The 57,671-nt window shown below is 32.6% G+C and carries 43 protein-coding genes and 2 rRNA genes (1 of these 45 running past the window's edge); 43 read left to right on the forward strand and 2 right to left on the reverse strand.

Annotation, left to right across the window (positions count from 1 at the left end; translation table 11 throughout):
• From CLORY_RS12465 to CLORY_RS12605, 29 genes are all read left to right on the forward strand, one after another.
• A 23S ribosomal RNA gene (locus tag CLORY_RS12465) occupies positions 1 to 84 on the forward strand; the annotation flags it as partial.
• A 223-nt stretch (positions 85 to 307) separates the two neighbouring features.
• A 5S ribosomal RNA gene (rrf, locus tag CLORY_RS12470) occupies positions 308 to 424 on the forward strand.
• A 432-nt stretch (positions 425 to 856) separates the two neighbouring features.
• Positions 857 to 1,969, forward strand: coding sequence for a metallophosphoesterase (locus CLORY_RS12475; protein WP_079424910.1), 1,113 nt, complete (start codon positions 857 to 859; stop codon positions 1,967 to 1,969).
• Positions 1,970 to 2,042: 73 nt separating this feature from the next.
• Positions 2,043 to 2,789, forward strand: a complete 747-nt coding sequence (locus tag CLORY_RS12480; protein ID WP_079424913.1) for an AAA family ATPase — start codon at positions 2,043 to 2,045, stop codon at positions 2,787 to 2,789.
• 259 nt (positions 2,790 to 3,048) lie between these two features.
• Positions 3,049 to 3,768 (forward strand): nuclease-related domain-containing protein, encoded by a 720-nt coding sequence (locus tag CLORY_RS12485; protein WP_079424915.1) that lies wholly within the window; start codon positions 3,049 to 3,051, stop codon positions 3,766 to 3,768.
• A 168-nt stretch (positions 3,769 to 3,936) separates the two neighbouring features.
• Positions 3,937 to 5,061, forward strand: coding sequence for a GGDEF domain-containing protein (locus tag CLORY_RS12490; RefSeq protein WP_079424918.1), 1,125 nt, complete (start codon positions 3,937 to 3,939; stop codon positions 5,059 to 5,061).
• Positions 5,062 to 5,557: 496 nt separating this feature from the next.
• Entirely contained in the window at positions 5,558 to 6,268 is a 711-nt protein-coding gene (locus CLORY_RS12495) for a LytR/AlgR family response regulator transcription factor (protein ID WP_079424919.1), read from the forward strand.
• A 79-nt stretch (positions 6,269 to 6,347) separates the two neighbouring features.
• A complete protein-coding gene (locus tag CLORY_RS12500) occupies positions 6,348 to 7,655 on the forward strand; it encodes a sensor histidine kinase (RefSeq protein WP_079424922.1) in 1,308 nt (435 codons plus the stop codon).
• Between the two features lie 160 nt (positions 7,656 to 7,815).
• Positions 7,816 to 8,211: a DUF3887 domain-containing protein gene (locus CLORY_RS12505; protein ID WP_169911616.1), complete on the forward strand. Its 396-nt coding sequence runs from the start codon at positions 7,816 to 7,818 to the stop codon at positions 8,209 to 8,211.
• Positions 8,212 to 8,245: 34 nt separating this feature from the next.
• The gene (locus CLORY_RS12510) at positions 8,246 to 8,728 is read left to right on the forward strand and encodes a DUF1648 domain-containing protein (RefSeq protein WP_079424926.1); all 483 of its coding nucleotides are present in this window, start codon (positions 8,246 to 8,248) and stop codon (positions 8,726 to 8,728) included.
• A gap of 284 nt (positions 8,729 to 9,012) precedes the next feature.
• Positions 9,013 to 9,969, forward strand: coding sequence for an ABC transporter permease (locus tag CLORY_RS12515; RefSeq protein WP_079424928.1), 957 nt, complete (start codon positions 9,013 to 9,015; stop codon positions 9,967 to 9,969).
• A gap of 1 nt (position 9,970) precedes the next feature.
• The gene (locus CLORY_RS12520; protein ID WP_207652208.1) at positions 9,971 to 11,128 is read left to right on the forward strand and encodes a heparinase II/III domain-containing protein; all 1,158 of its coding nucleotides are present in this window, start codon (positions 9,971 to 9,973) and stop codon (positions 11,126 to 11,128) included.
• A gap of 72 nt (positions 11,129 to 11,200) precedes the next feature.
• A complete protein-coding gene (locus tag CLORY_RS12525; RefSeq protein ID WP_207652209.1) occupies positions 11,201 to 11,851 on the forward strand; it encodes an SGNH/GDSL hydrolase family protein in 651 nt (216 codons plus the stop codon).
• A gap of 298 nt (positions 11,852 to 12,149) precedes the next feature.
• Positions 12,150 to 14,954 (forward strand): glycoside hydrolase family 2 TIM barrel-domain containing protein, encoded by a 2,805-nt coding sequence (locus CLORY_RS12530; protein ID WP_079424934.1) that lies wholly within the window; start codon positions 12,150 to 12,152, stop codon positions 14,952 to 14,954.
• A gap of 112 nt (positions 14,955 to 15,066) precedes the next feature.
• The gene (locus CLORY_RS12535; protein WP_079424936.1) at positions 15,067 to 18,015 is read left to right on the forward strand and encodes an insulinase family protein; all 2,949 of its coding nucleotides are present in this window, start codon (positions 15,067 to 15,069) and stop codon (positions 18,013 to 18,015) included.
• A gap of 557 nt (positions 18,016 to 18,572) precedes the next feature.
• Positions 18,573 to 21,512 (forward strand): insulinase family protein, encoded by a 2,940-nt coding sequence (locus CLORY_RS12540; RefSeq protein ID WP_169911617.1) that lies wholly within the window; start codon positions 18,573 to 18,575, stop codon positions 21,510 to 21,512.
• A gap of 154 nt (positions 21,513 to 21,666) precedes the next feature.
• Entirely contained in the window at positions 21,667 to 22,581 is a 915-nt protein-coding gene (locus tag CLORY_RS12545; RefSeq protein WP_079424940.1) for a DUF4351 domain-containing protein, read from the forward strand.
• A gap of 278 nt (positions 22,582 to 22,859) precedes the next feature.
• Positions 22,860 to 24,350 carry a TIGR02677 family protein gene (locus CLORY_RS12550; protein WP_242954408.1) on the forward strand — a complete coding sequence of 497 codons (1,491 nt, stop codon included), beginning with the start codon at positions 22,860 to 22,862 and terminating at the stop codon, positions 24,348 to 24,350.
• Positions 24,347 to 25,501, forward strand: coding sequence for a TIGR02678 family protein (locus CLORY_RS12555; protein WP_079424942.1), 1,155 nt, complete (start codon positions 24,347 to 24,349; stop codon positions 25,499 to 25,501). The genes CLORY_RS12550 and CLORY_RS12555 overlap by 4 nt, the downstream gene beginning before the upstream one ends.
• A gap of 1 nt (position 25,502) precedes the next feature.
• Entirely contained in the window at positions 25,503 to 29,591 is a 4,089-nt protein-coding gene (locus tag CLORY_RS12560; RefSeq protein ID WP_079424944.1) for a TIGR02680 family protein, read from the forward strand.
• Positions 29,592 to 29,595: 4 nt separating this feature from the next.
• A complete protein-coding gene (locus CLORY_RS12565; RefSeq protein WP_169911618.1) occupies positions 29,596 to 30,894 on the forward strand; it encodes a TIGR02679 domain-containing protein in 1,299 nt (432 codons plus the stop codon).
• Positions 30,895 to 30,940: 46 nt separating this feature from the next.
• Positions 30,941 to 32,035, forward strand: a complete 1,095-nt coding sequence (locus CLORY_RS12570) for an iron-containing alcohol dehydrogenase family protein (protein ID WP_079424949.1) — start codon at positions 30,941 to 30,943, stop codon at positions 32,033 to 32,035.
• Between the two features lie 30 nt (positions 32,036 to 32,065).
• The gene (locus CLORY_RS12575) at positions 32,066 to 32,827 is read left to right on the forward strand and encodes a YhfC family intramembrane metalloprotease (RefSeq protein ID WP_079424951.1); all 762 of its coding nucleotides are present in this window, start codon (positions 32,066 to 32,068) and stop codon (positions 32,825 to 32,827) included.
• A 262-nt stretch (positions 32,828 to 33,089) separates the two neighbouring features.
• The gene (locus CLORY_RS12580; protein WP_079424953.1) at positions 33,090 to 34,079 is read left to right on the forward strand and encodes a LacI family DNA-binding transcriptional regulator; all 990 of its coding nucleotides are present in this window, start codon (positions 33,090 to 33,092) and stop codon (positions 34,077 to 34,079) included.
• A 182-nt stretch (positions 34,080 to 34,261) separates the two neighbouring features.
• On the forward strand, positions 34,262 to 36,724 hold the full coding sequence (locus CLORY_RS12585; RefSeq protein WP_079424955.1) for a helix-turn-helix transcriptional regulator: 2,463 nt from the start codon (positions 34,262 to 34,264) through the stop codon (positions 36,722 to 36,724).
• Between the two features lie 474 nt (positions 36,725 to 37,198).
• Positions 37,199 to 39,295, forward strand: a complete 2,097-nt coding sequence (locus CLORY_RS12590; RefSeq protein ID WP_169911619.1) for a bifunctional diguanylate cyclase/phosphodiesterase — start codon at positions 37,199 to 37,201, stop codon at positions 39,293 to 39,295.
• 106 nt (positions 39,296 to 39,401) lie between these two features.
• Complete coding sequence (locus CLORY_RS12595) at positions 39,402 to 40,478, forward strand: SIS domain-containing protein (protein WP_079424959.1); 1,077 nt, start codon at positions 39,402 to 39,404, stop codon at positions 40,476 to 40,478.
• Between the two features lie 198 nt (positions 40,479 to 40,676).
• Positions 40,677 to 41,084 carry a YjdF family protein gene (locus tag CLORY_RS12600; RefSeq protein WP_079424961.1) on the forward strand — a complete coding sequence of 136 codons (408 nt, stop codon included), beginning with the start codon at positions 40,677 to 40,679 and terminating at the stop codon, positions 41,082 to 41,084.
• A gap of 64 nt (positions 41,085 to 41,148) precedes the next feature.
• Positions 41,149 to 42,156 (forward strand): LacI family DNA-binding transcriptional regulator, encoded by a 1,008-nt coding sequence (locus tag CLORY_RS12605; RefSeq protein WP_079424963.1) that lies wholly within the window; start codon positions 41,149 to 41,151, stop codon positions 42,154 to 42,156.
• A 699-nt stretch (positions 42,157 to 42,855) separates the two neighbouring features.
• Here CLORY_RS12605 and glgP read toward each other — a convergent pair.
• Together glgP and CLORY_RS12615 are read right to left on the reverse strand one after the other, a co-directional pair.
• Positions 42,856 to 44,508 (reverse strand): alpha-glucan family phosphorylase, encoded by a 1,653-nt coding sequence (glgP, locus tag CLORY_RS12610; RefSeq protein ID WP_079424965.1) that lies wholly within the window; start codon positions 44,506 to 44,508, stop codon positions 42,856 to 42,858.
• Positions 44,509 to 45,171: 663 nt separating this feature from the next.
• The gene (locus CLORY_RS12615) at positions 45,172 to 45,417 is read right to left on the reverse strand and encodes an AbrB/MazE/SpoVT family DNA-binding domain-containing protein (RefSeq protein ID WP_079424967.1); all 246 of its coding nucleotides are present in this window, start codon (positions 45,415 to 45,417) and stop codon (positions 45,172 to 45,174) included.
• Between the two features lie 197 nt (positions 45,418 to 45,614).
• Here CLORY_RS12615 and CLORY_RS12620 point away from each other — a divergent pair, with 197 nt between their 5' ends.
• From CLORY_RS12620 to CLORY_RS12685, 14 genes are all read left to right on the forward strand, one after another.
• Positions 45,615 to 46,580: a YbgA family protein gene (locus CLORY_RS12620; protein WP_079424969.1), complete on the forward strand. Its 966-nt coding sequence runs from the start codon at positions 45,615 to 45,617 to the stop codon at positions 46,578 to 46,580.
• A gap of 285 nt (positions 46,581 to 46,865) precedes the next feature.
• A complete protein-coding gene (locus CLORY_RS12625; RefSeq protein ID WP_139376030.1) occupies positions 46,866 to 47,486 on the forward strand; it encodes a DUF1361 domain-containing protein in 621 nt (206 codons plus the stop codon).
• Positions 47,487 to 47,605: 119 nt separating this feature from the next.
• Complete coding sequence (locus CLORY_RS12630) at positions 47,606 to 48,487, forward strand: hydrogenase small subunit (protein WP_079424973.1); 882 nt, start codon at positions 47,606 to 47,608, stop codon at positions 48,485 to 48,487.
• A 10-nt stretch (positions 48,488 to 48,497) separates the two neighbouring features.
• A complete protein-coding gene (locus CLORY_RS12635) occupies positions 48,498 to 49,913 on the forward strand; it encodes a nickel-dependent hydrogenase large subunit (protein ID WP_079424975.1) in 1,416 nt (471 codons plus the stop codon).
• Positions 49,910 to 50,374: a hydrogenase maturation protease gene (locus CLORY_RS12640; RefSeq protein ID WP_079424977.1), complete on the forward strand. Its 465-nt coding sequence runs from the start codon at positions 49,910 to 49,912 to the stop codon at positions 50,372 to 50,374. The genes CLORY_RS12635 and CLORY_RS12640 overlap by 4 nt, the downstream gene beginning before the upstream one ends.
• The gene (locus CLORY_RS12645) at positions 50,375 to 50,797 is read left to right on the forward strand and encodes a cytochrome b5 domain-containing protein (RefSeq protein WP_139376031.1); all 423 of its coding nucleotides are present in this window, start codon (positions 50,375 to 50,377) and stop codon (positions 50,795 to 50,797) included.
• A gap of 68 nt (positions 50,798 to 50,865) precedes the next feature.
• Positions 50,866 to 51,123, forward strand: a complete 258-nt coding sequence (locus CLORY_RS12650; protein ID WP_079424979.1) for a hypothetical protein — start codon at positions 50,866 to 50,868, stop codon at positions 51,121 to 51,123.
• Entirely contained in the window at positions 51,107 to 53,431 is a 2,325-nt protein-coding gene (gene hypF, locus CLORY_RS12655) for a carbamoyltransferase HypF (RefSeq protein ID WP_423236521.1), read from the forward strand. Before CLORY_RS12650 ends, hypF begins: the two co-directional genes overlap by 17 nt.
• Entirely contained in the window at positions 53,403 to 53,639 is a 237-nt protein-coding gene (locus CLORY_RS12660; protein ID WP_079424981.1) for a HypC/HybG/HupF family hydrogenase formation chaperone, read from the forward strand. The genes hypF and CLORY_RS12660 overlap by 29 nt, the downstream gene beginning before the upstream one ends.
• A complete protein-coding gene (gene hypD, locus CLORY_RS12665; RefSeq protein WP_079424983.1) occupies positions 53,629 to 54,705 on the forward strand; it encodes a hydrogenase formation protein HypD in 1,077 nt (358 codons plus the stop codon). Before CLORY_RS12660 ends, hypD begins: the two co-directional genes overlap by 11 nt.
• Complete coding sequence (gene hypE, locus CLORY_RS12670) at positions 54,698 to 55,699, forward strand: hydrogenase expression/formation protein HypE (RefSeq protein ID WP_079424985.1); 1,002 nt, start codon at positions 54,698 to 54,700, stop codon at positions 55,697 to 55,699. The genes hypD and hypE overlap by 8 nt, the downstream gene beginning before the upstream one ends.
• A gap of 405 nt (positions 55,700 to 56,104) precedes the next feature.
• Complete coding sequence (gene crcB / locus CLORY_RS12675; RefSeq protein ID WP_079424987.1) at positions 56,105 to 56,539, forward strand: fluoride efflux transporter CrcB; 435 nt, start codon at positions 56,105 to 56,107, stop codon at positions 56,537 to 56,539.
• Positions 56,540 to 56,608: 69 nt separating this feature from the next.
• Positions 56,609 to 56,962 carry a fluoride efflux transporter CrcB gene (gene crcB, locus CLORY_RS12680; RefSeq protein ID WP_079424989.1) on the forward strand — a complete coding sequence of 118 codons (354 nt, stop codon included), beginning with the start codon at positions 56,609 to 56,611 and terminating at the stop codon, positions 56,960 to 56,962.
• A gap of 48 nt (positions 56,963 to 57,010) precedes the next feature.
• Positions 57,011 to 57,671 carry the 5' portion of an exodeoxyribonuclease III gene (locus tag CLORY_RS12685; RefSeq protein WP_079424991.1) on the forward strand. The gene runs 95 nt beyond the window's last position, so the window shows 661 of its 756 coding nt (coding positions 1-661); its start codon is at positions 57,011 to 57,013; its stop codon lies beyond the right edge, outside the window.

Here is a 57,671-nt window from a genome sequence, read left to right on the forward strand (position 1 = left end):
AAGAACATCAGGTAGATAGGTTAGAGGTGTAAGTGCAGTAATGTATTAAGCTGACTAATACTAATAGGTCGAGGGCTTGACCAATAAAATTCTTATGTGCAATTTTGAGAGAATGAAAAGTTCTCAACATGGATGGTTAACCGAGGTCATATAAACGGCTAATGAAGGTTAAGCACTCTATGGAGTTTTGTTAGAACCGAGCAGAACAAGGAAACGACAGAGCGAGGAGCGGAGTTGGCAGGTACGCCAATGAGCACCACAGCGACGGAGTTGACGCAGTAATGCGAAGGTTATCACAAAACGACTATCTGGTAATGATGGAGTAGATGTTACACCCGTTCCCATACCGAACACGAAGGTTAAGCTCTACATCGCCCATGGTACTTTGGGGGAAGCCCCACGGAAGAGTAGGACGTTGCCAGGTCAGAAACGCTAAGTATAAAGCTTAGCGTTTTTTATTTTTTTGACGTACAGCTTCCTCAGTACAACTGGGCAGATAAAGAGATATCCTCCTGCCGTCGGATGATCTGCCCGCCGAAGGTTATCAACCTTCGGCCTTCATGGGAAGCCCCACGGGAGAGTAGGACGTTGCCAGGTTAAAACACTAAGTATATAGCTTAGTGTTTTTTTATTTTTTGTACGTTTAGCTAAGAATGACTGACAGTAGATACTAAAATTTGACAATGGAACGTATGTTTGCTATAGTGGAGTATAGGATTTCTGCTTAAACTGTTAGCTCATACAAGCACTATAATCCCCAGAAATCGAGATTTTTGTACATGTATAAGTTAAGATTTTGCAGTGTTCCTCTATAGAAGCTATTGTTGGAAGAATAATTTATGTTAGGAGTACTAAGATGCAAACTATAGTTAAAAGAATAGTTATACCACATAACAAACGAATAATTGTAATAAGTGATATTCATGGCCATTATTATCATTTAAAAAACTTGCTAGCAAAAATAAATTTTACAGAGGATGATATTCTATTTATTTTAGGAGACATAATTGAAAAAGGTCCATTGAGTCTAAAGACTCTTCATTATGTCATGTACCTATGTGATAATTATATTGTTTATCCTCTTATAGGTAATGTAGATGCAGCAAGGCTTTTATTGATTGATAATAACAGCACAGAAGATTGTAATGAGCTTTTTGTTTACATGAAATCTATGAAGAAGAAATGGGGAAGTTGTTTATTTGAAGAAATGTGCAGTGAATTAGAAATTGGAGTTAATAAACCAGAAGATATAGATAATGCAAAAAAACAGATGAAAATCAAATTTCGAAATGAGTTTGATTTTCTGTACAATCTTCCAACAATTATAGAAACGCAGAACTATATTTTTGTTCATGGTGGCATACCATCAAGTGATATTAATTCATTTATAAGCACTGACCCATTTCAATATTTAAAAATTGACGCTTTTATGGAAAGAAATATTCAGTTTAATAAATATGTGGTTGTAGGACATTGGCCTGTATCTTTGTATAACGATAGAATCGCATGTTCAAATCCAATTATAGATAAAAAGCGAAAAATTATAAGTATTGATGGTGGTTGCGGTCTTAAACGGGATGGTCAGCTAAATGCACTGGTTATTTCAGCCGCAGATTCTGAAAATATAACTTATCAGTATTATGATGATTTTCCAGTCGCTATAGCACAATCATCGCAAGAAGAATCAGTAGATTCAATTAGCATTCGTTATACGGACAATGAAATTAGAATGCTTGAAGAGGGTGATGAATTTTCTTTAGTTGAGCACAAATCATCAGGTTACTGTCTTTGGATGCATAATGATTATATTTACAGTTTTGATGAAAATACACGATGCGATGATTACACAGATTATAGAATATCCGTAAATATTGGTGATAAGTTATCAATAGTAAGAAAAACATCAAGAGGGTATTTAGTAAAAAAGAATGGAGTTACAGGTTGGTATAGCGGAATGATTTCACAATGATGACAACCTTAAAGTGATTGTTATAGATGATTTTAGGTGGAATGCTGAAAAGTATATAAGGGGTGAGAAATTTATGGGATTATTGGATAACAAGCAGTATTTGCGAAGTATGGAGCTTAAGAGAAGCAGCATAGAATCATTTGATGAATATCCATTCTGTCTGCCGGCAATAAAAAATTTAACAAGTTTGAAGTTTAATTCAAAGGTTACTTTTATAGTAGGAGAAAATGGTGCAGGTAAGTCTACAATTCTTGAAGCTATAGCAGTGGCGTATGGATTTAATGCGGAGGGTGGTACGAAGAATTTTAGTTTTGCAACTAGCAATACACATTCGCAGTTACATAACTATATTAAACTTATTAAAGGCATTACAGCACCCAAGGACGGTTTTTTTCTAAGAGCTGAAAGCTTTTATAATGTAGCAACTAATATTGACGATATGGAGAAAGAATGCCCAGGTTTATTATGTTCTTATGGTGGAAATTCTCTTCATAAGCAATCTCATGGTGAATCGTTCTTTTCATTGTTTATGAACAGGTTTGGAGGAAATGGGTTGTACATATTAGACGAGCCCGAAGCCGCACTATCACCGTCTAGACAGATGGCTATGATTTCAAGGATGCATCAATTGATAGAAAAAGGGTCACAATTTATAATTTCAACACACTCGCCTATTATAATGGCTTATCCTAAAGCTACAATTTATCAGATAAAAGACGGTATAACTGAGGTTGATTATGAAGAGACAGACAATTATCAGATAACGAAAAGTTTTATGAATAATAGAGATAAAATGCTTAAGATTCTCATGGAAGAGTAGAGGCAGTAAAACTTGGAGAACATAAAAAAGTGTATTATATAAAGATTAACTTTGTGCCAGCACAAAAAAGCAGTCATAACGGCTGCTTTTTGTGTTATAATTTTTAGAAAGCAAGTTCAAGTTTAAATATAAAATTTAAAGGATATGTAGGGTTTCTAACTCAACTATTAATTTATACATGCAACATAATCTCCAGAAACCGAGATTTTGGTACATGTATAAATTAAGTTTCGATACAGAAACCCTATAGGTATAAGTTATGGCTAAAACAGTAAAAAAAATAAATCATCTGAAAATTGATTACATTAAATATAAAATTGCAGGTGTAATTTCTTTTACAATAACATTTGCAGCACTTGTAAGCTTTATTATTTTTCCTCCGTTGGTGTCGCTACTAGCTCTTGTCACTTCAGCTATATTGGGCAATGTCTTTCTAAAAAAATCACACATATTAAAAATCGGCTGGAAGGGTGAAGAAAAATCGTTAAAAGTATATTCAAAGCTGTCTGATAGTTATATTGTTATGTCCGATGTCTATGTAACTGTGGACGGAGAAACCAGCCAAATAGATCATATAATCATAGGTGATAATGGAGTATTTGTGGTTGAAACTAAGAATATTAACGGTATTATCGAAGGAAATGAAAATAGTAATAAAATAATTCAATATAAAATTGGAAGAGGAGGCGGAAGCTACACTAAAGAACATTATAATCCTGTGAAACAGGTATCAACTCATGTATATAGGGTGTCCAAACTTTTTAAGCAGCATAGGATTAATACTTGGGTTCAAGGAATTGTTTATTTTGTAAATGATGAAGCTGAAGTGAAGCTCCATTCTAATGCAATTCCTGTTTTTTCAGCATCAAAGGGTGGAAAGCAAGAAATATTAACTTACATAACTAAGTACAAGAATAGGACAGGTACCTTAAGCATCATTGAAAAAGAAAAGATTCAAAAGTGTTTACTTAAACGGTAGTGAAGAATAGTATTAAGTAAATGATTTTATATAACATTGGAATCTGTATCTTATAAATTTAATCATGAAATTAAAAAAAATACCATTATGTTACAATCTTATTGAAATATATGTATAGGTGTAGTAGAATATGGAATGGGGTAATGGACTTTGAATCTAGGTGAATAAATGGGAAAAATTGAATGTATTGAGATTGATGTTTTTGCACTGGTTATTTTGTTTGTCATATTTGTAAATACTTATAATAGGCCAGGAAGGCATTTGTTTGAACAAAAGTTGTTTTCGATATTATTATATTCAAACTTTGGAGTGTTATGTTCTGATGCAATACTTTGGGGATTAAATGGTATGCCTAATGAAAATATTAGGATATTAGCAGGAATATTGACGGTAATATATTATATATTTAATATTTTACCGTGCATTGTATGGAGTATATATGCTCATTATCAGGTATATAGGGATGAAAAAGCTTCATTGGTATTGTTGATGCTGATATCTCCACCTGCTGTTTTTGGAACATTAATTTGTGCAGCAAGTTATTTTAATGGTTTGGTATTTTATTTTGATAGTGATAATAGGTATTTTAGAGGAAATTTATATCCAGTTATAGCTTTTATATGTTTATCTTATTTGCTATTTTCTTTGGTACTTATTTCAGTCAAGCGTAAATCTTTAGAGAAAAATTATTTTACTGCAATGATTATTTTTATTGTGCCTCCATTTATTGGCGGAGTGATCCAGTATTTATTCTACGGAATTTCACTTGTTTGGATATGCACCACTGTATCTATACTTATAATATTTATTAATATACAAAACAATCAGCTTTATACGGATCATTTAACTGGTTTGTATAATAGAAGGCAGTTAGATTATTATTTCCACAGCATAAAGAGAAGAAAAAAAAGAAAAAAGCTATTAGCTGGAATAATGATAGACTTAGATTGTTTTAAACAGATTAATGATAAATGGGGACATGGTACTGGTGATGCAGCTTTAGTTGATGTAGGTGAGATTTTAAATAAGAGCTTTGGAAAAAGTGATTTGGTTTGCAGGTTTGGCGGAGATGAATTTATAGCTATTATGGAGATAAACCAAGAGTCAGAATTGCTGGCAGCAATAAAAAGGATACGGATTAATACTGCCGAAATTAAGAATAAGAGGCATAGCTCTTATAATATCAGTCTAAGTATAGGATATGATATCTACGATTGGGATTCTGAAATATCTATTGATGATTTTATAGAACACATAGATTCTCTTATGTACGAAGATAAAAGAAACGCTTAATAAGAGTAAAGAGAAAAGTGAAAGATAAAATTTCGTTAAACAAAATTTTTAGAAATTAATTCATTGAAATTCTGCACAGCATAATTTTCTTCTTAGAAGGTTATGTTTTTTGATAATTCTAGATGATTCTTAACTCTATGGAAATATATTGTATATGTTGTTAAAAGGATATAACTATATAATATACGAAGTAATATGAAGATAGCTCTTAAGAAAACACTAATAAACAAATAAACAAGGAAAATAATTTGAAATAAGTAATAAAGAAAATAATACTTTGTAAATGCATAGAGTCAGCATAGGGGAGAAAGTGGTTGTAGGAGGCATTTTTCAGTCGACGGAAATCACTTCCTCCCCTTTTTTTGTCTTTCATTACCTGTTTTCTGTATCTTATACAAACCGTATTGTATTTAAAATTCCAAAATTATATAATTACATTACCCTATAAATATATTTAATTCTATATAGATAACAGATTAATTAGTGAGGTTGTACTATGATAAATATTGCAATATGTGATGATGATAAGAAAATTGTAGATGAGATAAAAGAATGTATTCATGAATATGAACCCAAAAACCATGACATATGTACTTATTCCTGTGGAGAACATCTTTTGCTAGATAAGAAGAAATTTCATTTGATTTTTTTAGATATAGATATGGGAGAATTAGATGGGATTGAGACTGCGAAAAGGATACGGAAATATGATAAGGATGTAAAGATAGTATATGTTACAAATTTTACAGAATATATAAATAGGGCCTTTGAGGTTCACGCCTTTGGATATTTAAACAAACCAATAAAAAAAGAACAGATATATAAGCAGCTTAATGAAGCAGAAGCTTACTCGAAGGAAAACGAGTTGAATAAGCTTATAGAATTTATAACTACCGAAGGAATTGTAAGGCTATACCCTGAAGATATATACTATTTTGAATATATAGATAGAAAAGTAAAAATAAAGACGCTTAATAGGTCTTATATTATAAAACAAAAAATAACTTCGATTGCTGCAAATATGATGGAATATGGTTTCCTGATGCCTCATAAGAGTTTTACAGTCAATCTTTTTCATGTTAAGGCCATTAAGGGTTATAATATTTTTATGATGGATGGAAGCGTTGTTCCTCTTTCACAGAAGAAATCTGCGGAATTCAGAGAAAAATTTAATATATATTTAGAAAATCATATTTTTAGTATGTGAGGTAGGAGTATAGCGTGAAGATACACCATTTTTCATCATTATTTGTGTCGCCTGAGTTCGAGGTGAAGTGGGGGGTATTATGATAAATGATGCTTTTAGAATCTTTGAACAGATAGTAATAATTCTTATCGGCTTTTTTTCTACTTATATAATATTCTATTTTATGAGTAGGTTTGAGAGAACATTATATAGAAGAAAATATGTATATGTTATAGCCTATTTAATATATACTGGAGCACTATTTGTAGCTCAAATTTTTGGGGGATTTACATTAAATATAATAGTAACGATATTCGGTACGATACTTGTTGGACATTTTCTATATAATAATAAAAAAATATATATCTTTTATTACAGCCTTTATATTGTTGCGATTCTCTGCTTTAATATTGCAGCACTGCCAATGCTTGAAGCGATATATAGATTGGTTAATGTTGATTTTTATAACGTTGTAACACTAAATATAGCTTCGTCAGTTGTTGTTCAATTTATAAATCTAAGTGCTACAAAATTATTCATAATTTTCTATGGCAGAAAAAACATACAAAAGATTAGCAGGTTTCAATATTTCAATTTTCTTGTTCTGCCATTGTTCAGTATATTTTATGTTATTACGTTATTGATGTATATGCAGATATATATTTCAATTGAAGATTTGATATTACTTACAGTGAACATTGCATCAATAATAGTCTTGAATGTATTTATTACTAATGTATTTGAATCGGTATCAAGAAATAATGAGCTTAAAAGTGAACTATTATTATATGAACAACAGACTAAAATGCAATATGATTACTATAATAGTTTGGAAAAAAAGTATAAGAACTCAAGAAAGCTAATTCATGATGTTAAGAATCATTTACAGACTATAGAAGAGTTATATCGACAGCAAGACAGTGAAAAAGCAAAACAGTATGCAAAAGATATGGACAAGATGTTTGATAAATTTGCCCAAAGGTCATATACAAGTAATAAGGTACTTAATATCATCTTGAATGATAAGATACAGAAGGCTGAGGAACTGCATATATTTTTCGATTGCAAAATAGGAAATGCTGATATGAATTTTATAAAGGATATAGACCTGACGTCTATATTCGCTAATCTTATCGATAATGCTATAGAGGGGGCAAGAAAGGCAAATAAACAAAAATATGTATTATTAAAGATGGATAAGTTTAACGGATCTTTTGTGATAAATATTGAGAATTCCATCGATAAGACTCCTGCTACAATAGGTCATAAATTCCAATCAAGCAAGAAAAATCATGAGGCTATAGGAATTGGTAATGTTAAAAGGACATTGGAGAAGTATGAGGGAGATGTGAGAATTCATTTTTCGGATAAAGTGTTTAAGGTTAACATTGTTATTCCAGAGGCTTAGCGTGAGCAAACTGCTCAACTCGCTAATTGTGTTACTATAGCTAAAGGCGAAGATGGGATAAATGGTGATGAGCTATACTTAAATTTCCTTTATTGATGCCATATCTGATTACTTATTTTCCTGCAAATTAATAAAAAACATGAAAAGGATGTTGCTTAATATGAGAAAGTTTTCCAATATACTATTAATGATTTTATCCATAGTGTTATTAGTGAGCTGTGGTGCTTCAAAGCTTAGCAAGAATTATAGTGAGAAGAAACTTAAAGCTGGAACTGAGACAGTAGCGAAAAATCTAGATGAGCATAAATATCAAGCTATAGTTGATAGTTTTACACCAAAATTAAGAAAAAAACTTGCTGCGGATCAATTAAAGCAGGCTTGGGAAGGACTAGGCGATGTAGGAAAATATAATTCTATATCAAAGCTGTTTTTTCAAGAGCAGAAAAAAGATCAGTATGTTACTGTCGTAGCAATAGCCAAATATGAAAAGAAAAATATACAATTAACAGTTTCTTTTAATAAGGATATGGAGCTCGTTGGGTTATATATGAAATAGACTGAGCAAAGTTATTAATTTAGGGGGAGTTATAATGGATAAAAAAGTACCTTTTACGAAAATGCAAAAGATTATTGAAGTTCTAATAGCAGCTGTTTTCCTAGGAATTGTAATATTTTTAATAGTTAGGTGGTCTAATATTCCTATAAGGATTGCATCACATTTTGGTTTGACAGGCAAACCTAATATCTGGAGCAATAAAATTTCGCTAATTTTTCTGCCTATAGTTTATTTATTTATCTACATCCTATTGACTGCTGTCTCATTTTTCCCTAGTGTATGGAATCTTCCTGTTAAGTTAACAGAGGAAAACTGTGAGATTATCTATATAGAAACAAGGAATATGATCTGCTTTATAAAACTTATTATACTTATAGCTTTTTCATGGATTACGATTTCGTCGGCTCTGCAAAGACCTTTGGGTGTACTTTTTATGCCGGCTTTTCTAATTGTAATGTTTGGAGGAATCACTTTAACTATAGTAAGGATAATGCAAAAATCAAAAGTTAAAAAGTAATAAAATTTTATCTCTGCATGCTGCAGAGATTTTTTTAATTTCACATTCAACCCTTAGATTATTTATACACTCTATGGCGGTTCTGCCAACTATCCTTTTAAATAATTTGCAAAATGATAACAGCGACGGGTCTTAAGCCTATAATCAAGTTCAGTTTGAGAAATTATCTTATTTATATAATAAACGTATACATCCTAGTAAAATTACCCTTATTATTAGAAAACTACCATATTCTTTTTATAGCCAAGCTGATAAGATAAGAACATAGTAGAAAGGATGGTCATATGGAAAACACAGTAGTAACACAGCAAGTAAAAAAGAAGAAAACACGGCATTTTGAAGATTTTAGAAAGCATAAAACGTACTACTTTATGTTGATTCCCATGGTGGTATATTTTATATTATTTTGTTATTTGCCTATGCCTGGACTATACTTTGCATTTGTAGATTTTGACTATATAAAATTGCTTAGAAGTCCTTTTGTAGGATTCAGAAATTTTCATTTCCTTTTTCAAGGCGGAATGGATTCGGTTATATGGAAACTGACAAAAAATACCATACTATATAATTTAGCATTTATTGGCTTGGGAAACTTGTGCCAGATATCTGTAGCCGTAATTTTGAAAGAGATAAAGAGAAAGTATTTTGTCAAAGTGACTCAGACAATGATGCTGATGCCATTTTTCGTATCAATGGTTATAGTTGGTGTTATAGTTTATAACGTGTTTAATTACAAGTATGGAATAGTCAATAACCTCCTTACAACTGTAGGACTTCCTAAATATGATTTTTACCAAAATCCTGGAGCTTGGCCCATTATCATTGTACTGATAAACATCTGGAAAGGTCTTGGATATGGAACTATTATTTATATGGCGGCTATATTGGGAATTGATGAAAGTATTTATGAGGCTGCTTATATAGACGGAGCTTCCAATTGGAAGAGAATTTGGCATATTACATTACCATTATTAAAGCCTACAGCAATCATGTTAGTACTTTTGGCACTTGGAGGAATACTGAAAGGACAGTTTGATTTGTTTTATCAAATCATAGGGAATAATGGAATGCTTTTAAATGCTACAGATATTATTGATACTTATGTATATCGTTCACTGGCAGTAGATTTTAATATGGGGCGTGGTAGTGCGGCTGGCTTATATCAATCACTTTTTGGATTTATTTTGATACTTTCAGTAAACAAGATAGTTAACAAATCTTTCAAGAATGTTCGGCTATAGTTTGAATCTACAGACGCCAGCATATGAGTATTTCAATGGTAACATTGGGACTCCTCCATTTGGTGACCATGCGTTAAGCGGCGGCAGTGAATTCGGCATATATGGCATTTATCTCGAAGACATAGAAAAGTTAGATAAGGTTCTAGCAGACAGGATGTATCATACCTGGAGTGCTGCAGGTAAGCCTTTTAAAAAGTTTTGGGGAGAAAGCATTGCTCTAGAAAACATAATGGGTAAAGGAGATTCCTATAAGCCATCTTCTGAATTACATTTAACTTCCTGCAAGAATTTTGTAAATGCGGGAATATATATTTTCAGAAAAAATTTCGGAAAGAAGGATCAGAGTTATTTTGCCATAATGTCAAGTCCAAAGTTTATCGGCCATGGGCATCTTGATCAGGGTTCCTTCATTATATATAAGAATTCTATTCCTATAGTAATGGATTCAGGAATAGAAGGATATTTTGATAACAGTACAAGCTGGCATATAAGTTCCTATGCTCATGCCTGCATGCAGTTTTCAACGAAGAGAAAAAATATAGAAAAGAGCAGGAATTCTGCTGTGAATCTATCTGCAGGTACTTATAGTCTGGAGCGAGGCTGGGTAGATGTACCAAGACAAAGCAAGGTATTATCTTGTGAAATTGGAGGCTGGATAGAAAGCATAGAGATAGAAATTCTAAATTCTGAAGGTACCGGGATTCATACTCGTAAGGTATATTATATAAAAGAATTTGATATATATGTAATTCAAGATATCGTAAAGGATTTTGAAGGTAATATATTGTTTAACTTACCTGTGGCCGCCAAGTATTCAGCAATAGAAGATAATCAAGTTTATTCTAAGGGAGCTTACGAAGTTGATCTTCAGATAGTATTTTTGAGCAGCGTAAAAGATATCAAATTAGATAAGGGGCGTTCTACGCTTTTCTTTCCTGGTGAAAGCAAAAATATGAGTATGATGGATTATATAAGAGCAACTGCAGATGCTAAGGACGGTTTTTTAGCAGTCATCTATCCTAAAGAAAATAATCAGAAAAAGCTTCAGATAATTAAGAAGGATGCTAAAAATATGGTTATTTTTGTTGAAAATAAAAGTATTAAATTAAGCTTGAAGGACAATGAGATAGATATTTCTTTGATAAATGAGATTAGATGATATATTATATGTTAGTAGAATATAATAAGTGAAAAACTTATTAGATATAGCTAGGAAAGGATGAAGAGAAAATTGGGTAAGATAATATTATTCCAAGGGGATTCAATTACAGATGGTAATCGTTATAAAAAGAAAGAGGAGTTGTGGGATTTAAATCATCATATGGGGCATGGATATGCTTACATGGTTAATGGGAAACTTGGAACTATATATACTGATAAAGATTTGACCTTTGTAAATCGAGGAATTTCGGGCAATAGAATAGTTGATGTGTTTGCAAGGCTGGAAGAAGATATTATTAATATAAAGCCAGACATTATAAGCTTTTTAGTTGGCGTAAACGATGTTTATGCAGAGATTGACAGCCAAAGTGGGACAAAGCCTAAAATGTTTGAGGCTGTATATTGTCTTATGCTGGATGCAATAAAAGAGAGGCTTCCGCAGAGTGAATTGGTTATCTGTGAGCCTTTTATATTGCCGGTAGGAAATGTAGAAAAGGAAAGAGAAGCTTGGGAAGCTGTTATGTCACCTTTACAAGCAATCGCTAAAAGAGTGGCTGAAGATTATAACGCAATTTTTATTCCTCTGCAGGGGATTTTTAATGATTTGTGTAAACTAAGAGAACCTTCATATTGGAGTTGGGACGGGGTGCATCCAACAGTTTGCGGTCATCAGATCATAGCAGATGAATGGATTAAAGCAACGAAAAGGTTGTTTGAATAATATAGAGCAGCACAGTTTATAAATATATTGCGAACTAAATGCTCAGATTTAAATTCTTAGAAATTCTGCACAGCAGAATTTCTTCCTTCACTTTTCTCTCTACTCTTTACTCTTTTCTCTTACCTATTTAAAGCATACACTAACTACTTAATATTATCTTTATTTAATTCACTTTCTTGGTTCGTCTTTTATTTATATTAATATATTCATATCCATCGTAATATAGTCATATTGACATTAACATACAATACAAATAGAATTTTGCTTGTATAATGATATTAAGAGGTGACTAATTAATATGTATAAAAGTATAGATTTAAGCGGGAGTTGGGATTTTCAATTAGATGAAGAGAAAGCCGGATTGAAACTTCCTTTTAGCGATACGATGACATTACCAGGAACCACTTCCTATTATAAAAAAGGTAAAAAAAACAAAAATGCAGAAATAGGCTGCTTAACTGATGAATATAAGTTTGAAGGTTATGCTTGGTTCTCGAAAAAAATAGAAGTTTCAGCAGAGTTTACTGGAAAGAATTGTTTCTTATATCTTGAAAGAACTCGTGTTACTACAGTTTGGATAGATGATGAGAGGGTTGGAACAGAAAGCAGTTTATGTACACCGCATATATATAATGTTACAAAATACATATCAGCTGGAGAACATACTATTAAGATACTGGTTGACAACACAGATTATCCTACCAAGGGAGGTCATTTAACTTCACCTGATACTCAGACGAACTGGAATGGTATTACGGGCAGAATAGAGCTGCAGTTTTTTAACAGAGCCCATTTAAAAGATGTTCAATTGTATCCTGATGTTAAGAATAAATCAGCTGTTGTGAAAGCTAATGTGGTTGGCGCTAATGGAGGAAGCTTTGTAATATCCATGGAAAGCTTTAATAGTGCAGAGTCTTATATAGAGAAGGAACAGAAATTTGATTTCAGTGGAAATGAGATTAGTATCACCTATAAGCTTTCAGATAAGGCTTTACTTTGGAGTGAATACAATCCTAACTTATATAATGTAAAATTGGAACTTGTAATAGATGGTGAAGTGGCAGACACTTATAAAACTATATTTGGACTTCGAGAGTTTAAGGCAGAAGGTGATAAATTTACTATAAACGGAGAGAAGACCTTCTTAAGAGGTAAACATGATGGCCTTATTTTTCCACTTACAGGTTTTGCACCTACTACCGTGGAGGAATGGCTGAAGGTTTTAAAAATTTCAAAATCCTATGGAATAAATCATTATAGATTTCATACCTGCTGCCCTCCAGAGGCTGCTTTTGAAGCTGCAGATCTTTTAGGAATATATATGGAGCCGGAGCTTCCATTTTGGGGAACAGTAACTGCAAGAACCGATGAAAATCATAATGAGAAAGAGCAGAGTTTTTTAGTTGAAGAAGGCTTCAGAATTCTTAAAAGCTTTGGCAATCATCCTTCTTTCGTAATGATGTCCATGGGAAATGAACTTTGGGGAAGCAGAGAAAGAATTAATGAAATTCTAGGTGGTTACAGGAAGTTTGATAACAGACATCTATATACAGAAGGATCTAATAATTTTCAGTTTAGTCCTGTAATTTTAGAAAATGAGGATTTCTTCTGCGGAGTAAGATTTGCTAAGAATCGTCTTATAAGAGGATCTTATGCTATGTGCGATGCTCCGTTAGGTCATGTTCAAGTTGGAGAGCCTAATACTTTGAGAGACTATGATGAACATATACATCCTGCAGAAATAAATTCAGATGGAAAAGCTTCTTCTAACTCAGAGAACACTATTGAAATTCAATATGGAACAACCGTTAAAAAAGTTAGTGCAGGAGAATATGACGAAAATATAATACCTAAGGTGCCAGTAGTATCTCATGAAATTGGACAGTATGCAACATTCCCAAATTTCAACGAGATAAAAAAATACACAGGTTCTATAAAAGCTAAAAACTTTGAGATTTTTAAAGAAAGACTAGAAAAAAAGGGACTTGGAGACCTGGCAGAAAAGTATTTCAATTGTTCAGGAAAGCTTGCTATGGCATGTTATAAAGAGGAACTTGAAGCTGCCTTCCGTTCAAGAAAGATGGCTGGTTTTCAGATTCTTGATCTTCAAGACTTTGCTGGTCAAGGTACAGCTTTAGTTGGTGTATTAGATGCATTCATGGACTCCAAAGGACTTATATCCGACAAAGAGTGGAAAACCTTCTGCTCAGCTGCTGTACTTATGGCGAGATTTGAAAAATATAATTATGCAGCTGGAGAAAATTTTAAAGCCCATGTGGAATTAAGCTATTATAAAAATGTACCATTGAAGAATTTGAACGTTTTGTGGAAATTAAAGGACGAGGAGCAAACCTACAAAGAAGGAAAGCTTACTGTTTCAGAGCTTGAAAATAGTAATTATATCGATATTGGTGATATAGAAATAGCAATGCCTAATGTAGCTTCAATGAAGAAACTTAAGCTGCAACTTGAAGTTGATGGAACAGATATTGAAAAATATTATGATTTATGGATTTATCCTAAGAATATATCTGTAGATAAAACAGGTATTAATATATTTAATGAACTTTCAAAAGAGGCTGAGACACTTTTGAAAAATGGAGAAAATGTAGTATTACTTCCTACGCTTGAGAATTTAAAGAACTCAATAGAAGGATTCTATTGCACAGATTTCTGGTGCTATCCTATGTTCAGGTCTATTTCTGAAAGCATGAACAAAGAAGTACCTGTAGGAACTATGGGACTTTTAATAGACAATAATCATCCTATTTTTAAAGACTTCTACAGTGAAGAATACTCTACATACCAGTGGTGGAACATAGTTACTAACTCTCGTTCAGTAATAATGGATGATACTGCAAAAGAATTTAGACCTATTGTCCAGACTATAGATAATTTTGAAAGAAACCATAAGCTTGGACTTATGTTTGAATGTAAGGTTAATAAAGGTAAAGTTTTTGTGTGCAGCTGTGATTTTGATAAAATAATTGACAAACCTGAAGGAAAACAGCTTTTATACAGCATTCTTAAATATGTAAGGTCTGGAGAATTTAATCCGAATATAGAATTAGATGCGGATGCATTAAAGAACCTGCTTAAATAGTCATTACAAATGTCAAGTGCCTGGCACTTGACATTTCATTTATAGAACTTATTAATAATGGTTACAATATAACTGTTATTAATAAGTTTTTTTAATGTAAGGAGCGTTCCTGATGAAAAGCCTAAAGAAGTATATATTTTTAGTATTTGCATTTATTTTTATGTTTCAAAATGTTAATTTAGTGCCAGTTTCAGTTCAAGCGAAACCATTAAGTTTTAGCAATGTAGAATACGGATTTAAGCTGCTTAAGAAAACCTATGTGAAAAGCATAGATACTACAGTTATGCAGTATGTCCATCTTAAGAGCGGTGCAAAGCTTGTGTATCTTAAAAATAACGATCCCAACAAGACATTTTCTATAAGCTTTCGTACATTACCCTGTGATAATACTGGGATAAATCATATAATTGAACATTGTGTTTTAGATGGTTCTAGAAAGTATCCAGTAAATAACGCTTTAATAAACATGTCAAATCAATCTTTATGTTCAAATGCAAATGGTTCAACTGATTTAGATAATACATCTTATTATGTTCAAACAGCAAATGATGCAGATTATATGAATTTTATGGATGTAATACTGGATGGGGTTTTTTATCCAAGTTTTCTCGCTAATCGTAACATATTTTTTCAAGAAGGAGGACACTATGAGCTGAATTCAGATAAGTCCAAGGCTGTTTACAGCGGAGTAGTGTATGGTGAGGTTGGAGGTATTCAGCCTGAAGATATATTATTGTATAAATCAATAAGATCAGTGCTTCCCCAAACTGTATATAAGTGGGATCAAGGAGGAAGACAGCAGGATATACCTAATTTAAGTTATGAAAAGGCGGTTAAAACTTATAGAAAGTTTTATAAACCTTCCAATAGCTATATTTATTTGTATGGTGATTTAAATATTGATAAAGTACTTAAATACATAGATACTAGTTATCTATGTAAATTTCATAAGGATAGAACTCAAATCAAAATACCTATACAGAAACCCTTTAAAGAGCCAGTAGATAAGACTTATTATTATAACAGTAGCTGTCACGCTGATAAGAAAGATGCTTATTTTTCACAAAATTTTGTTATTAGCAGAGCAACAGACGCTGAAGCAATGAACAGCTTTGAGGTTATTATAAACTTACTTATGCCATTATTTAATAATGCATTTGAACAGAAAGGATTAACTGTTGGAGATTATGGATTGCTTTCAACCTTTAATCAACCGCTTTTTTATATTACCAGCGGCCCTACTAATGCAAATAAAAGGCCAGATTTCAAAACTGCGATAGAGGATACCTTAGCAGCTGCAGTTAATAATGGGATTGATAGAGAAGATATAAAGCATCTTATACAAAATTATGAAACTTACAAAAATGTAGAGCGGTTACAGGTGCAAAATGGCAGTGAGATGATGCGCATAAATGTTATTAGAGCATGGATGCATGATGGAGATCCTGCAATGTACCTAGATGCAGACAAATATATTAAGGTTTTAAAGAGAGAATTAAAGGAGAGATATCTTGAGAAGCTTATTAAAAAATACTTAATAGACAATAATAATAGGTCATTTGTGACTTTAAAAGCTAAATCAGCGAGTAAATTTGATGATAAAGGTACTATAAAAGTAAAAAAATTACCTAAAAGCCAACTTAATAGAATCATTCAGCATGAAAAGAATTTAAAAAAATGGCAGCAGGAAGCAGGTTGTGAAAAAGCTCTTTCAAAGCTTCCAGTGTTAAATGTATCTGATATCAGGGTTCAATTACCTAAAATAAAAACCAGTGTTACTAATGGTGTGAAAATTTTATATACACCAGTTGATACAAGTGATGCGTGTTATTATAATGTATATTTTGACAGTTCATTCGTGGAGCAGGATAAGATACCTTATATAAATCTTATGTGCGATATTCTAAATGATAACAGTAACACAATATATGATAAATATAACTCTGCGGATGGCAGCGACGATTCTACATATGGGAAAATACAATTTACTGCTGGTGCTTATGGAAAATTTAACTCAGTTTCAGAATATTCACCGAAAGTAACTGCTTTTATACCGGCTCATAAAAACAATATAGCTAGATCTTTGGAATTATTAAAGGAAATAATTACTAAGCCTAATTTTGAAGAAAAGAATAAGATTAAGGATTTTATGAAAGCTGCGGAGCTGACTGCTAAGATTTATACACCTTATTATAGATTTTTAGCCTATCTTTCTCCAAAAGATAGTTATATAGATTGTTTAGCTGGATACGAAAATTATAAATTTCTAAAAGCTCGTAATGATAAATTTGATACTAATTGGAATGAAATTCAAAAGAATTTAGAGAAGGTATATGATGATGTATTCCGTAAAGATAATTTGATAATAGGTTTTGTAGGCACTGAAGATGAGTTTGAGAATTTCAACAAAAGTATTCAAAATTTTTTAAAAGGAATCAAATCAATAGATCATGTCCCTGTAAGGTATTCCTTTGATGATAACTTAAAGAATGAGGCATTTACTCTGAACAGCAACATTATAAATGATATGATCAAGGGATATAATTACAGAAAACTTGGTTATCAATATAATGGAAGCTTTCAGGTATTAAATGCTATTACTGATAGGTATATGACCAATGAAGTACGTACGCGAGGCGGTTACGGAGGAAATACATATATAAATCAGGATGGTAATGTGTACTTTATGACTAATAGAATGTTAGATATTCAGAAATCTGTAAAGATATTTGATAGTGTTTCATCTTATGTTAAAAAGTTTAATGCAGATAGTAATGAGATGATGAAATATAAGATAGGGGCGATTAAGAATCTTCAAATACCTGATTCTCAAGTTGGTACCGCTATTAGATATCAAGATCAAGCAGTTAGAGGAAAAACCCGAAGAGATTATGAAAAAGAGCTTAAAGATATCTTAAACACTAGTTCGGAAGATATAAATAGAATGTCTAGGATGGTTGATAAGGTTATTAATCAAAACGTATTTTTAGTAGCAGGAGATAAGAAAAAAATTGATAAGGAAAAAATTATGTTTCAAAAGATTATTGACGCATTGGAATAAAAAATATTAGGAAGTGATGGCCAGAGGCATTTTTGAGCTGACGAAAATCACTTTCTATTCTTTTTATGAAAATTTTTTAAAATGTGTGTAATGAAATTGCAAGTCTGGAGTATTAACAAGTGAAGTGCTTATTCATATATTGCGAACCAAGAAAGTGAATTAAATGAAGATAATATTAAGTAGTTAGTGTATGCCTTAAATAGATAAGAGATAAGAGAAAAGAGTAGAGAGAAAAGTGAAGGAAGAAATTCTGCTGCGCAGAATTTCTGAGAATTTAAATCTGATTATCCGCGACAACTTTTTAAAAACTAAGACTATACCTAGTATTACAAAAGGATTATCAAAATAATTAGGATTATCTATACAATCAAAATTCAGCATAGCTGAATTTTAACCTTCACTTTTCTCTTGTCTCTTTACTCTTAACTCTCATACCTATTTAATGCACTTTCTCTTAACTATTCCGTCCTGTGCATTTAGTTCGTCTTATATTTAAATAAAACACAATTTCTTATGTAATGAAAATTACAATTACACATTTAAAGGGGGAAGAACAAATGAAATTAATAAAAAGAAAAGGAGTTTTTGTATTAGCGGCAGCTTTAGCATTACAGTGTGTAAGCCTGGTTCCGCTTAAAGTTAATGCTTCAAACAGCAGAAACATGAAGTACGGGTTCAAGTTAATTAAGAAAACGTATGTAAGCAGTATAAATACGACAGTTATGCAATATGAGCATATTAAGAGTGGTGCAAAGCTCGTATATTTGAAAAACAGTGATCCTAATATGACATTTTCTATAGGTTTTAGAACTCTGCCTTCAGATAATACGGGTGTTAATCATATTATTGAACACAGCATTTTGGATGGTTCAAAAAAGTATCATGTAAATAATGCGTTCATGAACATGCAGAAGCAATCGCTCTCTTCAATGGCAAATGCTTCCACCGCAAGCGATCATACCACTTATTATATTGAAACTTCTAATGAAACGGATTATATGAATAATATGGATATTATATTAGATGGAGTTTTTCATCCTGATTTTCTTCATAATAAAAATATTTTCCTTCAGGAGGGAGGAAGATATAAGTTAAATGCAGATAAGACTAAGGCAAATTATACAGGAGTTGTATATGATGAGATTGGTGAGGACAACCCTTTAGATACGTTAACAGATAAATGTTTTGAATCTTTACTGCCAGATACACCATATAAATTTGTGTCAGGCGGAACACATGAAGATATACCCAATGTTACATATAAAGAGGTAGTAAGTAACTATGAAAAATATTATAAACCTTCCAATAGCTATATATACCTTTATGGTAAACTCAATATAAACAAGATGCTTAAATATATTAATAACAATTATTTAAGCAAATTTAAGAAAGATAAAACTAATATCAAAATACCTAGTCAGAAACCATTTAAAAAACCTGTAAATAAGACCTATTATTATAACTTAGATAAAGAAGAGGCTGATAAAAACAGCACCTATTTATCGGAAAATTTTGAAATAGGGAAAATTACAGATACTAAAATAACAAATTCTTTTGATATAATGGGACCTATTATTACCAAGGTAGTTAGTAAAGCGTTAGCGCATAAGGGAATAACTTTGGACGAGGATTGTTCTGGAATGTATGATATCAGTAAACAAACTTTTTTTAGCTTTCAATCTGGTGAAACTAATGAAAATAAGAAGCAATTATTTAAGCAGGTAATAACTGATGCTTTAAAAAGTATTGTAAAAAAAGGGATAAATAAGAATGAGATTAAAACTTGGATACGGGACTATAAAACCTCATATAGCAATAGTGAATTAGATGTTAACAACGGAATTAATACATGCATGTTTGAAGTATTTCAGTCCTGGTTGCACGATGGAGATCCTGCAATGTATCTGGATCAAAATGAAACTATTAATGTTTTAAAGAGGGAACTTAAAGAAAGATATTTTGAAGGTTTAATTAAGAAGTATCTGATAAATAATAAATGGAGTTCAGTTGTTACATTAAAGGGGAAAGTTGGAGAAAAGGATAAAGGTACAGTCGATGCATCAACGCTTTCAAAAAAACAATTTAATCAGCTTGAGCAAAATGAAGAAAACTTGGAAAAATGGCAGGTAAAGGCAAACTCTGAGAAAGCTCTTTCGACATTACCAGTATTGAAGACTTCGGAGTTAAAATTAAAGATTCCTAAAATAGATACAAGCAATATAGCTGGAACGAAAGTTATGTTTACACCTGTAGATACAGGTAAATCTGATTACAGCTATTTCTATTTTGATACTTCAATGGTTGATCAGGATAAGATACCTTATATAAATCTTCTATGTAATATTTTAAATGAAGGTGACAGCAAAATATATGATAAATATAATTCAGTAGACGGTAGTAACGATGCTACCTATGGAAATATTGATTTTTTTGCGAATGGTTTTGGAAGGTTTGATTCAGCATCAGAATATTCTCCTAAGATAGAGGCAAGCATAGCTACTTCTGGAAACAATATAGGGAGGTCACTGGAACTGTTAAGAGATATAATAACTAGCTCAAATTTACAAGATAAAGATAAAATAAAGGAATGTATGGAAGGTACCTTACAATCAACTAATGCAACCTATTACAGGTTCAAATCTTATTTTTCACCTCAGGATGCATACGAGGATAATTTGAATGGATATGCTGAATACAATCTTCTTAATAAGCTCTATAATAATTTTGATTCAAATTGGAGCGAAATTCAAAAAAATCTTCAGCAGGTATACAATGAAGTATTCAACAAAAACAATCTTATTACAGGTTTTGTAGGAACTAAGCAAGGCTATGAGGGTTTTAAAAAGAAATTGGCAAACTTTTTAAATAATATGAAAGCACAGAAATATTCATCGGCAAAGTATTCTTTTGACGATTCTGTAAAAAATGAAGCCTTTGTCACTGGCTCAGGCAGTACTGTAAGCGTAAATAAAGGGTACAATTTTAAAAAGCTTGGTTTCAATTATAGCGGAGGCATGCAGGTTTTAAACAGCATAATGGATAAATATCTCAATAATGAAAACCGCAGCAACGGAGCATATGGAGGAAATTCAAATATAGATGCAGATGGAAATATGAGCTTTAGCAGTGCAAGAATATCTGATATTAATATGTCCTTTAAAATATTTGATACGCTGCCTAATTATTTAAAAAACTTTAAGGCAAACAGTGATGAAATGATGAAATATAAAATTGCAGCAATAAAATCAGTTATGTATCCTGATTCTGAAGTTAGAACGGCAAGAAATTATCAGCAAAATTTAGTTATGGGTAAAACAGAAGCTGACTATCAGAAGGAGTGGCATGAAATTTTAAATACAAAGGATTCGGACATAAATAGTATGGCAGATATGGTTCAGGCGGTTATTAATAAAAATGTCTTCTGTGTGCAGGGCAGCAGAAATGAAATAAACAAAAATAAAAGTATATTTGATAGAATAATTGATTTGACGAAATAAACAGCAAATAGAAAACAGCTTATGGGCAAGATTAAAAAAAAATTAAGCCTTGCCATAAGCTGTTTTTCTATAAATTTTAGCACATTGATATGCATATTTAGGAGTTAAAATGTATGTTTTATGATATAATAAAAGTAGGTGGTGACGCTGGAAAATGGCTTATGAAACTAGACCTCAGACATATGATGAAACTATAAGGATATTGCAGAAAAAAGATTATAAAGGTATAGCAGAATTTATTTTACCTGTTGTCAAAGAGGCTGATGAAATTAATCTAGAACATACAAAGTTATCTATACCTGATATGCGAGAAATGGATTTTTTAGCTAGAGTTAATATGGATAAAGAAAGCTTTATTCTTCATATAGAGTTTGAAACAAATTATAAAAGTAACGCTGAAATGATGAAGCGAATGCTTAGATATTATACGTATATAAAATGGCATAATGATTTACCTATCTATCAAGTGCTTGTTGTTTTGAAAAAACCAGAGAGCGTTAGAAATATCGTAGGTACTTTTAAAAGTACAGTTCAGGGATTAGAAGTTATGAATTATAGATATAATGTTGTAAAGGCTTATGATATAGATAAAAACGAAATATTAAAGCAAAAGAATAAAGTTTTATATCCACTTAGAGTATTTATGAAACATGATAGTGAAACAGAAAAGGAGCATATATTAGAATGCTTATCAGTGGTTGAGCAATTGGAAGATACGGATTACTATTTTTTAACAGTTGAATGCCTAAAAAAACTCTATCAAACCAGTGATTATGAAGATTTTGTAAAGGAGGAGATTTATATGTCTTCAGCGCTATATAAAGAGCCTTACGAAAAAGGAAGAGAAGAAGGAAGAGAAGAAGGAAGAGAAGAAGGACTTGAGTTAGGAGAAACAAGAGCACTAGCTAGAACATTAACTAAGCTGCTTGTCAAAAAATTTGGAATTCTTAGTGAGGATTTACGAAAGGGAATTCAAAAATTAGATGCTGCTACTTTGGAAATAATAATTGACGATATTGATGAATTTAGAAATATGGATGATGTAAAAAAGTATATTGCAAATGTGTAAGATTGGATTTTAAGCTGCTGTTCTTATGAAATAGCAGCCTTTTGTTGCATAAGAATACAAAAAGTGGCGAAAATAATCTAATGTTGATTTTACGAGAGTGGTATGGCACAATGTAAAGAGAAAAGTAAGAGTGAAAAGAGAAAAGAGTAGAGAGAAAAGTGAAGGAAGAAATTCTGTTGTTCAGAATTTCTGATTCTCTCAACTATTCCATCTAGAGTATTTAGTTCGTCTTATATTAAAACAAAGTTTATATAAATATGAATAACAGGTGATATCAAGTGGAAATAACCAGTAAGCTTACAAAGCAGATAGATGAGATGCGTTATGTTACAGCAGACAATGCATGGAGATATCGAACTATCTTAAGATATTTTTATTTTCAGTATGAAAAGATGAAGTACTGGATGTACAAAGAAGAAATTTATGATGAATTAAAAAAGCATGAAGAATTTAGTGAATATACCATGGATCAGTGTAAACAGGATTTAGATGTGCTCATTTCTTGGAGAAATCTTTTGGCAATTCAAGACACCGCTAAGGTAGCTACAGTGGAGGAATTCAAAAACAAGCAATTCAGATATCAGCTTTCAGAATATAGTGTTGAGATAGAGCGTTTAACGCTAAAATTAGAAAACTTATTTGTAGAGAGTGCTTCTCTTGAGCCTTCTTTACTTGAAAGGATAAGAGAGGAGCTTAGAAAGGTTGCCGATATGTACGATACTGACGCAAAGGAAGTTGGCAGCTGGTGGAGTTCTTTAAACAATGATTTTAAAAGACTGAATCAGAATTATCAGGATTATATACGTGATTTATACAGTTTAAAAGCAGAAGAGATGATGAAGACCAGAGAATTTCTTGTATTTAAAGATAAGTTTATTGATTATCTTAGGGATTTTATAAAGGGACTCCAATATAATTCAAATGCAATAGAGTATATATTGAGAAATCTTTCCGAAGAAAAGGTTACGACGGTTTTGGAAAAGGCAGTGGAGTATGAACAGTCAATACCTAGAATAGATTTAGAAATTTCAGAGAAGGTTATCAGGGATAATATTTATGGGCGCTGGGAGAACTTAAGTGAATGGTTTTTAGGCAGCGGAAGTGCTGAAAGTGAAGCCTCTAAACTTCTGAATATTACTAATGAAATAATCAGGAAGATAACTAGATTTGCCTCACAGATAGCGGAAAGCAGAAACAGTGCTGCAAACAGAAAGGAAGAGTATAAAAAGCTCTGTGAACTATTTTTAAAATGTGATTCTATTGGTGAAGCTAATAAACTTTCCAGTCTTGCATTTGGCATATTTAATATGAAGCATATTAAAGGTGAGACAATAAGAGAAACTGAAAGCATAAACAGCGGAATCTTTGAGGAAAGTCCTACTGTTAAAAAGATTAAGCCGAGGATAAGGACATACAGAGAAAAAACCAGCAGAAATCCTATAATAAGCAACGAAAAGAGAAAAAGCGAAATGCTAAGCAGGGTTATAAAGCAGAGAGAAGAAGAACGCAAAATTATGGATAGCTATATAGTAGAAGGTATTATAGATTTTTCTAAGCTGCCGGAAATAGATGCAAGTGTAAGGACGACTTTACTTAGATGGCTTACTAAGGGAATGAACTCAGCTGACCATAGAGGAAAGACCGAGGATGGAAGAATCTATAAGATAGAAAGCCCCACAGATAAAAATGATAAATGCTGTCTTAAATGTTCAGATGGTACGTTAGAAATGCCAGCATATATTTTAAGATTTGAGAGAGTGATAGGATGAAAGAACTGGAATACTTATTAGAAAACTACTGGATACCGAAGGAACGTGATAAAGAACTATATTACAGCATTAAGGACAGCATACCTGCCTTTAGAAACTTTCTTTCTGAAAAGCTGGGATATTCAATCATTATCAATCCAGACGTTATAAAATTAGAAAAACTTCCAGGTAAAGCTGAAGAATGGATGGGAATAAGTGAATTCGAGAATATTATGGAGTATGCCTTTCTATGCATTCTTTTAATGTTTCTGGAGGATAAAGGAAAGGATGAACAGTTTGTGCTTTCTCAGGTAACTGAATTTATTCAGGGAAATTATGATGGTGAAGAGAAAGTGGATTGGACACTATATAGACATAGAAGACATTTGATTAAGGTATTGAGATTTGCTGCTGATATAGGTATCATAAGTGTGGATGATGGAGAGGAAAAAGACTTTGTAAGCAGTGCAGAAACAGAAGTTCTATATGAAAGTACAGGTCTTTCCAGATATTTAGTCAGAAATTTTACCACCAGCATATTAAATTATACTTCGTACAGAGAGATTGAAAATGAAGAGTGGGGAGAAGCTGACACCGATAGGGGAATAGTAAGAAGGCATCGAGTGTATAGAAGACTTTTAATGTCTCCTGTGGTATATAACGAAGGCAGTGAGGATGCTGATTACGATTATATAAAAAAGCAGCGAAGCATGATTGCAAATGACTTAGAGGCTTTTCTAGGTTATGATTTACATGTACATAGAAATGGTGCATTGGTAGTTTTAAATGATGATAAATATTTAAAGGACACTTTTCCGTGTGGAAAGGCTATAAGTGATGTGGTATTGCTTTTCAGCTCACTTATTACAGAGTATATTAAGAATAAGGAACTTATTTTAGATGCTTATGACAGTGCCGTAGTTTCAAGAGCTTATTTTGACAATCTTGTGGAAATACTTAAAAGCGAATACAGTTATGGCTGGAGCAAGGAATACAGAGATATGTCTCTCAGTGTACTAGAAGAAGAAATAATTAGCTATATGAAGGGTTTCAATATGCTTGAAATACTAAAGGACGGCAGAGAAATAAAATTTTTCCCACTGGTAGGCAAGGTTATAGGAACGTATCCGCAGGACTTTGCTGAGGCGGCTATTGATAAAGGAGGTGCTTAAGATGGAGAATAATAAATGGATAATGAACAGGGCTGGTCTTGTTAACTTTTGGTATTATGATGAAGAAGAATTCAATTTTGCAGATGGAAAACTGCTGCTAAGAGGTTCAAATGGTTCAGGAAAATCTGTAACAATGCAGAGCTTTATTCCTCTTTTGCTGGATGGTAATAAGAATCCTGAAAGACTCGATCCTTTTGGTTCCAGAGCTAGAAAGATAGAAAATTATCTTTTGGGCGATGAGGACAGCGGAAAGGATGAATCTCTTGGATATTTATATATTGAATTCAAGAAGAAAGAGACGGAAAATTATATAACTATAGGAATGGGTTTTAGAGCTGTAAGGGGAAAATCCATCAAGTCCTGGGGCTTTGCTATAACTGATGGCAGAAGGGTAGGAAAGGATTTCTTTTTATATAAAAACGTTGGTGAAAAACTTCCGCTTACTATGAAGGAACTTGAAAATAGGATTGGCGGCGGTGGCCAGGTTAGAGAAGGCCAGAGAGATTATATGAAACTAGTGAATGATCTGCTATTCGGTTTTGATGATATAGACGAATATGACGAGCTAGTGAAGCTTTTAGTGCAGCTTAGAACTCCAAAGCTATCGAAGGAATTTAAGCCTACAGTTGTTTACGAGATAATGGAAAATTCACTGCAGCCACTTTCTGAGGATGATTTAAGACCTATGTCTGAGGCCATTGAAAATATGGATAACATCAAGAGCAGGCTAGAGCAGTTAAGTGAGAGCAAAAGGGCTGCTGAAAAGATAAGAGGAGCTTTCGATAAATACAATACCTTCATAATAAATAATAAAGCAAGATTGTTTTTAGAAAACAGCGATAAGGTTTTAAGCCTGAAGAAAGAAAAGCAGAGCTGTGAACAGGAGAAGCTGAGAGCAGAGGAAGCCTTTAATGAAGCTGAAGAGCAGCTAAAAAATTTAGATATTAGGCTTAAGACTACAGAAGAAAAAAAGAGAGAACTGGATAAGCATGACAGTGTAAGAATAAGAGAGAATATGGTCTCTTTGGAAGAGGATATAGTTGGCTTTAAGAAGGAAAAGGAAGATAAAAATAATCAACTCAAAAAGAAACGCCAAAGTGAAGTTGATATCGATGACAGCATAAAGCATGCTGAAGATAAAAAAGAAATAGTTATCCATAAGCTTCAGGAAAAAATAGAGGACATGGATGCAGCAGCTGATGATTTTAATTTTGATGAACAGGGTTTTTTAAAGGATGAACTGGCCAAAGATTACACAAAGGAGTACAGTTTTTCTTATGTTAAAGAAACTCTCAATAAATACACTAAGGCTATTGAAGCAGCTTTAAAAACGCTCGAAGAGGAAAGCAGAAAGAATAGGGAATATGATGTTGCTGTTTCGGAACTTGAAAAGAGTAAAATGCAGCGAGAGGAAAAAGAAAGAGTGCTAGAGCAGGCACAGTTATTATTAACAGAAACAAGAAGCGAGTATATAGAAAAGCTGTATGGCTGGAGGAAAGAAAATAAGGAATTGAGGCTTTCTGATGAAGCTATTGTAAAAGCTTCAAGGGAAGTGAACAGCTTCGATCACAGCAAGAGTTTTGAAGAGGTGCTTGTGCATGTAAGAAAAGAGTATAACGATTTTCAGGCAGCGCTGAGCGAAGAGCTGTATGCTGCTAAAGGAGAGAGAGCAGAAGTAATAAAGTCAGCGGAAGAAAAAAGAAAAGAGATAGCTGAGTGGAAAACTAAAAAAGATCCAGAACCAGTAAGAGAGGCTAAAGTCAACATTAATAGAGAAAGATTGTCTAAAGAAAATATTCCATTCCTTCCGTTTTATAAAGCTGTGGATTTTTGTGAGGGAATTTCAGAGGCTGTAAAGGGAAAAATTGAAGAGGCGCTTCTCGATATGGGGCTTTTGGATGCACTTATAATACCTGAAAGCTGTAGAAAGAGAGTTATCGCCTTAGATACGGAGGGTGCTGATAGATATTTATTTCCAGCTCCAAAATTTCTAATGCATGATCTTTCTGAAATATTAAAAGCTGAGTCTATAAAGGAATCCCAAATAACTGCGGAAGATATAGATAATGTTTTAAAGAGCATACTTATTGATGAAAGCAGTGACAGCGTCTATATAAATGAAAAAGGTGATTACAGTATAGGAATACTTAGGGGAAAGGTTACTAAGGATTATGTTCCAAAGTTTATTGGAACAGCTGCAAGGCAGAAATATAGAGAGGAGCAGATAAAAAAACTCTCAGAGGAATTAACTGCTATAGAAGAAAAAATCACAGCATGTGATGGAAAGATAGCAAAAATACAAAGCAGATTGGAAACTTTGAAACAGGAATTTACAAGCATACCTTCCCAAAAGGATATTATGGTTGCTGCTTCAGAAGTTAAAGAAGCACAGTTCAATTATGATATGAGCGGTAATGAGGTTACGAGCAAATCTGAGAAGGAAAGAAAGATATATGAAGAACTTAAAAAGTTAAAGGAGAGAGTACACGAGCTGACGCATAATCTACCCATGAAAGCAGATCTTGAAACCTATGAAGAGGCATTAGAGGCTGCCAGAGAGTACAAGGATTTGCTATATGAACTTGAGAAGCTGCAGCGTGATGCATTTCAAACTGCTGTAAACTTAAGTTCATTGCAGCAGCAAAAGGAGGATATACTAGAAGATATAGATAATCTGCTTTATGATATAAACATCATAGATAGAAAGCTTAGAGAAGCTGAAATAAATTTAGATAATTTAAAAAAGCAGCTATCAATATCAGATTATGAAACCATAAAGCAGGAGATTGACAATTGCATAAAACTGCTTAGGGAGATTCCTGACCTAAAAATTCAAACTGTAAGAAAAAGTGAAAATGAAAAGGCTAAATTAAATAGAAGCTTTGAAAATCTTCAGCGAGCTCAAAGTGAACTTGAGCATTTTGAAAAACTTTCGAATTATTATGGGGATATATTTAGAGAGGAATGTGAACTTGGGTATTCAGTGCAGCTGAAAGAAGAGAAAGATATTCTTAAAGTGGCTAAGAGAGTAATAAGAGAAGCTGATTTACAGGCTAAAAATAGCAAGGATAGAGAAGACTATGTCAACGTTCTATATCAGAGGTTTCAGGAAAATAATCAATATTTGAGAGAAAATAATGTAAGAATCGATAATATCTTTACTACAGGAGAAGACAGCGAAGATATAGATATAAGCAGAGCAGCAATCCACAGAAGAAGGCTTGATATAATAGCAAAGGTGAGAGGAAAAGAAGTTAGCTTCTACAAACTTATGAATTTTATCACAGAAGGTATAGAAGAAGGAGAAAAGCTTCTTAAGGAGAGTGATAGACAGCTATTTGAGGATATTCTTGTGAAAAATATAAGTAAGAAGATAAGAGCAAAGATTTTTCACAGTGAGAAATGGGTTAATAAGATGAATGAGCTTATGGAGGCTATGAATACTTCCAGTGGTCTTTCATTCAGTTTGAAATGGAGCAGCAAGAAGGCTGAGACAGAAGAACAGCTTGATACTAAGGAATTAGTGGAGTTATTGAAGCAGGATGGAAGCCTTATGAAGGAAGAGGACTTAAACAAACTTTCAGAACATTTTCGTTCAAAGATTGCTCAGGCTAGAAGAAGTATGGAGGATAAAGGTCAGAGCCAAACGTTCCACACAATAATGAAGGAGATTCTAGATTACAGGAAGTGGTTTGAGTTTAAGTTGTACTTTATAAAGACAGGGCAAAATAAAAAGGAACTTACTAATAATGCATTTTTTCAATTCTCCGGCGGTGAAAAGGCCATGGCGATGTATGTACCTCTTTTCTCAGCAGTTTTTGCAAGGTATGAAGGTGCCAGAAAAGATTGTCCGAGAATAATATCATTGGATGAAGCCTTTGCTGGTGTAGATGAAAAGAATATTTCAGATATGTTCAGGCTGCTTGGTGAATTGGGCCTTGACTATATAATTAACTCGCAGATATTATGGGGGGATTATTCTACGGTACCTGCCCTTGCAATCTGTGAGCTTATAAGACCTGATAATGCAGATTTTGTCACAGTAATAAGATATAACTGGAATGGAAAGGTTAAAAGCTTGGCGGTGTGAATTTATGGATGATAGATTAACTGAAGAATGTATAAAATATTTTAAAAACACTGCTGGTTTTAAAAGAACACTTGAGGGCATCAGAAAAAAATATAAGTCTTTAGGAAGCTTAGGCGGAACTGTAGTATTAAAAAATCTGAAAGAAGAGGAAAAGGAAGCCCTGACAGGGCTATTTAGAAAAGACTGCAGCGGGAAGGGCATATCTTTCAAAGTAGATAAATTTATTAATGCACTGCAGGAAACCAGATTTGAAGGAGTAGACTTTGAGAGGGTTTTACAAGGGTACTTTGGAGAAAAGCTTATTTCAAAAAAAGAAGAAAAATTTGAGTATGAACAGCAAAAAAATGCGTATTTTAACGAAATAGCTTCAGCTTTTCAACATACAAGAGCTGAAAAGTGGTTTAGATATGTTTTAGAAACAAAGGAAAGTGGTTATAGAATATTAAATCAGAAATATGATGAGGACAAAAGATCACTAAAGGATAATTTATATAAGGTGTGTCGGGCATATAATTACTTATCTTTTGATAAAGGCAAAGTTGTTAGACTGGCACTACTGTCTTCAATGATAACTAAAAATCCTCATAGTTTTGATATAAACACGGATAATGGAATTCTTCTTGTTTATGCTATTTGCTACAGCTTAAAGGAAAGATATCCAGCAAATGCTGAACAGCTAAATGAAGTTTTATACAGAGCAGGCATAATAAGAGACGAGGTTTCTAATTTCACACTGTGCAGCGGTCTTCTTGCGTACAGCGGTGGTGTTGAACATCCTGGCTGGAGAGGCTTCTATGATAGGGGGGAACCTCTTCAGGTATCAATTTGGAATTTAAGCAGCCTAGATCAAATAATAAGTCCCTTACGGAGAGTATATGTATTTGAGAATCCAACGGTTTTTAGTGAAGTGTTGTATAATTTTAAAGAAGATAAGATACCAATAATGTGTACATTTGGAAATTTTAAACTAGCTTCACTTATAGTACTTGACAAGCTTGTAGAATCAGGTTCGACTATATATTATTCCGGAGATTTTGATCCTGAGGGAATTATAATGGCAGATAAGATAAAGCAGAGATATGGAGGAAAAGCTGTATTGTGGAGGTACGGAGTAAAAGAGTATAATAAAATTATATCATCAGTGAGTTTAGCTGATTCTAGGCTCAAAAAACTTGATAATGTGAAAAGCTGTGAGCTTGAAAACATAGTTAATCTATTGAAGACTAAAAAGAAGGCAGCTTATCAGGAGCTGCTGGTTAACGAATATGTTAAAGATATAAATGATTTTATTAGAAAACAATAAAGTGAGCTCATGGTACAAATATTAGCAAAAGAAAGGTAGTGCTTTTATGAAATTTAATTATTATATGCCAGTACATATGCATTTTGAACAGGATGCTGTAAAAAAATATAAGGAAGAACTATTAAAAATCGGAACAAAAGCTTTGATAGTTACTGGGAAACATTCATCTAAAAAAAATGGCTCCCTAGATGATGTTATACAAGTTTTGAATGATGTTAAGATTGAGTATACAATTTTTGATAAAGTTGAGGAAAATCCATCTCTAGAGACAATTGAAAAAGCTGCAGCAATTGGACTTCAGAATAAAGTAGATTTTGTAATAGGTATAGGCGGAGGTTCTCCCATGGATGCTTCCAAGGCTATAGCTATATTTATTAAGAACCCTAATATTAATAAAGATAATGTGTTCTCTTCTGGAAAACTTACACACATTCCTGTAGTAGCAGTAGCTACAACTTCTGGTACAGGCTCTGAAGTGACACCTTACAGTATTGTTACAGTAAATGCACAAAAAACTAAAAAGAATCTTGGCCAGAAGGTATATCCAGAGATAGCTTTTCTGGATAGTAAATATACTTATGATTTGCCATACAATATAACAGTAAGTACTGCAGTAGATGCTTTTACTCATTTGGTTGAAGGATATTTAAATTCTAACAGTACAGTTATGACGGACATTTACGGTGAAAAAGGCTTTGAGCTTTTTGCTGAATGCTTTGATAATCTTATAAAAAAAGATTTAAATAAGGAATTTAGGGATAAAGTTATGTTTGCATCAGCTTTGGGGGGAATACAAATCTCACAAAATGGTACTTCCCTGCCTCATGGCATGGGCTATCCTTTAACTTATTTTAAAGGGCTTCCTCATGGCTTTGCAAATGGGGTACTTACAGTGGAATACTTAAAAACATTTAAAAACACAGAAAAGCTTAATAGGATGCTTTCTATTTTAAAATTGAAGGACTTAAGTGAATTAAAACAGATATTTGATAAACTGTTTACTGTGCATATAGATGTAACAGAAGAAGAGATAGTTGAATATTCTAAGGCTATTTTTTCAAATAAAGGAAAGCTTAAAAATCATCCTGAACAGCTTGAATATCAGGAAATAGAAAACATATATAGAAATAGTTTTAAATAATAAATTACATATACTTAAGGAGGAGTTTATATGATAAGCACAGCATCTATCGTAAATATGACGATATCAGGTATAATAATCATAGCTGTTATTACCGGTATAATTGTTTATCTGAATAAAAAAGAGGCTATAGATAAAAAACCAATTATATTTGGATTTATATGTTTTATATTATTTTCACAGATGCTTGAAAGATCTATAAATACTGTAGTAATTTCAGCAAATGTAATAAAAAATCAAGCTTTACTTCTTGTGTATGCTGTGCTTATGGCTGGCATCTTTGAAGAGGTAGGAAGGTTTGTTATCTACAAAAAATTCCTGACAAAATACAGACAATGGAAGGATGCTGTAGCTTTTGGAGTAGGCCATGGAGGTACAGAAGCTGTACTTATTGGTGTATTATCAGTAATAAACTATATTAATATATCTTTAATGATTAATTCTGGTGAATTTAATAAGCTGATAGGCAAAAGTATACCTGCAGATACAGCCAGTCAGATAAAGACGATGCTTATGGCACCATCTAGTACTTTCCTGGCAATAGGATTTGAAAGAGTATGTACATTAGCTATTCAGATAGCACTTTCTATACTAGTACTTTACTGTATTAATAATAAAAAAATACAGTATCTTTTTCTAGCTATATTTCTTCATGCACTCATTGATGTACCTGCAATGCTTTATCAGCTGAAAGTTATCACTAATTTATGGCTGGTAGAGATTATATTACTAATTCTTGCTGTAATAGCTTTTTTGTTCATAAAAAAATCAAAAAAATTATTTACTCCTTAGTAACAAAATATAAGAATTATACAAAGATTAAGAGTCAGGACATAGGAAATGTTGCGGCCGAAGAAGGCATAGAGTGAGTTTAGCAATTGTTATCGAATTTTATGTGAATTTCTATTAATATTTGGGCAGTGTTTGAAGCGTTAATCGAGTTTATCTCAATTAGGAATTTGCATAGAATTTGTGTTACAGGTGCTTAATGAACGTATCAGTCTTCGTAGTGCTGCAACATTTCTCTTTTTACTTTTTAGGAGGGTGTGTAACTATGGCTAATATAAAGGATGTTGCAAGGTATTGTGGCGTTTCAGCTATGACCGTATCGCGTGCACTTAATAATAGTAACGAGATATCTGAGGTTACGAGAAAGAGGATACTTGAAGCTTGTGAGGAGCTGGGATATAGGCGAAATTCTGCTGCAAAGAGTCTTATTACAAAGAAGACTAATATGATTGGACTTATTATTCCGGATATAACAAATCAGTATTATGCAGGAATTAGTAAGGGTGTAAGCACATATTTGGAGTTACATGGATATGGACTTATACTTTGTAACAGTGATAGAAAGAAGAACAATGAAAAAGGGTATCTGGATTTTCTTGCTGAAGGAAGGGTAGATGGAATAATAATACTTCCTGTAAGACCTGAAAAAAAAGATTATGAACAATTTGCTAAACATATTCCTATTGTTATGGCAGATAACTTTGCGGAAGGTCTGGATGTAAGTTTTATAGCTAGTAACAATTATGACGGTGGTACTAAGATAATTGAACATATGGTAAAACAAGGATATAAAAAAATTGGAATAATACTAGGAGATAAAAGTTCAACTGCGTCTAACAAAAGATTTAAGGCTTATATGGATGTATTAGAAAGAAATCATATACAGTATGACGAGAACATAGTGGTCAATACGAACGCCACATTTGATGACGGATTTAATACAGCAAAAAGGCTTATAGATAAGAAAGTGGATAGTATCTTTTGCATTAATGATACCGTTGCTATGGGAGTAATAAAATATTGCTATATGAATAAAATATACATTCCAAAAGAATTAGGCATTGCAGGTTATGATAATATCGAACAATCTGCGATGCTGCCGGTTCCCCTTACTACTGTTGATCAAGACAGCAGTCTAATGGGAAAAATGGCAGCGGAGGTATTGTTAAAAAGGGTTGAAAATCAACGCCCAACAAATGAAAAGATTATATTAGAGCCTAAACTTATAGTAAGAAAATCTTGTGGAGAATATTAAAGAGTTTAGAGAAACTTGAATTAATTTAGAAAGTATAGTAGTATTGTTTGTGAATTATTATGTAAACAATCTAATAAAATATATATATTGTAAATGAAAGTAAATAATCATTTTTTATGATTATATGTATAAATTTTCAATAGTAAATTCGTAATTAATCGATATACATCGAGGTGGAATTTGTGAATAATGAAAATTTTAATCCCAAGATACTAAATAGAAAGCGTATTGAAAATGAGCTGTCAGGAATGTTTGACGTTCCTATATTTTTTATATCAGCCTCTATGGGCTATGGAAAGACCACTGCAGTAAAAAGTTTTCTGGAGAAATGTAGAGAATTTTATACGATATGGTTTGATATAGGAAGTGAACCTAATGATGAAATATGGATATGGAATAAATTTTGCAATAGAATGAAGGTGACAGACCCACAGCTTAGTAAAAAGCTTAGACACTATGGAGTTCCTAAGGGCATTAAGAGAATTTATAAAGTAATAGAATTACTTCGGAGTGAAGTAACACATAAAACAGTAATAATAATTGATGATTGGGATGACAAAAAGGCTACTTACTTAAATAATTTTTTTAAGTCTTTAGCACTTAACTCTATACCTAATCTTCACATAGTTATCATAAGTCGTAATAGACCTGCACCGGAATATATAGAACTTGAATTAAAGCAGAAATGCATAATAATGCAGCAGGAAGCTTTAACATTTACACTTCAAGAAACTGTAGAGTTTTTTAATATAAACGGAATAGAACTTAACCCAGAAGATGAAAAAAAAGTATTTGAATACACAGGCGGGTGGGTATCAGCGACCTATCTATCTATGCTCCAATACTACAATGAACATAACTTTGAAGATATACCTAAAGCTACAGAACTTATTAAAACTGCTGTATATTCTAAATTTGATGAAATTACTAAAAAAACGCTTCAAAAATTGTCACTCATAGATGACTTTACTTTGGAAGAAGCTATATACATTACTGGTAATAGAAAGTGCAGTAAGGTGATTAAAGATCTCATATCTAATAATTGTTTTATTAAATATAACAATAAACTAAAGCTATATACATTACATTCTATTTTAAGGACTGCACTTAAGGAAGAACTTCTGACATCAGATATTGACATATATGAAATATATAACAATTGTGGTAATTGGTGTTATAAGAATAACGATGATATATCTGCAATTATCTATTACTATAAAGCTAAGAATTTTTCCCGTGTACTCGATCTAATAGAATACACTCATACGATTGCTCTTACTAATTTACGTCAAACAATTATTAACCCTGTTTTTGATCAACTTACGATGCAAGAAAAAATTAACAGACCAATAGCATATTTGACATACATATTTTTTTATATACTATATGAGAACGTCATAGATGGAAGAAAACTGTTATTTCATGCAAAGGAGATATATGAAGCTGATGATCAGTTAGTGAACAAAAGAGCTATATTAGGAGAAATTGCTTTTTTAGAAAGCTTGTTTATGTTTGATGATGTGAAAAAGATGACGGCTTATCATAAAAAGGCATATGAGCTATTAGATGGCGGAACTTCCAGGATAGCAAATAACAAAATGCCCGTTACATTTGGTTCACCGCATTTCCTATGCTTATATCATACAAAATGCGGACAACTAAAAGCTATGGTAGATTATTTTGTACAAGCATCTAAATATTTCATTCACATATCAAACGGTGGTGCTATGGGAGTAAACTATCTTATGAAGGCCGAATACTGTTTCGAAACTGGTGAATGTCAGAAAGGGAAAATATATGCTTATAAGGCTCTATATAAAGCAAATTCTAAAAAACAATCCAGTATTATGATATGTTCATTGTTTCTTTTAGTAAGGATTTGTATATATGATAATGATATTAGTGAGGCACAAAAAACATATAATGATTTAATTGATGAGTATGAGACAATGAATTTCCCAAGATGGCTTAATAGTATTGATTTTGCAAAGGCGTATATTAATGGAATTATGGGTAATCCTGCAGGCATACCTAATAATATAAATGATATTGAGGATTATGAATTTGAACAAATTCTCCCTATTATGACCACCAAGTATATAGCACAGGGAATGGCTATAATATGTCAAGGAAACTTTATTAAACTTGATATACATGCTGAAATAATGATTCAAGAACAAAAAAATAGTATATTTGGGTTAATCTATGCTTATATATTTAAAGCAATCTCTCAGTATAATACTCATAATGTTGAAAAAGGTAAAAAACTGTTACTGGAAGCTATAGATTTAGCAAGACAGGATCATATAGTAGCATGTTTTGCTGAGCTAGCACCTCATATAATATCAATGCTAAAGGAACTGCAAAATGTTGATGAATATGTGAAAGAAATACTTCCAGAGTGTATGAAATTTTGTAGACAATATAAAAAGAATACTGCTATGAATCACGAGATAGAATTAACACCAAGAGAAACTCAGGTTATGCAGCTTGTAGATAAAGGATACAAACAGACAGAAATATCTCAAATGTTAAATATTGCATTAATAACAGTAAAAAAGCATATTTCTTCAGTGTATTCAAAACTCCAAGTACAAAATAAAACAAAAGCTTTGAATATATTAAAAGAGAAGGGTGTAATCTAACTTTATAGAAGAAATGTCATAAATAATGTTTTTTCTATTTTTTTTCCTAAAATAGACTAAAGTATACTTTAGTATAATATACTTTTTATTTAATAACGTTATAATTTAGATATAGAATGATAAGCCGATTTCTTATATAAATTAAAATAATAATACTTACAAAAGAAAAGTTAAAGCTTATTTTATCTATTTTGGCATCTTTTCTCTAGATGCACTCTCTTATTCAACATTTATAGGTATGGGGTCTTGATTTGATAATCAAAACCCCATAAGTATTTTTTGAACTAAAAAGCATATATAGTTGAATTTATAACTATAATTTGATAAAATTTAATTAAATTAAAATTTTCGGGTATTTTATGACATATAATTTAATTTTTCAACATTATGAGCTGTTTTGTGAAAAAACGCTCTTTAAAATCTATTAACTTCAGAATATCTAGTACAAATTTTAATAAATTGGAGAATAAATTTATGAAATTATATAGAAGGGCGAAATCTTTTTTTTTGAAATTTATGATTAAATCGGAGAGTATAGATTATTATACTAATACTAAAGATAAGATAAATCCGTTTCTTGAGACCATAAAAATAACAGTTATTTATGGCATGCTGGCAATGCTCTGGATTTTTATTTCAGACGAGGTGCTAAGCAGAGTAGTGAAAGATGTTCATACATATAAATTAATTTCAATGTATAAAGGATGGTTTTATATTGTTATAAGTATGTTATTTTTATATGATGTTATGTTTAGAAGAATTCATTTATTTAAGTTAGCATTAGATAAAATATTTATGAACGTTCAGCAGCTGAACAAAAGCAACAAAGATTTGATTATGCTAGAAAAAAAGTTAAAAAAACAATTTTGTGAGATAGAGCAGCAAAGAGATGCACTGATAGAAAGAGATACTAGATATAAATTAGCAGTAGAAGGTGCTGAGTGCGGTATTTGGGATTGGGATATTATTAATGGTATAATGTACTTTTCTCCAAAATGGAAAAGCTATTTAGGATTTGAAGATTCTGAGGTAGATAACACATTCGAGGCTTGGCAGGATTTACTTTGCCCTGAGGATAGAGAGGAAGCTATCTCAGCACTAGAAAAATATTTGACATCAAAAGACGGAGTCTATGAAAATGTCTATAGAATGGTATGTAAAAATGGAGAATATAAATTCATATTAAGTAAAGGAAATGCTATTAGGGATAAGAATGGTAGAGCTATAAGAATTGCAGGTTCTCATACAGATATTACTCAGCAAAAGCGCATAGAAGACAAGCTAAATAGTTTTGCATATTATGATATGCTTACAGGTTTGCCAAATAGTTTTTTGTTTGAAGAAAAGGCAGATAATTTAATTAGAAATAATACACCATTTGCACTGCTTTATATTGATATAGATAATTTTAAGGATGTAAACGATACAGTGGGCCATTCATCAGCGAATATTCTTCTTAAGTCCATTTCCGAAAGTCTAAAGGAAGCCGTAGCTATGGAAGATTGTACAGAATTTGTTTATAGATTTAGCGGTGATGAATTTGGGGTTATCATACAAAATGTAAAAGACGAAAAGCAAATAGTAAGTAAGATTAATTGTATTTTTAAAGCTATAAGAAAATCATGGATTATTGAAAATCAGGAATATTTTATTTCTTGCAGCATAGGGGGGGCTATTTATCCATGCCATGGGAATAGTGTTTCTTTGTTACTTCAGAATTCGGGCGCTGCAATGTACTACGTTAAAAAGAAATCAAAAGATGGATATTGTTTTTATTCTAATAAAATATATGAACAAAATATAAAACAAATGAAGATGATAACTGATTTAAAAAGAGCAATTGAAAATCAGGAATTTATGCTGTACTATCAACCAATAATAAGCATATCAAGCGGTAAACTTACAGGCGTGGAGGCTTTGATAAGATGGAATCATCCTGAAAAAGGAATAATTTCACCGATGGAATTTATACCACTAGCTGAAGAAAGAGGATTAATATATGATATAGAGAAGTGGGCTTTGAGGACTGCTGTAATGCAAAAAAAATATTGGGAGCAGCAAGGTCATCAGAATATAAAAATGTCGGTTAATCTCTCTGGAAAAAGAGTTTCTAATAGCGAATTGATAAAAGAAGTTCAGCAGCTTGTTGCTGATACCAGTGTAAAATGTGATGAAATTCAGCTTGAAGTAACAGAAACAGCTGTTATGGAGGATATAGATGCGTCAATGGAAATTCTCAAAGAGATTAAAAAATTTGGTATTAAAATTGCATTAGATGATTTTGGAACGGGTTATTCCTCACTTACATATTTAAAAAAGCTGCCAATAGATGTAGTAAAATTGGACAGAAATTTTATCAAAAATATATCTAAAATCGGTGAAAATGAATTTATTGTAGAACATATAATTAAACTAACCCACGAATTGAAGCTAAAGATCGTTGCAGAGGGTATAGAAACGAAAGAACAACTGATATTTTTAAAGCAGAACAGCTGCGATTATGGACAAGGTTATTTATTCAGCAGACCTGTTACTAAGGAAGAAATTGAACAGTTACTTCTGATCAATTAATAAAATTTTATATTAATAGCTACAATATGGTTAATTATAATGGTAAGATAGATATGAATGAAAAGTGGTCTATTTAAACAATTAACTTGTTGGAGGTATAAAAATCGTGGATAATACAGCATTTACTATGAAGGATTACATTGTGAGTACTACAAAAAAAGGAATTGATTGGATTGCAAAGAAAAAAGAGATATTAGCTGATACAATGAAATTAATAAGAAATAAACAGTATGATCGTATTGTTATTGTTGCAACAGGTTCTTCTTATAACGCAGCAACGGAAAGCAGGATAGCACTTCAGCATATACTTGGAATCAGCACTTCCATTGTTGAGGCTAATATATACAGTACATACGATTATAAATATTATAAAAATTCTTTAATTATTGGAATATCACAATCTGGTACAAGCAAATCAACTATTGCTGCTATGAAAATTGCAAGAAATATTAATAGTGATGTAATTATATTTACATCGGATAAGAATAGTCCAATCTCAGAATATGCTTCTAGTGTTGTAGATATAGGCTGCGGGCATGAAGAATTGGATTATGTCACATTGGGACATAACATGACACTTATAGCATTATTTGGTTTTGCAGTATATGGGTCTTTTTGTTTGGGTAAAATAACTGATGCAAAATGCGCCGAATATTTTAATGAACTAGAAAACATACTAAATGGTATAGAAATTGCAGCTAATAGCTCAGAACAGTGGTATGAAAAAAACAAAAAAGAGCTGCTTGCTATGAAACGTGTATATTTAATTGGATCAGGACCTAATTATGGCACATGTGCTGAAGGAGCGCTAAAGCTTGTAGAAACATTACATATTAATGCTACATATCACGAAATAGAATCGTTTACTCATGGACCTCACCTAGCTGTAGACAAGTACAGCTATTGTATTTGTATAGGAGGATACGATAAGGAAAAGGAAAAAATTGAGGCAGTATTCAATGGATTTTGTGATACAACTGAATATAGTTACTTTATAGGTTGTAGAGACGTAAATGATAAGTGCATGTGCTTTTCATCAGAGTACCGAGAGATTTTTTCACCACTTGCATGTGTTATACCATTACAGATGCTAACGTTCTTACTGTGCAGAGATAAAAACATTGATTTAATCCATGACCAGCAGCAGGAATTCAGAAAATATGTAACAGGGCACTTATATTAAAAGAGAAAAGAGTAAAGAGTCAAAATATGGACTTAATGTCATAGATGCAACATTTTTTTTGTGATATAATATTAGAGAAATATGGCTTGAGATAAAAACACGATTCGGTTGGTAGTCCGGATGAGGAGAAATCCTTCAGTAACCTGCCCTCCTGGGGTTGTCCATTCTTAATATGAGCTTTTTAACAGGAGGAAAGAAATGATTAAATTAACAGTTTTTTTTGATGACCCATTTTGGGTAGGTGTTTTTGAACGGAATAACAATTATGAACTTGAAGTTAGCAGAGTAGTTTTTGGTGAAGAACCTAAGGATAATGAAATATACAATTTTATTTTGAATAATTTCTATAGACTTAAGTTTAGTCAACCAATTTCTAGTGATCATGTATATGAAAGAAAAATAAATCCCAAAAGAATGCATCGGAAAATACGAAATACTGTTAGAAATGATGGAATTGGTACAAAGGCGCAACAAGCTATAAAACTTGATCTTGAAAATAGAAAAAATCAACGAAAAGCTGTTGTGAAAGAAAGACGTGAACAGCAAGAAAAAATTAAGTTTGAAAAGAAACAGCAAAAGAAGAAACAGAAAAAAAGAGGACATTAAAAATTATTATGCAAATATGCATTTGGATCGATATCAAGTGAAGGACGAAGGATGTTGATATAATATGGCAGTCACGATAAAAGATGTCGCTAAGGAAGCAAATGTTTCTCCATCTACAGTTTCAAGGGTACTTGCTGACAACCCTAAAATAAGCGACGAAACGAAGGATAGGGTTAATAAAGCTGTTATAAAGTTAAAATACTATCCTAATGCTATCGCTAGAAGTTTAGCCCATAATTCTACAAAAATATTGGGACTTATTATTCCTGGTGAAGCTGAAAATTTTGACAAGAATTTTTTCTTTATAAAACTTATGACAGGAATAAGTGTAGCGTCAAGAGATAGAGACTATAACATAATGTATTCCTTTGGAAACAACGAAAAGGACGAACTTACATGCATAAAAAAATTTACAAATAGTAAATTAGTAGATGGTATTATATTACTAACATCCAGAAACGATGACAAATGCATTAAGTATTTAAAAGATATAAGCTACCCCTTTGTTGTTGTTGGAAGGCCAGAACAGTCAGAAGAAGTTACATGGGTAGACAATGATAATTCTGATGCTATGTACAGAGTAGTAAAGAGCTTTATCAAAAAAGGACGTAGAAAAATAGCCTTTATAGGAGGTCCAAAGGATTTAAATGTTTCTATAGATAGATTTGAAGGCTTTAAGAATGCGATGATAGACAACTACATGGAAATAAAAGATCAGTGGGTAATAAACTCAGCAGCATTTGATGAAACAGAAGGCTATCGTGCTATGCTAAAAATATTAGAGTACAATACGCCTGATGCAGTGATCACTACAGATGATTTATTGGCCATCGGGGTCCTGAATGCTATAAAGAGATGTGAAATTGAAGATAAGATATCAATTGTAGGCTTTAATAACACGCCAATGGCGGTATATCAGAGCCCATCATTGTCGTCAGTAGAAATAAATGCTTATGACTTAGGGTATAATGCATCTAAACTGCTGCTTGATCAATTAAGTAACAATAAAGCCAATAAGCATAGTCATTATATAGTAAGAGCAACTTTGATTGAAAGAGAATCGTCTAAGTAGAGTAAAGATTAGAGAGAAAAGAGTAAAGTGAAGGTTGGAACTCAGCTGTGCTGAATTACTATAAACTAAATTTTTTACCAGTTAGCGACTTGTGTTTTTAATAATTGTGAATAACTTTAAATTAATATCAAGATACACCACTAAATAGGAGAAAAGGTGGCTGCTAAATGAAAAAAACGGTACAGCGTATTTACGAAGAAGTTAAAAAGAGACAGTAATATATTTTGAAGTTAGTGAATTAAGATAAGAAGGCAACAGAAGCAGTATAATAAGAGTATTTTGTGAATATTAAGAGTCAGGGCATAGGAAATGTTTACAGTCGGGGTTATCTAAGCACGCTCATTATCATTCGCAGATAACCCGTTAAAGGCCATTTAGGCCTTTAACCAACGGAGATATAGAGTGAATTTAGCAATTGTCAGCAAATTTTCGTTAAGATTTGGGTAGTGTTTGAGGCTTAGCCGAGTTTGCCAAAATTAGGAAATTTACATAAAATGTATGTGCGACTAAAAGGATATAACTATATAATATACGAAGTAATATGAAGATAGCTCTTAAGAAAATACTAATAAATAAACAAGAAAAAATTTGGAAGAAGTAATATAGAAAATAATACTTTGTAAATACATAGAGTTGGTTAAAGGGGTGAGTGATCGCAGGAGGCATTTTTCAGCCGACGGAGGTCACTCACCCCTTATTTTATTTACCTTTGTACGTAGGAATATACATCAATTCATAGTACTCTTTCAGCATTCTTTCTACAGAAAAGAAATCTTTCGTTGACAAAATACTATTTTTCATCATATCAATCCATTTAGTCCTATTGTTATAATAAGTAGGAATAACATCATCAATAAGTACTTTATAAAGACATCCTAAATCATGAGAGTCAAGTACATCGAAATCTTCACTTTCAAATCCATCTCCAAACTGCCAGCCGTTAATTCCATGCTGACAAGCCTCAGGCCACCATCCATCTAGTATACTGCAGTTTAAAACGCCATTCATTGCAGCTTTCATACCTGAAGTTCCACTGGCTTCAAGTGGACGTCTTGGATTATTAAGCCAAACATCACAGCCGTGAGTAAGCATTCTTCCTATAGTCATGTCGTAATTCTCTAAGAATACCACTGCTTCAGGGTATCGTTTTGATATTTCAACTATATTTTCAACTATTTTCTTTCCTACATCATCTAGCGGATGAGCTTTGCCGGAAAATACAATTTGAAGCTTTTTCTGTTTTAAAAATGGTTCAATAACTTCTGGTTTTGTAAAGATAAGATTACTTCTTTTATAAGGAGCAGCTCTTCTAGAAAATCCTATAAGAAGACTATCACTGTCAAGTTTAACTCCATTTCGCTCATAAACAAAATCGATAAGGGCAGTCTTATTTTTCATATGGGCATCCCAAAGCTCATTTCTACTTTCTTGATCGTTATTATAATTTTCAGCATAGGATATCATATTGTTATCTACCCAGGTCGGTAAATGTATTGCATTAGTTATTCCTATTATCTCTGAATGATCTTTTACGTCAGCCCACATGGTATTAGCTGTTTTTTTATGAAGCTGGGACACTGCATTTGATATTGTTGAAATTCGAAGAGCTGCTACGGTCATATTAAATGGAGAACCGCCTATTTGCACTAATTGTTCAAGGGTTAAATCGCAATTTGCACCCATATACATCAATCTATCAAGAGTATGATATTCATTTCCTTGAATTATTGGGGTATGAGTTGTAAACACTATTTCGTTTTTAGAAGCCTTAAAAGCTTCATCAAATGTCATTCCGCCATCCATCTTTTCTTTTATGAGTTGAAAACCAGCAAATAGAGCATGTCCTTCATTGAAATGATAAACATCTATAGGTATATTTAATGCTCTTAAGGCTTTAATACCTCCTATACCAAGTACCATTTCCTGAGCAATTCTTTCTTCGCCAAACCATCCATAAAGCTGTCCAGTTATCCAGCTATCTTCATTCTCAGGAAGATCGGTATCTAATAAATAAATTGGGGCGTTATTGTATTTATCACAGAGCCATACTTTGCAAACTACATTTCTCTGTCGTATTCTGACATTAACCTTGATACCAGTATCCTTTAGAAAATCGTAATTATAATTATGATATGCATCAAAGGCTTTACCATCTTTGCCAATCATTTGATCAGAATAACCCTGTTTCCACTTTATACCTATTCCGACCATAGGATAGCCGTAGTCTTTTGCACCTTTAAGATAATCACCGGCTAATATACCAAGACCGCCGGCATAGGTCCTGAATTCTGCATCTAGTGCATATTCCATACAAAAATAAGCTACTTTCGGGAGAGTTTTTTTAGTTTCCATCATATTACCTACCTTTCATAACATAAAGTATATTCAGCTTAGCAGAAGAATATTTATCTTCATATCTTAGCAGAAGAGTTTATTGCACATTGTGCAATCGGTTGCATTGCGATTAAAAAAATATATATTTCATTTAAAATGAAATATATTTAGTAGTAACCAATTATGCTACAATTAAAATATAACATTTATTAATTTTTATTGCAATATATACCACAAAAAATTTTGTGCATAGATCGCCTGGAGCGGTGGTGACCATAGAAGCCATATTTCAGTCGTTGGATGCCGCTATTTTTTGTTTTGGCTTGACTCTCCTGTGCGGGGGATAGTTTATATTAATTATATAGAGGTGATTTTGTGTATAGAATAGGGGAATTCTCTAAAATAACAAATATTACAGTTAAGGCGCTAAGATATTTAAAGGTAATTCAGAAAAATATATAACAGAAATAATTGTTCCAATTAAACAGGAGTGAAGAGGTTATGAAAAGTTTAATGACAATTTTAAGAATACCAGTAGTGGAAAAATAACGGATTGTGACATCAATTCTTCATTTGTAGTTAAGAGCTGATGGGTAAAGGTAAACATTAGAAATTGTTTTGTCAAATATGTATATTGAAGCTATTAAACTAATAATACTAAAATGTCACAATCCGGGTATATTATTCAGCGGCTCTTAACTCTTTTCTACATTCCTCGCAAATATACACTCCTTTAAACATCTCAATATTCTTCATATCTCCGCAAAATTTGCAGCCTGGAGCATATTTCTTTAAATATATTGAGTTTTCATCAACAAAGATTTCTAGAGAATCGCCTTCGTGAATAAAGAGAAGATCTCTTGTTTCTTTAGGTATAACGATTCTGCCAAGTTCATCGACTTTTCTTACAATACCTGTTGATTTCAAATTATCAATCCTTTCAAATTTATTAGTTTGCTTACTTAATTAATAATAATATATTTAGCTAATAGGTTGCAAGGTTTAATTTTTCAAAAATTGTAAAAATTATACCTAAAAATTTATTTTTAAATAAATTTTTAGGTGTTGGATAATATATATTTATAAAATCATGTAAAATACTATTATAGCTATCAGGAGGAATTATGGATTATTATGGAAAACCGGTGGTGGTTATAAGCAGCTGTCTAGGTTTTAAACCATGCAGATACAACGGACAAATGTTAAAAGATAAATTTGTTGATGAACTCAGAAACTTTATAGACTTTGTAGATATATGTCCTGAAACCCAAATAGGTTTGGAGATTCCAAGACAACCCATTAGATTGATATCAGAACAGAACAATATTATTGTATATGAACCTAAAAGCCAAAAGGAATATACTAAAGAGATGTTGATATTCTCAGATGACTTTCTAAAGAAATTAAGTAAAGTAGATGGTTTTATTCTTAAAGGAAGATCTCCATCCTGTGGTATAAAAGATGTTAAGATTTATTTAAATAGGGAGAAGGGTGCAGCCTGCTTTAAGGGTAGAGGGGTTTTCGCTGATAGAGTTATTACAAAATATACTTATCTCGCTATTGAAGAGGAAGGCAGGCTTACTAATTTTAGAATAAGAGAGCATTTCCTAACAAAATTATATATAATGTATAGATTCAGAATGGTAACAGAAAGTGGATCAATTGCCCAACTGGTCAATTTTCAAGCCAATAATAAATATCTACTTATGGCGTATCATCAGCGAGAGCAGAAGCTGTTAGAAAGAATAGTTGCCCAATACGATAAACAGCCATTTAATAAGGTAATAGATGAGTATAGAGAACATTTAAAAATAGCTTTTGCAAGACTTCCAAGAAGTGCAAATATCATTAATTCTCTTACGCATATTATGGAGCACTTTTCAGATAATTTATCCTCAAAGGAAAAAGAATTTATTTTAGATAGTTTTAATAAATATAAAGACGAAAAATTTCCTTTGAGTGTACCAATAAATATTTTGAAGACTTATGCTATTAAGTATGAGAAGCAATATCTTATAAATCAAACTATATGGTGTCCCTATCCTGAAGAACTTATGAGCATAAGCGACACTGATAAACATTGTAATTAACAAGTTATAAAGTGTAAAGAGATAAAGTCATAGCAAGGTGGAGCAACTGCAGAAATGATTTCTTGGATTGCAGATACTTCACCTTTAATACAATTTATAAGAATTTCAAATTCCTATAATAGTGAAGTGCCTTTCTATTAATAGAGTTCTAATTGTTAGTTTCTTAATATGGCATAATATGGTAAGATAATATTAACAGAAATTAACGAGAGGAGAATTGATTTGCAACTGCATTATGTAAAACAAATTAAATTACTGAGTATATGCTTTTTTGGGTATTTACTCATGAGCTTACTGACATTTTATAAAATCCCTGATCTAATACATCTAATGATGATATGGAATCTTTTCCTAGCATTTCTTCCATTAATTTTTTCTGCGTTTTTAGAAGCCAGCGTAAAAAAACAAAAAAAAGTTACAGCATTTGTATTTGGGTTTCTATGGCTTCTATTTTTGCCTAATTCTCCATATATGGTTACTGATTTTATACATATTAGTGGAACCAAGTTTTATTTAGAGACGATTTCTTCATATATTCCACAGATGTATAACATGGATTTTATGCCTTGGCTTAAAATTATACATATTGGAATCGGAATGTATTTTGGTTTATTGCTTGGGATGTATTCAATGTATATTGTTCAGAAGGTAATTTCACAAAATGCAGGAAAGATAAAAGCATACTTGCTGATAATTATCAGCTGTATTTTAAGCGGTTACGCTATATATATCGGAAGATTTCTCAGGTTCAATTCCTGGGACATAATTAAGCCGGCCTATTTATTGGCTCAGCTCACTAAAAATATCAATTGGAATGCATTTAAATTTTCATTATTGTTTGGAGGATACGTATTAGTGATCTATACTATTTTTTATATATTTTTTTATCGAAGTGACAAGGAATAGGAGAGCCTTGTCACTTATTTTACTCTTAATTATTCTTTATAAGGTATATTTAAAATTTTTATATATATAAATATCTATATATAAAACTATTTTTTATCAGGGTAAGGAGAAAGGGACTTATGCCATTTATTAGTACGATTAATTGCCCGTTGGAGTCCGCAAAAAAAACAAGCAGCAGGAGAATAACTGAAGAAGCTATTGGGATGATTAAAAGCAGGCAGATAAAAAAAATAAATGCTATATGGCTAGAAGTTACAGGCTGTTCAGGAAATATAATTTCATTTTTGAATGGAGAAAATCCTGGTCTAATGCACATGCTGACAGAAGTAGTCAATCTGACATATAACAATACATTAATGACATCTGAAGGAACTGGGGCTTTTAAAACTTTTTTAGATACTCTGAATACAGAGTTCATTCTATTAGTGGACGGAGCTGTGTCTACTAAAGATAATGGCCTATATAATATAATAGCAAATTATGACGGGCGACCTATTACGGCTTTAGAAGCTATTAAAATGGCTGGTGAAAAGGCGAAGTACATCTTATCTGTAGGAACCTGCGCATCTTATGGAGGAATTTCAGCAGCTAGGCCTAATCCATCATTAAGCAGGAGTGTTAAGGAGGTTGTGAATAAGGAGGTCATTAGACTACCTGGGTGTCCATGCCATCCGGATTGGGTAATTGGAACATTAGCTCATTTGGTTGCTTTTGGAAAACCAGAATTAGACGATGAAGGAAGGCCAATTTTATTTTATGGAGTAACTATACATGATAACTGTACTAGAAGAGGCTTTTTTGACAGAGGTATTTTTGCAAGAAAGTTTGGTGAAGAGGGCTGCATGTTTAAACTTGGCTGCAGAGGACCTGTAACAAGAACGGATTGTCCAAGAAGAAAGTGGAATGGTTATGTAAATTGGCCCATTGGAGATAATACTACATGTATCGGCTGTGCTAATCCGCGATTTCCGGATGGTATGGAACCTTTTGTGAGATATTAGGAGATGAATTATGAAAAAAACCATAACTATTGATCCTATCACAAGAATAAGCGGCTTCTTGGAAACGAAAGTGGAGCTTCAGGACAGCACTATTGTAAATGCACGAACCAGCGGACTTTTATATAGAGGCTTTGAAAAAATGTTAAAGTCCCGAAATCCTTTAGATGCAATATACTTTACAGAGAGAATCTGCGGAATATGCTCTATGGCGCATGGAATGGCATCATCTTTGGCATTGGAAAATGCACTTAAGATTACAGTAAGTTTAAATGATTCATATATACGCAGTTTAATACACGGTTTTGAGATAATGCAAAATCATATACGTCAGTTTTATAATCTGACACTGCCAAGCTATGTTAAAATGCCTGATATAAATCCACTATATTCAGAACAGTATAATGATTACAGACTTCCGCAGGATATAAACGAAAAACTTGTCAATCATTATATTGAGAGTATTAAATACAGCAGAATGGCTCATGAAGGATTAGCGGTGCTTGGAGGAAAAGCTCCTCATGCTCATGGAGTATTTGTAGGTGGAGTAACTGTCAGTATAAATTCTTACAATCTTACAAAAGCAAGAAGCATTATTCTTGAGTTAAAGAACTTTATTAATACAAGAATGCTTGATGATGCATATGTTATAGCTAAATATTATGATGATTATTTTAAAATTGGGGGATCATATTTAAATTTTATGAGTTATGGACTCTTCTCTGAATATCTAGATGCTGAAATAAGCTATGTAAAGCCATCGGTATCAATAAATGGACAAATACAGAATTTTGACAGCAATAAAATTACCGAAAATATATTGAATACTTGGTATGTAGGCACTAATGAGATAGAGAAGCCTACTGAGCAAAATGAAACAGATGTTGATATTAATAAGAAATCAGGATACAGTTTTATAAAATCTCCTAATTACGATGGATATCCTATGGAGGTTGGACCATTAGCTAGAATGATTCTTTGCGGAGAATACGAGCAGAGAAGTTCCTGTATGGATAGAAATATTGCGAGAGTTTTGGAAACTAAAAAGATTATTTCGATAATGGACAAGATATCTGAACGTGTACGGCTAGAACCAAACAATCAAAAAATATATGATATTCCTGATGAAGCATTAGGTGTAGGACTTGTAGACACGACTAGAGGAGCTTTAGGGCACTTTGTAAAGATAGAGAACAAACTTATAAAATATTACAACATAATAACACCTACAGTATGGAACATGAGTCCAACTGATCTTCTTGGGAATCCTGGAGTAGGAGAAAAGGCACTGCTTAACACAGTATTAGCTAATGTGAAAGAACCTGTAGAGATAGGAAGAATAATGCGATCCTTTGATCCATGTGTCTCCTGTGCGACACACCTAATAACTGATAGTGGAGAACCCTTGGAAATTCAGGTTATAGTATGATTAAAATTATTGGAATAGGTAATATTTTAATGGAAGATGACGGCATCGGTGTAATAATAGCTGAAAAAATTAGGCGTAGGATTGAAAATGAAAACCGAAGAGACATGCAAGTTATTATTGGAGAAACTGATATTGATTATAGCATTTCATTTATAGAAGAGGGAGATTGTGTTTTCCTAATAGATGGTTCAGCTTATGATAAAATGCCTGGGCAGCTTACAGTTTTGACGAAACAAAATTGCTGCTATAAAAAGCATAGTTATACATTGCATAGCTACAATTTAGCAGACCTTATAAAATCGTACTTTAAAAGTGTTAAAGTTTATATTATTGGAATAGAGGTGAGCAGTGTTAGTTTTAAACTAGGACTCAGTGAATTACTGGATAAAAAAATAGAATCAATTTATAGGGAAGTTTGGATACAGATTGTTTCTTTAGTAAGTAAAGACATGGAGGCATAAATGAGTAGTAAACCTAAACAAAAAATATTAGACAGTAATGACAGGATATCTATATACATTGAAAAGATGGTTATCGAACCTTGTCCGTATGTGAGAAACTACTATGGCTGCCTAATAAAAGGCGAAATGACAATGTTATTTAATTGTATGAAGCCAAGAAAATTGGAGAATAAAGAACTAAGGCAGCAATTGAAAGAATTTACACTTGAAGAGCTTAAGCAATATGATGGTGCCAATGGAAAACCTGCTTATATAGCTGTTGATGGTGTTGTGTACGATGTAAGTCTTACTCCATCGTGGGGTGGAGGAACCCATTTTAGCATATACGCGGGCAGGGATGTTACTAGAGAATTTAATTCCTGTCATCAAGGGCAAGCTAGCATATTAGAAAGCATTCCAAAGATTGGAATATTAAAAAGCTAATAGGAATATTATTCTGGATATTTTTATATAAATATAGTACCTTAAATTTGAATTTGGAGGTTTATTTTATGCACGATACAATACTGCTTAATAAAATTTCTCAAGCTTTGAATGAATGTTGTAAAACTAAGAATTTTTATAAAATAAACAGGCTTGTAGTTAATGTAAATGAAAGAAGTCATCTAAATGCAGGAAATCTACACGAGTACCTTAAGAATTATAATGAAGGTATAGTAGATGATGATACAGATATCGAGGTGAGAATTGAAGATCTGCCGGATCAGATTGCTATTCTCAGAAATATAGAAGGTGAAATTGCTGAATAAAATTAATGAAAGTTCCAATGCAAAAAGATTTCTAATTCAGTTATACGGAAGAGTTCAAGGGGTTGGTTTTAGACCATTTATTTATCGGAAAGCAAAAGAATTTAAGATTTATGGCTCGGTTAGCAATTCTGGTGGAGCAGTTGTTATAGATTTCATTGGCAGCATAGATAATGTAAAAAAGTTTGTTATGGCTATTGTTAAAAATCCTCCAGATGTTGTAAACATTGAAAAAGTGCAGTGTTCTTCTATGGAATATTGCACTTTTTATGAATTTACTATTAAAGAAAGTATAAAGAATAGAGACAGTCTAAGGTTTCTTCAGCCTGATTTAGGTATATGCGAAGAATGCGTTAAAGAAGTTATGGATAAAAAGAGTAAAAGGTATAGGTACGCTTTCACCAATTGCACAAACTGTGGTCCAAGATACTCAATCATAAAAGGTTTGCCATATGATAGAAAGAATACTATGATGGATGAATTTAAAATGTGCTCTGATTGCAGTGAAGAGTATAAAAATCCTTATGACAGAAGGTTTCATGCTGAACCAAACTGCTGTGCTAGATGCGGACCCAAGCTAACATTACTAGATAGAAACGGAAAAGAGATAGATTGTTATGATGCTATTTATAGTGCTGCAGAATTAATAAAAAAGGGAAAAATAGTGGCTATAAAAGGCATCGGAGGGTTTCATCTGGTTTGTGATGCAAGAAATGAGCAGGCTATAGATAATTTGAGAATAAGAAAACGAAGACCCGATAAACCGCTGGCGGTAATGATGAGGAATCAAAGTTTGATTAGAAAAGTATGCTATGTGTCTGAAAGAGAAAATAGTGTACTTACCAGCAGTAAAAGGCCTATCGTACTATTAAAAATAAAGGCCCCAAAGACTATACCTAAAAATATAGCTCCTCGTCAAAGGAGAATAGGGGTTATGCTTCCGTATACTCCGCTTCATTATATGCTTCTAGAAAGTAAACTTGACATAGTTGTAATGACCAGCGGTAATATTAGCGGTGCACCAATTGAATATGAAAATTCTTTTGCATTAGAGAGGCTGGGCTCAATAGCCGATTATTTTTTAATAAATAACAGAAAAATATATGTACCTATAGATGATGCGGTAGTTAAAGTATTTGAAGGAAAAGAAATGCTGCTTAGACGTGGGAGAGGGTATGCACCATATGCTAAGAAATTGTCAATAGAGAAAGATATGCTGGCATTAGGTGCGGAACTTAAAAGCAGCGTATGCATTTCAACGCATGGATACGTACACACCAGTCAATACCTAGGAGATTTAAAACAGATGGATTGTTATAGAAACTATGAATATGTGACAAATCATCTAATTAAAATACTTGATGTCAATCCTAGCATATGTGTTCAAGACATGCATCCAGATTATAACACCAAGCTGTTTGCTGCTGAGAAAAAGACAGAAAAGATATATATACAGCATCATCATGCTCATATGGTAAGCTGCATGGCAGAACATGACCTTTGGAGAAAAGTTATTGCAATGGTTTTTGACGGAACTGGATATGGAAAGGATGGAGCTGTATGGGGAGGAGAATTTCTTGTAGGAGATAGAAAAATGTTTGAACGGGCAGGTCATTTCCAATATATAAAACTTCAGGGAGGTGACAGGGCAGCTAAAGAACCCTGGAGATGTGCAGCAAGTTATTTATATTCTCTGAAGTATCCGCTGCACAAGTTTCTTAAGAGCATAGATAAAGATAAATTAAACGTCGTTGAGGCAGCACTTGATGCATCGATAAATTGTCATGAATCCTCCAGTTTAGGACGAATGTTTGATGCAGTGTCATCTCTCCTCGGAGTAGTAAACTATGCTACATATGAAGGACATGGTGCAATAGAATTGGAAAATCTAATGGATGAAACAGTAAGGGAATCTTATGAATATGACATTTGCCGTAATGAAGATAAGTTTATTATAGAATACAGGCATATGTTTGAACAACTACTGACAGACTTGGAACAAAAAATAGTCCCAGAAGTTATTGCTGCTAAGTTTAATAATACAATTACTAAAGCTTCCTGCGATTTAGCAGAGAGGTTGTCAGAAGTTTATAAAATCAGAGAGGTCGTTTTAAGCGGAGGAGTCTTTCAGAATGAACATCTTTTAGCATCAATCTCTAAGAAACTTAATAGCAGGGGGTTCAATGTAACTTTTAACTGTTTAATACCAATAAATGATGAGGGAATATCTTTTGGACAGATTGTAGCAGCAGATGAAATCATAAAAAGCGGGGTGAAAGGTGATGTGTTTAGCAGTGCCGGCAAAAATTAAAAGTATTGATGGCAATATGGCCTATGCAGATATGTTTGGCATAGAAAAGATAGTTGATATCGAACTTATACAAAATCCTCATAGAGATGATTATATATTGGTTCATGCTGGATTTGCTATAGAAAAGATTAATATGGAATATTATGATTATTTGCAGCAAATTTTTGAGCAAGAAACTTATGAAGAGGCAGATACTGATGAAAAATAATGATATATTGATTAATTTAATTAGAAGGATAAAAGCGATAGAAACTGATGAAACGTCAATAATGGAAGTGTGCGGCACTCATACTCAAAGTATCTCAAAATACGGTTTGAGAGAATTGTTATACCCTAAAATAAAATTGATATCAGGACCTGGCTGCCCTGTCTGTGTAACATCGGAAGGTTATATCGATTCCTGTATAGAGCTTCTAAATAATAGTGATGTGATAATAACAACTTTTGGAGATTTAATGAAGGTAAAAGGTCGGAAAGATAATTTACTTCAGCAGCGCTCTGAAGGAAAGGATGTAAGAGTAGTTTATTCACCTCTTGATGCTCTTAGTATTGCTGAGGAAAATAAACGTAAGCAGATTGTATTCCTTGCTATTGGCTTTGAAACTACAGCACCGCTTATTGCTGCTACTGTAAAAGCTGCTATTTCAAAAAAGATAGATAACTTTTCAATATTGAGTGCATTAAAAGTTATGAAGCCGGTAATCAGAAGAATATTGGATAACGGCAGCGATAAAATACATGGACTGATTTGTCCTGGACATGTAGCAGTAATCAGAGGAGCTGAACATTTTAAATTTATAACGGAAGAATACAAAGTTCCAGCGGTGGTATGTGGTTTTGATGAACTTAGTATATTAAGCGGCATATATTTTTTATTAAAACAGCAGAACGAAGAAAAGAAGCACTTTAAGAATTTTTATAGGACCTGTGTAACGGATGAAGGAAATAAGAATGCTAGTAGTCTTATGGAAGAGGTATTTTCCTATGGAGATATGCAGTGGAGAGGAATTGGTAAAATTGCAGGTTCAGGACTATATCTCAAAAGGAAATTTATAAGCTTAGACGCTTCAAAAAAGTTCAATATGCATCAAAGCGAAATAGAAGGCCGCAGGTGTGTTTGCAGTGATATCATATTAGGAAAAAAATTACCCTATGATTGCAGCTATTTTGCAAAAAGCTGTACCCCGGAAAATGCTGTTGGACCATGCATGGTATCTTCTGAAGGAGCGTGTTCCGTGTACTATAAATATGGAAGGTGGAAATATTATGGATAAGGTTATAAGACGGGTACATGGTGATGGCGGTAAGTACACAAATGAACTTATTGAACAGATATTTTATAAGTATTTTGATAATGAATTGCTGCGAAAAGGGGTGGATTCAGCTGCATTTCCAGTAAAAGAAGGCAGTATGACCTTTACGACTGATTCGTTTGTAGTAAGGCCCATATTTTTCCCTGGCGGGGATATTGGCAAATTAGCGGTATGCGGTACTATTAATGACCTGTCTGTATCAGGCTCGAAACCTTTATATCTAAGTTGTTCTTTTATAATAGAGGAAGGTTTCAGCATTGACATCCTTGAGCACATAGTAAATTCTATGGCTCAGCAGTGCACTGCTTCGAAAGTTAGTATTGTAACAGGAGATACGAAGGTAATAGAAAGCAGCGGACAAAATGGTATTTATATCAATACTGCAGGAGTAGGGGTTGTGCAAAACAATTATATGATTAAGACTATTGAGCCAGGTGACAGTATAATTGTAAGCGGAAATATAGGCGAACATGGTACTACAATAGTGGTAGATAGATTTAATATGAATTTGAAAGGCGATTTTAAAAGTGATTGTGCACCAGTTTATGAAATAGTGGATGTTGTTAAGGATTATTTTCCGTACATAAAAATAATGAAAGATCCTACAAGGGGAGGCTTAGCAACAATAATAAATGAAATTTCTACATATTCAGGTTTAGGGGTTAAACTTATTGAGGAGAACATACCTATTTCAAAGGAGATATCAGCAATAAATGATATGTTAGGAACTGATCCGCTTTATATGGCCTGTGAAGGCCGGATAGTACTTGTAGTAAAGGAGGACAAAGCTACTGAGGTTCTAACTGCAATGAGAACTCTCGACCAATGCAGGAATGCTGCGATTATAGGAAACTTTTTTATGACGGAGTTTCCAGTGGTATATGCGGAAAATTATTTTGGCGGTAAAAGGATTTTAAATATGTTTGATGCAGAAATGCTGCCAAGAATATGCTAAAGAAGAGTAAAGAGAAAAGAGTAGAGAGTAATGCGTAAAATGAATGTGTTATTAAGTAGTGCTGAATTACGATAAACATAATTATAGAAAGTTCACATATTAGGAATTTTTTAGCCGACGGAGGTCACTCACTCCTTATTTTATTTGCAATAAAGATTCCAATCTGATATTCTGTTTACATAGATTTAAAACTAGGGTGATAAAGTTCGCCTGTAAATGCTAACAAGCTTTAGAACCCTGCAGATTTTGTCTGCAGGGATTTTTGCAATCTATATAAGTTGTAATAAAGTTCTTACATCATGGCTTCTAAAATATCACTGCTGAATCGGTTCAACCCTAGGATCTTTTAGAAGTCAGAATGTATTAGAACTTTCACAACTTATATAGAATCAGATGGAGGTAACAATGAAAAAGTGTATATACGTTGGAGTTTTTGCATTTTTCGGAGCTATGTTGAGATTTTTTGTTAAGAATATACATCTGTATAACTATAAAGGGGCAATACCAGTAAATACACTGTTTATAAACTTAATTGGAAGTTTTTTAATGGCTTTGATATTAACGATATCACTTGAAGTTAAGGAAATAAAGGAAGAATTAAGGTTGGGGCTTACGACAGGTTTCCTTGGAGCTTTTACGACATTTTCTACTTTATGCAAGGAATTAGTGAAATTGCTGCAGTCAAGAATGTATTTTTCAGCATTAAGTTACTTAACGATGTCGATAATATTTGGTCTGTCAGCAGCATATTTAGGAGTGATTGTAGCAAGAAAAGCAGTTTCTAGAATAATAGTAATAAAGAGTGCTGCTGAAGATGATTCAAAAGAAGATGCTGTGTGATGAAAATAAATGTGATAATAATAAAAAAAGCATCTCAGTATTAATTTATATAAGCGTGGGAGTGTTTATATGGAATATGTATTTGTTGGCTTTGGAGGAATTTTTGGAGGAATAACTAGATATCTGCTTGGTAAATATATTTCAAGTCATAGTAAGGCTAAGTTACCTATAGGAACTTTTATTATAAATATTACTGGTGCTTTGCTGCTTGGAATTTTAACTTCTGCTAGTACAAGCAAAGAAATTTACTTGATCTTAGGCGAAGGCTTTCTAGGTGCATACACTACATTTTCAACATTTATGTATGAAGGATTTAATCTTTTCAACGGCAAGAGAAAATTGAATGCAGTCATATATGTTTTAAGTTCAGTGATATTGGGTGTACTTGGCTTTTATGCAGGAAGTAAAATAATAATTAATTAGAAATTATGAATGAGGTATTTTTTTCAATAAAATGAATGGAGTGATTATATGAAATTTGTATCATGGAATGTTAATGGAATAAGGGCATGTGTAAATAAAGGTTTTGAAGAGTTCTTTAAAGAAATAGATGCAGATATTTTTGCAATTCAGGAGAGTAAAGTGCAAGAGGGACAGATAGAACTTAACTTTGAAGGCTATGAGCAGTATTGGAATTATGCTGAAAGAAAAGGATATTCAGGCACAGCAGTATTCAGCAAGGTTAAACCACTTTCAGTGTGTTATGGAATAGGGATTGAAGAACATGATAAAGAAGGAAGGGTAATAACGGCCGAATATGAAAAATTCTATTTTGTTACAGTTTATACTCCAAATTCTAAGGATGAATTAGCGAGACTTGGTTACAGGATGATTTGGGAAGATGAATTCAGAAGTTATCTTAAGAAGCTGGAGGAAAAGAAACCAGTAATTATTTGCGGAGATTTGAATGTAGCACATAATGAAATAGACCTTAAAAATCCTAAAAATAATAGAAAAAATCCTGGCTTTAGTGATGAAGAGAGGGCTAAATTTTCTCAGCTTTTAAAGTCAGGCTTTACAGATACGTTTAGATATCTATATCCAGAGAAAGAAGGAGCGTATTCCTGGTGGTCTTATCGATTTAATGCAAGAAAAAATAATGCTGGATGGAGAATTGATTATTTTCTGGTTT

The sequence above is a fragment of the Clostridium oryzae genome (genome assembly GCF_002029235.1).
Classification (GTDB): domain Bacteria; phylum Bacillota; class Clostridia; order Clostridiales; family Clostridiaceae; genus Clostridium_AE; species Clostridium_AE oryzae.

What these genes read in the sequence shown, in the direction of transcription:
- CLORY_RS12485 (WP_079424915.1), top strand. Translation starts at nt 3,049, where the DNA reads ATGGCTAAAACAGTAAAAAAAATAAATCATCTGAAAATTGATTACATT.
- CLORY_RS12495 (WP_079424919.1), top strand. Translation starts at nt 5,558, where the DNA reads ATGATAAATATTGCAATATGTGATGATGATAAGAAAATTGTAGATGAG.
- CLORY_RS12530 (WP_079424934.1), top strand. Translation starts at nt 12,150, where the DNA reads ATGTATAAAAGTATAGATTTAAGCGGGAGTTGGGATTTTCAATTAGAT.
- CLORY_RS12560 (WP_079424944.1), top strand. Translation starts at nt 25,503, where the DNA reads ATGGAGAATAATAAATGGATAATGAACAGGGCTGGTCTTGTTAACTTT.
- glgP (WP_079424965.1), bottom strand. Translation starts at nt 44,508, where the DNA reads ATGGAAACTAAAAAAACTCTCCCGAAAGTAGCTTATTTTTGTATGGAA.
- CLORY_RS12640 (WP_079424977.1), top strand. Translation starts at nt 49,910, where the DNA reads ATGATTAAAATTATTGGAATAGGTAATATTTTAATGGAAGATGACGGC.
- hypE (WP_079424985.1), top strand. Translation starts at nt 54,698, where the DNA reads ATGGATAAGGTTATAAGACGGGTACATGGTGATGGCGGTAAGTACACA.
- CLORY_RS12555 (WP_079424942.1), top strand. Translation starts at nt 24,347, where the DNA reads ATGAAAGAACTGGAATACTTATTAGAAAACTACTGGATACCGAAGGAA.
- CLORY_RS12510 (WP_079424926.1), top strand. Translation starts at nt 8,246, where the DNA reads ATGGATAAAAAAGTACCTTTTACGAAAATGCAAAAGATTATTGAAGTT.
- CLORY_RS12515 (WP_079424928.1), top strand. Translation starts at nt 9,013, where the DNA reads ATGGAAAACACAGTAGTAACACAGCAAGTAAAAAAGAAGAAAACACGG.
- CLORY_RS12635 (WP_079424975.1), top strand. Translation starts at nt 48,498, where the DNA reads ATGAAAAAAACCATAACTATTGATCCTATCACAAGAATAAGCGGCTTC.
- CLORY_RS12475 (WP_079424910.1), top strand. Translation starts at nt 857, where the DNA reads ATGCAAACTATAGTTAAAAGAATAGTTATACCACATAACAAACGAATA.
- CLORY_RS12630 (WP_079424973.1), top strand. Translation starts at nt 47,606, where the DNA reads ATGCCATTTATTAGTACGATTAATTGCCCGTTGGAGTCCGCAAAAAAA.
- CLORY_RS12570 (WP_079424949.1), top strand. Translation starts at nt 30,941, where the DNA reads ATGAAATTTAATTATTATATGCCAGTACATATGCATTTTGAACAGGAT.
- crcB (WP_079424989.1), top strand. Translation starts at nt 56,609, where the DNA reads ATGGAATATGTATTTGTTGGCTTTGGAGGAATTTTTGGAGGAATAACT.
- crcB (WP_079424987.1), top strand. Translation starts at nt 56,105, where the DNA reads ATGAAAAAGTGTATATACGTTGGAGTTTTTGCATTTTTCGGAGCTATG.
- CLORY_RS12620 (WP_079424969.1), top strand. Translation starts at nt 45,615, where the DNA reads ATGGATTATTATGGAAAACCGGTGGTGGTTATAAGCAGCTGTCTAGGT.
- CLORY_RS12565 (WP_169911618.1), top strand. Translation starts at nt 29,596, where the DNA reads ATGGATGATAGATTAACTGAAGAATGTATAAAATATTTTAAAAACACT.
- CLORY_RS12625 (WP_139376030.1), top strand. Translation starts at nt 46,866, where the DNA reads ATGAGCTTACTGACATTTTATAAAATCCCTGATCTAATACATCTAATG.
- CLORY_RS12575 (WP_079424951.1), top strand. Translation starts at nt 32,066, where the DNA reads ATGATAAGCACAGCATCTATCGTAAATATGACGATATCAGGTATAATA.
- hypD (WP_079424983.1), top strand. Translation starts at nt 53,629, where the DNA reads ATGAAAAATAATGATATATTGATTAATTTAATTAGAAGGATAAAAGCG.
- CLORY_RS12600 (WP_079424961.1), top strand. Translation starts at nt 40,677, where the DNA reads ATGATTAAATTAACAGTTTTTTTTGATGACCCATTTTGGGTAGGTGTT.
- CLORY_RS12590 (WP_169911619.1), top strand. Translation starts at nt 37,199, where the DNA reads ATGAAATTATATAGAAGGGCGAAATCTTTTTTTTTGAAATTTATGATT.
- CLORY_RS12535 (WP_079424936.1), top strand. Translation starts at nt 15,067, where the DNA reads ATGAAAAGCCTAAAGAAGTATATATTTTTAGTATTTGCATTTATTTTT.
- CLORY_RS12645 (WP_139376031.1), top strand. Translation starts at nt 50,375, where the DNA reads ATGAGTAGTAAACCTAAACAAAAAATATTAGACAGTAATGACAGGATA.
- CLORY_RS12545 (WP_079424940.1), top strand. Translation starts at nt 21,667, where the DNA reads ATGGCTTATGAAACTAGACCTCAGACATATGATGAAACTATAAGGATA.
- CLORY_RS12660 (WP_079424981.1), top strand. Translation starts at nt 53,403, where the DNA reads ATGTGTTTAGCAGTGCCGGCAAAAATTAAAAGTATTGATGGCAATATG.
- CLORY_RS12505 (WP_169911616.1), top strand. Translation starts at nt 7,816, where the DNA reads ATGAGAAAGTTTTCCAATATACTATTAATGATTTTATCCATAGTGTTA.
- CLORY_RS12580 (WP_079424953.1), top strand. Translation starts at nt 33,090, where the DNA reads ATGGCTAATATAAAGGATGTTGCAAGGTATTGTGGCGTTTCAGCTATG.
- CLORY_RS12540 (WP_169911617.1), top strand. Translation starts at nt 18,573, where the DNA reads ATGAAATTAATAAAAAGAAAAGGAGTTTTTGTATTAGCGGCAGCTTTA.
- CLORY_RS12650 (WP_079424979.1), top strand. Translation starts at nt 50,866, where the DNA reads ATGCACGATACAATACTGCTTAATAAAATTTCTCAAGCTTTGAATGAA.
- CLORY_RS12480 (WP_079424913.1), top strand. Translation starts at nt 2,043, where the DNA reads ATGGGATTATTGGATAACAAGCAGTATTTGCGAAGTATGGAGCTTAAG.
- CLORY_RS12500 (WP_079424922.1), top strand. Translation starts at nt 6,348, where the DNA reads ATGATAAATGATGCTTTTAGAATCTTTGAACAGATAGTAATAATTCTT.
- CLORY_RS12490 (WP_079424918.1), top strand. Translation starts at nt 3,937, where the DNA reads ATGGGAAAAATTGAATGTATTGAGATTGATGTTTTTGCACTGGTTATT.
- CLORY_RS12605 (WP_079424963.1), top strand. Translation starts at nt 41,149, where the DNA reads ATGGCAGTCACGATAAAAGATGTCGCTAAGGAAGCAAATGTTTCTCCA.